This is a genomic window from uncultured Campylobacter sp. (assembly GCF_938045345.1).
GTDB lineage: Bacteria > Campylobacterota > Campylobacteria > Campylobacterales > Campylobacteraceae > Campylobacter_B.
Window position 1 is genome coordinate 1 of sequence record NZ_CALIMS010000015.1, and the last position, 57,255, is coordinate 57,255.

56 protein-coding genes, 1 tRNA gene and 1 pseudogene are annotated in these 57,255 nt (G+C 46.3%); 21 read left to right on the plus strand and 37 right to left on the minus strand.

Annotated features, from left to right (window positions below):
- Positions 1 to 47 precede the first annotated feature (47 nt).
- A complete protein-coding gene (locus Q0144_RS03865; protein ID WP_298061897.1) occupies positions 48 to 512 on the minus strand; it encodes a hypothetical protein in 465 nt (154 codons plus the stop codon).
- Between the two features lie 148 nt (positions 513 to 660).
- On the opposite strand from Q0144_RS03865, the gene Q0144_RS03870 reads away from it, so the two are divergent.
- The 5 genes from Q0144_RS03870 to Q0144_RS03890 all read left to right on the plus strand — a co-directional run bounded on the left by Q0144_RS03870 (position 661) and on the right by Q0144_RS03890 (position 6,259).
- Entirely contained in the window at positions 661 to 1,560 is a 900-nt protein-coding gene (locus Q0144_RS03870; RefSeq protein ID WP_298061899.1) for a DMT family transporter, read from the plus strand.
- A 13-nt stretch (positions 1,561 to 1,573) separates the two neighbouring features.
- Positions 1,574 to 1,996 carry a Sua5/YciO/YrdC/YwlC family protein gene (locus Q0144_RS03875; RefSeq protein ID WP_298061901.1) on the plus strand — a complete coding sequence of 141 codons (423 nt, stop codon included), beginning with the start codon at positions 1,574 to 1,576 and terminating at the stop codon, positions 1,994 to 1,996.
- Positions 1,997 to 2,948: 952 nt separating this feature from the next.
- Complete coding sequence (locus Q0144_RS03880; RefSeq protein ID WP_298061903.1) at positions 2,949 to 4,325, plus strand: GntP family permease; 1,377 nt, start codon at positions 2,949 to 2,951, stop codon at positions 4,323 to 4,325.
- Between the two features lie 394 nt (positions 4,326 to 4,719).
- Entirely contained in the window at positions 4,720 to 5,856 is a 1,137-nt protein-coding gene (locus Q0144_RS03885) for a glycerate kinase (protein WP_298061904.1), read from the plus strand.
- 277 nt (positions 5,857 to 6,133) lie between these two features.
- Entirely contained in the window at positions 6,134 to 6,259 is a 126-nt protein-coding gene (locus Q0144_RS03890) for a hypothetical protein (protein WP_298061906.1), read from the plus strand.
- Positions 6,260 to 6,721: 462 nt separating this feature from the next.
- On the opposite strand, the gene Q0144_RS03895 is transcribed toward Q0144_RS03890, so the two are convergent.
- Together Q0144_RS03895 and rpe are read right to left on the minus strand one after the other, a co-directional pair.
- Positions 6,722 to 7,528 carry a 3'-5' exonuclease gene (locus Q0144_RS03895; RefSeq protein WP_298061908.1) on the minus strand — a complete coding sequence of 269 codons (807 nt, stop codon included), beginning with the start codon at positions 7,526 to 7,528 and terminating at the stop codon, positions 6,722 to 6,724.
- Positions 7,529 to 7,549: 21 nt separating this feature from the next.
- Complete coding sequence (gene rpe / locus Q0144_RS03900) at positions 7,550 to 8,191, minus strand: ribulose-phosphate 3-epimerase (protein WP_298061910.1); 642 nt, start codon at positions 8,189 to 8,191, stop codon at positions 7,550 to 7,552.
- Positions 8,192 to 8,336: 145 nt separating this feature from the next.
- On the opposite strand from rpe, the gene rpmB reads away from it, so the two are divergent.
- The 4 genes from rpmB (at position 8,337) to Q0144_RS03920 (ending at position 11,340) form a co-directional block, all read left to right on the plus strand.
- A complete protein-coding gene (gene rpmB, locus Q0144_RS03905) occupies positions 8,337 to 8,528 on the plus strand; it encodes a 50S ribosomal protein L28 (RefSeq protein ID WP_040304421.1) in 192 nt (63 codons plus the stop codon).
- Positions 8,529 to 8,546: 18 nt separating this feature from the next.
- Complete coding sequence (locus Q0144_RS03910) at positions 8,547 to 9,677, plus strand: potassium channel protein (RefSeq protein WP_177387602.1); 1,131 nt, start codon at positions 8,547 to 8,549, stop codon at positions 9,675 to 9,677.
- Positions 9,670 to 10,863: a bifunctional glutamate N-acetyltransferase/amino-acid acetyltransferase ArgJ gene (gene argJ / locus Q0144_RS03915; protein ID WP_298061912.1), complete on the plus strand. Its 1,194-nt coding sequence runs from the start codon at positions 9,670 to 9,672 to the stop codon at positions 10,861 to 10,863. Before Q0144_RS03910 ends, argJ begins: the two co-directional genes overlap by 8 nt.
- A 246-nt stretch (positions 10,864 to 11,109) precedes the next feature.
- Positions 11,110 to 11,340, plus strand: a complete 231-nt coding sequence (locus tag Q0144_RS03920; RefSeq protein WP_177387402.1) for a YdcH family protein — start codon at positions 11,110 to 11,112, stop codon at positions 11,338 to 11,340.
- A gap of 864 nt (positions 11,341 to 12,204) precedes the next feature.
- On the opposite strand, the gene Q0144_RS03925 is transcribed toward Q0144_RS03920, so the two are convergent.
- The gene (locus Q0144_RS03925) at positions 12,205 to 12,645 is read right to left on the minus strand and encodes a hypothetical protein (protein ID WP_005873131.1); all 441 of its coding nucleotides are present in this window, start codon (positions 12,643 to 12,645) and stop codon (positions 12,205 to 12,207) included.
- A gap of 135 nt (positions 12,646 to 12,780) precedes the next feature.
- Positions 12,781 to 13,134, minus strand: coding sequence for an HTH domain-containing protein (locus Q0144_RS03930; protein WP_297994568.1), 354 nt, complete (start codon positions 13,132 to 13,134; stop codon positions 12,781 to 12,783).
- 113 nt (positions 13,135 to 13,247) lie between these two features.
- On the opposite strand from Q0144_RS03930, the gene Q0144_RS03935 reads away from it, so the two are divergent.
- From Q0144_RS03935 to Q0144_RS03945, 3 genes are all read left to right on the plus strand, one after another.
- Positions 13,248 to 14,174 carry a zinc ABC transporter substrate-binding protein gene (locus Q0144_RS03935; protein ID WP_298061914.1) on the plus strand — a complete coding sequence of 309 codons (927 nt, stop codon included), beginning with the start codon at positions 13,248 to 13,250 and terminating at the stop codon, positions 14,172 to 14,174.
- Between the two features lie 3 nt (positions 14,175 to 14,177).
- The gene (locus Q0144_RS03940) at positions 14,178 to 16,346 is read left to right on the plus strand and encodes a DUF1007 family protein (protein WP_298061916.1); all 2,169 of its coding nucleotides are present in this window, start codon (positions 14,178 to 14,180) and stop codon (positions 16,344 to 16,346) included.
- A gap of 418 nt (positions 16,347 to 16,764) precedes the next feature.
- The gene (locus Q0144_RS03945) at positions 16,765 to 17,538 is read left to right on the plus strand and encodes a DUF3137 domain-containing protein (RefSeq protein ID WP_298061918.1); all 774 of its coding nucleotides are present in this window, start codon (positions 16,765 to 16,767) and stop codon (positions 17,536 to 17,538) included.
- Between the two features lie 624 nt (positions 17,539 to 18,162).
- Here the strand turns inward: Q0144_RS03945 and serA are convergent.
- The 6 genes from serA to pheS form a co-directional block, all read right to left on the minus strand.
- The gene (gene serA, locus Q0144_RS03950; protein ID WP_298061920.1) at positions 18,163 to 19,740 is read right to left on the minus strand and encodes a phosphoglycerate dehydrogenase; all 1,578 of its coding nucleotides are present in this window, start codon (positions 19,738 to 19,740) and stop codon (positions 18,163 to 18,165) included.
- 56 nt (positions 19,741 to 19,796) lie between these two features.
- Positions 19,797 to 21,464 carry a 30S ribosomal protein S1 gene (locus Q0144_RS03955; protein WP_297941450.1) on the minus strand — a complete coding sequence of 556 codons (1,668 nt, stop codon included), beginning with the start codon at positions 21,462 to 21,464 and terminating at the stop codon, positions 19,797 to 19,799.
- A 112-nt stretch (positions 21,465 to 21,576) separates the two neighbouring features.
- Positions 21,577 to 22,413: a 4-hydroxy-3-methylbut-2-enyl diphosphate reductase gene (locus Q0144_RS03960; protein ID WP_298061922.1), complete on the minus strand. Its 837-nt coding sequence runs from the start codon at positions 22,411 to 22,413 to the stop codon at positions 21,577 to 21,579.
- Positions 22,403 to 23,677, minus strand: a complete 1,275-nt coding sequence (gene aroA, locus Q0144_RS03965) for a 3-phosphoshikimate 1-carboxyvinyltransferase (RefSeq protein ID WP_298061924.1) — start codon at positions 23,675 to 23,677, stop codon at positions 22,403 to 22,405. The genes Q0144_RS03960 and aroA overlap by 11 nt, the downstream gene beginning before the upstream one ends.
- Entirely contained in the window at positions 23,674 to 26,004 is a 2,331-nt protein-coding gene (pheT, locus tag Q0144_RS03970) for a phenylalanine--tRNA ligase subunit beta (protein ID WP_298061927.1), read from the minus strand. The genes aroA and pheT overlap by 4 nt, the downstream gene beginning before the upstream one ends.
- Positions 26,001 to 26,996 carry a phenylalanine--tRNA ligase subunit alpha gene (gene pheS / locus Q0144_RS03975; RefSeq protein WP_298061929.1) on the minus strand — a complete coding sequence of 332 codons (996 nt, stop codon included), beginning with the start codon at positions 26,994 to 26,996 and terminating at the stop codon, positions 26,001 to 26,003. Before pheS ends, pheT begins: the two co-directional genes overlap by 4 nt.
- Before the next feature lie 129 nt (positions 26,997 to 27,125).
- Here pheS and Q0144_RS03980 point away from each other — a divergent pair, with 129 nt between their 5' ends.
- A complete protein-coding gene (locus tag Q0144_RS03980; RefSeq protein ID WP_291939653.1) occupies positions 27,126 to 27,482 on the plus strand; it encodes a histidine triad nucleotide-binding protein in 357 nt (118 codons plus the stop codon).
- Positions 27,483 to 28,028: 546 nt separating this feature from the next.
- Here the strand turns inward: Q0144_RS03980 and Q0144_RS03985 are convergent.
- On the minus strand, positions 28,029 to 28,472 hold the full coding sequence (locus Q0144_RS03985) for a Dps family protein (protein ID WP_297902213.1): 444 nt from the start codon (positions 28,470 to 28,472) through the stop codon (positions 28,029 to 28,031).
- 165 nt (positions 28,473 to 28,637) lie between these two features.
- Between Q0144_RS03985 and Q0144_RS03990 the strand changes: the two genes are divergently transcribed.
- From Q0144_RS03990 to Q0144_RS04000, 3 genes are all read left to right on the plus strand, one after another.
- Positions 28,638 to 29,558 (plus strand): M23 family metallopeptidase, encoded by a 921-nt coding sequence (locus Q0144_RS03990; RefSeq protein WP_366111313.1) that lies wholly within the window; start codon positions 28,638 to 28,640, stop codon positions 29,556 to 29,558.
- The gene (locus tag Q0144_RS03995) at positions 29,510 to 29,926 is read left to right on the plus strand and encodes a polymer-forming cytoskeletal protein (protein WP_297883182.1); all 417 of its coding nucleotides are present in this window, start codon (positions 29,510 to 29,512) and stop codon (positions 29,924 to 29,926) included. The genes Q0144_RS03990 and Q0144_RS03995 overlap by 49 nt, the downstream gene beginning before the upstream one ends.
- Before the next feature lie 621 nt (positions 29,927 to 30,547).
- A tRNA-Ser gene (locus Q0144_RS04000) sits at positions 30,548 to 30,638 on the plus strand.
- 51 nt (positions 30,639 to 30,689) lie between these two features.
- Here Q0144_RS04000 and Q0144_RS04005 read toward each other — a convergent pair.
- The 17 genes and pseudogenes from Q0144_RS04005 to Q0144_RS04085 all read right to left on the minus strand — a co-directional run bounded on the left by Q0144_RS04005 (position 30,690) and on the right by Q0144_RS04085 (position 46,538).
- On the minus strand, positions 30,690 to 31,319 hold the full coding sequence (locus Q0144_RS04005; RefSeq protein ID WP_298061932.1) for a hypothetical protein: 630 nt from the start codon (positions 31,317 to 31,319) through the stop codon (positions 30,690 to 30,692).
- 375 nt (positions 31,320 to 31,694) lie between these two features.
- Positions 31,695 to 32,912: a 2-hydroxyacyl-CoA dehydratase gene (locus Q0144_RS04010; RefSeq protein ID WP_295098664.1), complete on the minus strand. Its 1,218-nt coding sequence runs from the start codon at positions 32,910 to 32,912 to the stop codon at positions 31,695 to 31,697.
- Positions 32,912 to 35,866: an acyl-CoA dehydratase activase gene (locus Q0144_RS04015; protein WP_298061934.1), complete on the minus strand. Its 2,955-nt coding sequence runs from the start codon at positions 35,864 to 35,866 to the stop codon at positions 32,912 to 32,914. Before Q0144_RS04015 ends, Q0144_RS04010 begins: the two co-directional genes overlap by 1 nt.
- A 294-nt stretch (positions 35,867 to 36,160) precedes the next feature.
- On the minus strand, positions 36,161 to 36,517 hold the full coding sequence (rplS, locus tag Q0144_RS04020) for a 50S ribosomal protein L19 (protein ID WP_297881697.1): 357 nt from the start codon (positions 36,515 to 36,517) through the stop codon (positions 36,161 to 36,163).
- On the minus strand, positions 36,514 to 37,215 hold the full coding sequence (gene trmD, locus Q0144_RS04025) for a tRNA (guanosine(37)-N1)-methyltransferase TrmD (protein ID WP_298061935.1): 702 nt from the start codon (positions 37,213 to 37,215) through the stop codon (positions 36,514 to 36,516). The genes rplS and trmD overlap by 4 nt, the downstream gene beginning before the upstream one ends.
- The gene (gene rimM, locus Q0144_RS04030; RefSeq protein WP_298061936.1) at positions 37,212 to 37,742 is read right to left on the minus strand and encodes a ribosome maturation factor RimM; all 531 of its coding nucleotides are present in this window, start codon (positions 37,740 to 37,742) and stop codon (positions 37,212 to 37,214) included. Before rimM ends, trmD begins: the two co-directional genes overlap by 4 nt.
- On the minus strand, positions 37,735 to 37,977 hold the full coding sequence (locus tag Q0144_RS04035; RefSeq protein ID WP_005873158.1) for a KH domain-containing protein: 243 nt from the start codon (positions 37,975 to 37,977) through the stop codon (positions 37,735 to 37,737). Before Q0144_RS04035 ends, rimM begins: the two co-directional genes overlap by 8 nt.
- A gap of 1 nt (position 37,978) precedes the next feature.
- Positions 37,979 to 38,209 (minus strand): 30S ribosomal protein S16, encoded by a 231-nt coding sequence (gene rpsP / locus Q0144_RS04040; protein ID WP_005873159.1) that lies wholly within the window; start codon positions 38,207 to 38,209, stop codon positions 37,979 to 37,981.
- A gap of 78 nt (positions 38,210 to 38,287) precedes the next feature.
- A complete protein-coding gene (gene ffh / locus Q0144_RS04045) occupies positions 38,288 to 39,628 on the minus strand; it encodes a signal recognition particle protein (RefSeq protein WP_295153284.1) in 1,341 nt (446 codons plus the stop codon).
- A gap of 66 nt (positions 39,629 to 39,694) precedes the next feature.
- Entirely contained in the window at positions 39,695 to 40,444 is a 750-nt protein-coding gene (locus Q0144_RS04050; RefSeq protein ID WP_298061938.1) for an RluA family pseudouridine synthase, read from the minus strand.
- Positions 40,444 to 41,832, minus strand: coding sequence for a glycosyltransferase N-terminal domain-containing protein (locus Q0144_RS04055; RefSeq protein ID WP_298061940.1), 1,389 nt, complete (start codon positions 41,830 to 41,832; stop codon positions 40,444 to 40,446). The genes Q0144_RS04050 and Q0144_RS04055 overlap by 1 nt, the downstream gene beginning before the upstream one ends.
- Positions 41,829 to 42,536, minus strand: a complete 708-nt coding sequence (locus Q0144_RS04060) for a zinc ribbon domain-containing protein (protein ID WP_177388624.1) — start codon at positions 42,534 to 42,536, stop codon at positions 41,829 to 41,831. The genes Q0144_RS04055 and Q0144_RS04060 overlap by 4 nt, the downstream gene beginning before the upstream one ends.
- Positions 42,537 to 42,545: 9 nt before the next feature.
- The gene (locus Q0144_RS04065) at positions 42,546 to 43,268 is read right to left on the minus strand and encodes a Nif3-like dinuclear metal center hexameric protein (protein ID WP_298061942.1); all 723 of its coding nucleotides are present in this window, start codon (positions 43,266 to 43,268) and stop codon (positions 42,546 to 42,548) included.
- 167 nt (positions 43,269 to 43,435) lie between these two features.
- Positions 43,436 to 44,272: pseudogene (gene glyQ / locus Q0144_RS04070) on the minus strand (glycine--tRNA ligase subunit alpha); the annotation flags it as partial.
- Positions 44,273 to 44,304: 32 nt separating this feature from the next.
- Positions 44,305 to 44,775 carry a GyrI-like domain-containing protein gene (locus Q0144_RS04075; RefSeq protein WP_298061944.1) on the minus strand — a complete coding sequence of 157 codons (471 nt, stop codon included), beginning with the start codon at positions 44,773 to 44,775 and terminating at the stop codon, positions 44,305 to 44,307.
- Between the two features lie 3 nt (positions 44,776 to 44,778).
- The gene (gene purE, locus Q0144_RS04080; protein ID WP_298061946.1) at positions 44,779 to 45,279 is read right to left on the minus strand and encodes a 5-(carboxyamino)imidazole ribonucleotide mutase; all 501 of its coding nucleotides are present in this window, start codon (positions 45,277 to 45,279) and stop codon (positions 44,779 to 44,781) included.
- On the minus strand, positions 45,276 to 46,538 hold the full coding sequence (locus Q0144_RS04085; RefSeq protein ID WP_298061948.1) for a peptidase U32 family protein: 1,263 nt from the start codon (positions 46,536 to 46,538) through the stop codon (positions 45,276 to 45,278). The genes purE and Q0144_RS04085 overlap by 4 nt, the downstream gene beginning before the upstream one ends.
- Before the next feature lie 71 nt (positions 46,539 to 46,609).
- Here Q0144_RS04085 and Q0144_RS04090 point away from each other — a divergent pair, with 71 nt between their 5' ends.
- The 5 genes from Q0144_RS04090 to Q0144_RS04110 all read left to right on the plus strand — a co-directional run bounded on the left by Q0144_RS04090 (position 46,610) and on the right by Q0144_RS04110 (position 51,681).
- Complete coding sequence (locus Q0144_RS04090; protein WP_298061950.1) at positions 46,610 to 47,398, plus strand: histidinol-phosphatase; 789 nt, start codon at positions 46,610 to 46,612, stop codon at positions 47,396 to 47,398.
- A 230-nt stretch (positions 47,399 to 47,628) separates the two neighbouring features.
- On the plus strand, positions 47,629 to 49,056 hold the full coding sequence (gene glnA, locus Q0144_RS04095) for a type I glutamate--ammonia ligase (protein ID WP_297941823.1): 1,428 nt from the start codon (positions 47,629 to 47,631) through the stop codon (positions 49,054 to 49,056).
- Between the two features lie 122 nt (positions 49,057 to 49,178).
- Positions 49,179 to 50,432: a ComEC/Rec2 family competence protein gene (locus tag Q0144_RS04100; protein WP_298061952.1), complete on the plus strand. Its 1,254-nt coding sequence runs from the start codon at positions 49,179 to 49,181 to the stop codon at positions 50,430 to 50,432.
- A 79-nt stretch (positions 50,433 to 50,511) separates the two neighbouring features.
- Positions 50,512 to 50,805 carry a YciI family protein gene (locus Q0144_RS04105; RefSeq protein ID WP_298061954.1) on the plus strand — a complete coding sequence of 98 codons (294 nt, stop codon included), beginning with the start codon at positions 50,512 to 50,514 and terminating at the stop codon, positions 50,803 to 50,805.
- 9 nt (positions 50,806 to 50,814) lie between these two features.
- A complete protein-coding gene (locus tag Q0144_RS04110; protein ID WP_298061956.1) occupies positions 50,815 to 51,681 on the plus strand; it encodes a hypothetical protein in 867 nt (288 codons plus the stop codon).
- Between the two features lie 766 nt (positions 51,682 to 52,447).
- Here the strand turns inward: Q0144_RS04110 and Q0144_RS04115 are convergent.
- The 8 genes from Q0144_RS04115 to Q0144_RS04150 form a co-directional block, all read right to left on the minus strand.
- Positions 52,448 to 52,927 carry a hypothetical protein gene (locus Q0144_RS04115; protein ID WP_298061958.1) on the minus strand — a complete coding sequence of 160 codons (480 nt, stop codon included), beginning with the start codon at positions 52,925 to 52,927 and terminating at the stop codon, positions 52,448 to 52,450.
- 92 nt (positions 52,928 to 53,019) lie between these two features.
- Positions 53,020 to 53,580, minus strand: a complete 561-nt coding sequence (locus tag Q0144_RS04120; protein WP_298061960.1) for a hypothetical protein — start codon at positions 53,578 to 53,580, stop codon at positions 53,020 to 53,022.
- Between the two features lie 25 nt (positions 53,581 to 53,605).
- The gene (locus Q0144_RS04125; protein WP_298061962.1) at positions 53,606 to 53,986 is read right to left on the minus strand and encodes a hypothetical protein; all 381 of its coding nucleotides are present in this window, start codon (positions 53,984 to 53,986) and stop codon (positions 53,606 to 53,608) included.
- Between the two features lie 36 nt (positions 53,987 to 54,022).
- Positions 54,023 to 54,613: a hypothetical protein gene (locus Q0144_RS04130; protein ID WP_298061964.1), complete on the minus strand. Its 591-nt coding sequence runs from the start codon at positions 54,611 to 54,613 to the stop codon at positions 54,023 to 54,025.
- A gap of 32 nt (positions 54,614 to 54,645) precedes the next feature.
- Positions 54,646 to 54,984, minus strand: a complete 339-nt coding sequence (locus Q0144_RS04135; RefSeq protein WP_298061966.1) for a hypothetical protein — start codon at positions 54,982 to 54,984, stop codon at positions 54,646 to 54,648.
- Positions 54,977 to 55,456, minus strand: coding sequence for an Imm41 family immunity protein (locus Q0144_RS04140; RefSeq protein ID WP_298061968.1), 480 nt, complete (start codon positions 55,454 to 55,456; stop codon positions 54,977 to 54,979). The genes Q0144_RS04135 and Q0144_RS04140 overlap by 8 nt, the downstream gene beginning before the upstream one ends.
- A 4-nt stretch (positions 55,457 to 55,460) precedes the next feature.
- On the minus strand, positions 55,461 to 55,847 hold the full coding sequence (locus Q0144_RS04145) for an Imm41 family immunity protein (protein WP_298061970.1): 387 nt from the start codon (positions 55,845 to 55,847) through the stop codon (positions 55,461 to 55,463).
- 76 nt (positions 55,848 to 55,923) lie between these two features.
- A complete protein-coding gene (locus Q0144_RS04150; protein ID WP_298052997.1) occupies positions 55,924 to 56,259 on the minus strand; it encodes a hypothetical protein in 336 nt (111 codons plus the stop codon).
- Between the last annotated feature and the right edge of the window lie 996 nt (positions 56,260 to 57,255).

Genomic DNA, 57,255 nt, shown 5'->3' on the forward strand with positions numbered 1-57,255 from the left:
AAATTTGACGCGTGAAACGCTAAATTTAAACGGCTAAAACCATAAATTTAAGCCGCACGACGCGCTTGCTTCGTTTCCATACGGATAATGTTTGCTTGCAATAACGCTTCCTCCTTATCGGACGAGTTTGCGAGCCGCTCTAGCGCCTCTTTGGCTAGTTTTTTTGATTCGCTTAAATCATTTTTTGCGCTCAAATCATCTAGGAGCTTTGCGTTTGCTTTCGCCGCACTTAGGCACAAAAAGTCAAAACATACGCAAAATACGAGTAAAATCTCTGCGCAGGCGAGATAAATACTAAAAATTTTCGTCGAAAACAGTGCGATATAAAGCGATAACATACACGCGGGCGCGAACATGGCGAGGCTAAATTTAGGGTCTTGCAAGCAAAGGCGCGCGGTAAATTTGATAAAAGCATAAAATTTCGCCAAAACGCCCAAAGCAAAGTATCCTACCGCCGACAAAAATAGCACGCAAGCGCAGAAAAATATGATCGCAAAAGTCGTTTCGCTCAAATTTTCTCCTTTTTGTTTTTAAATTTTAGGTTTTTCGCCATTTAATTTGGCTTAATCAAATTTAGCTTTGCCCTGTTAGCTCTCGCCCAAATTTAACCCCAGCTTAAGCATAAGCTTGTATACTTTGGCTTTAAATTTAAGGTGGCAAATGAGATCTCAGAGCGAATTTTTTGGCGTTTTCATCACGCTTCTTGGCGGCGTATTATGGGGATTTAGCAGTGTTTGCGGGCAGTATCTGTTCACGCAAAAAGGCGTCAGCGCCGACTGGCTCGTGCCCTACCGCCTAGGCCTCGCCGGGCTTGCGATGGTAGCGTACTATTTAACGCGTTCGCCGCGCGAAGCCCTCGCACCGCTAAAAGATCGCGCGCTTTTGCCGCAGCTGCTTATCTACGCCTTTTTTGGGCTTATGATGACGCAGTATTCGTACTTTTGCGGTGTCGAGCTCTCAAACGCCGCCGTCGCGACCGTGATCCAGTACTCCGCGCCCGCGCTCATCCTCGCCGTCGTTTGCTTTTTACAGCGGCGCGCGCCTAAAAAGGTCGAGCTCATCGCGCTCATTTTCGCGGTGCTGGGCGTCGTGCTGCTCGCCACTCACGGCGATCTTGGCTCGCTGGTTATCAGCGCGGAGGCGCTGGTTTGGTGCCTCATTAGCGCGCTTGGCGTCGTGATTTATAGTCTCATCCCCACGAAGCTAAATCAAAAATACCCCGTCGCGCTAAATTTAGGCTGGGGCATGGTCATCGGCGGCGGCGTGCTCGCGCTTTACACGCGGGTTTGGCAGCTAGGCGGCATGAGCGACGCGCAGGGCTTTGCGGCGCTTGGCGCGGTGGTGATCCTGGGCACGATATGCGCGTTTAGCTTTTACATGACGGGGCTAAAGATAATAGGCGCAAGCAGGGCGAGCATGATAGCGTGCATCGAGCCGGTGAGCGCCGCGGCGTTTGCCTATTTTTGGCTGGGGACGGAGTTCGTGTTTCTTGATTTTGCGGGCTTTACACTCATAATCTCGTGCATATTTTTGCTGGCTAAAGATAGGAAAAAGGCGTAAATTTGGAGGAGAGATGATCTATTTGGCGCAAACTGATACGACGGCGGGATTTTTGAGCAAGGATTTTCGCGAGATAAACGCGCTCAAACGCCGAGCGGCGGACAAACCCTGCCTCATAACGACGGCGAAATTTAGCGAGCTAAAAAATCTCGCTCGCGTGCCCGCTAAATTTAAAAATTTAGTGCGTCGCGCGAGAAAGACGACGTTTTTATATCCGAACGCCAAGGCTGTGCGCGTCGTGAAAGAGTGCGCTCACGAGGAGTTTTTGAGGCAATTTGACTGGCTTTACTCCAGCAGCGCAAATTTAAACGGACAAAACTTCGACGAAGCCTGGGCGAAAGGGGCGGCAGATCAGGTCGTGGATCAAAATTTCAGCCAAAACGCAAGCTCGAAAATATATAAAATTTCAAAAACGCGCTTAAAGCGGCTGAGGTAGCGCTGCACTCAAAATTTAAACACGCGAAGAGCGCTCAAAAAAGAGGCGAGAGCGAATCGGCTTTGCAAATTTAAAACCGGATACCTCATTTCAGCTACTTTGTCCTCTGTACGATTTAAAGCGGCCTTCTAAATTTAAAATGGCTCTGTAAATTTAGCCGAGCCGTGAAATCCCGCCGCAGATAGACCGCGCAAAGACCGCCAGGAATTTTGAAAAATCCAAAAAAGATCACAGCAGACTCGCAGAAAAATTATATAAAAAGCTGCAAAATTCTACCGCAGATTGCCGCCGATTTCTATCAGAGCCGCTACATGTCAATATTTTAATAAAAACTATGCCGCCTGCTTTCAATTAAAATTTCGCCGCTTCCACCGATAGTTTTAATTAAAATTTCATCGCCGCGTGAGTAAATTTAGATTAAAATTCTATCATCGCCGATTGTATATCAAAAATCCCGCCGCTGCCGATACCATCGCCTTTCATCGCCGCTATCGCCGCCGCAGCTATTGCGCTCTATCTTCACTGCTTCCGCCGCAGCAAGCGCCGCAAAGCGTCCGCGTCGCTCACGCCCTTTAGCTGCCAAAGCTGCGCGTAAAGCGCAAGCGGTCTCCATTGCCGCACCAAGACGACGACCGATCCTCGATAAAATTTCCGCCGCCCGCCGCGTAGCGCATTAAAACAAACAGCATATCAAAGCAAACGCTGCAAATTTTAAAATTTAAACCGCCTCTCGCCGCGCGGCACCGATAAATTCCAACCGATAAATTCCAACCGATAAATTCCGCCAGCTAGTCCTTCATTCCCGTATAAATCATAAATTTTCATGAATTTAACACCGCCATTCTTGCTTTATATTAAAATTTCGCTAAAATTACCGCATTAAATTTGAGGCGCAAACGGAGCTTAAGTTTAAACCGCTTGCGGGCAAATTAAATCCATTTAAGGAGCTTTTATGAGCGGTGTTGCGTTAATCATCTGCTTCGCCATAGCGGTCGTCGTGATGATTTTTTTGATCTCCAAAGCAGGCGTCCACCCATTTTTGGCGCTAATGCTTATCTCCCTGGCGCTCGCGATCGTCGCGGGCATACCGCTAGCCAAGATCCCCGCGATTATCGGCGACGGATTCAGCGGCACGTTTAAGAGTATCGGTATCGTCATAATCTTCGGCGCGCTCATCGGCACCGTGCTCGAAAAGACGGGCGCGGCGCTCAAACTCGCCGATATGGTCGTAAACGTAGTCGGACAAAAGCGCCCCGAGCTTGCGATGCTCATAATGGGCTGGATCGTAGGTATCCCCGTATTTTGCGACAGCGGCTTCGTCGTACTAAATCCGATCCGAGAAGCGATCAGCAAAAAAATCGGCGAAAATCCGGTCGCTCTTGCAGTAGCGCTCTCCGGCGGACTTTACGCCTCGCACGTATTCATCCCGCCGACTCCCGGACCGATCGCCGCAGCAGGCGCCGTGGGTCTAGGCGGCAATCTGCTACTCGTAATCGCAATGGGCGCGGTAGTGTCCTTGCCGGTGCTGATCGCTACATACTTTTTTTCAAAAAAAGTCGCTAAAAATGTCCATATAAGCGAGGCCGAAGCGAATGAGGTCATCGCAAAAAGCTACGACGATCTGCTTAAACAATACGGCAAATTGCCGAGCGGATTTTTGAGCTTAGCCCCTATTTTGATACCGATCCTATTTATGGCGCTGGGCTCCGTCGCCAAGATCTTAAAAGTAGGCGGATTTGCGGGCGAAATTTCGCAATTTTTAGGAAATCCTATCATCGCGCTAGCCTTGGGCGTAGTTTTTACGGTATTTTTACTCGTGCAAAGCGGCAAATTAGGCGAATTTAGCGAGATCACCAACGAATCCTTAAAAATCGTAGGCCCGATCCTCTTCATCACCGCAGCGGGCGGAGTGCTAGGCAAGGTAATCACCGACGCCGGCTTCGTAACCTACATCAAGGACAATGCGACCGCGATTAAAGCCGCGGGGATTTTCTTCCCGTTCTTAATCTCGGCAGTCCTAAAAACTGCGCAAGGAAGCTCCACCGTTGCGATCATCACCACCGCTTCGATCATGGGCGCATTTAACGCGGACGGCTCGCTGATGCAGGTGCTGGGCTTCACCTCCGAAATGTCCGGCGCGCTTGTGGTAATGGCGATCGCAGCGGGCGCTATGACGGTTTCGCACGCTAATGACAGCTACTTCTGGGTCGTTACAAATTTCAGCAAGATGAATCCGCAGCAAGGCTACCGCACACAAACCATGCTAACCCTAATTATGGGTATTACGGGCATGATCAGCGTGTGGGTTTTGTCGCTGTTTTTGATCTAGGCTAGCTTATTCTAGCCGCTACCGTGCTAAATCAGTGCGGAGCGCTACGGGCATCTACCAGCGGCTAGCTACATAAAATTCTTTAAATTTACGTAGCTAGCCCGCGTCGCACAAATGCCTTAGTATTAAAATTTCGCTTAACATAGTTTTAAATTTACATACAAAGCCTCAAGGAGCGAAATTTTAAAATTCTATCGCTACAGAATTTTAAAATTTAGCCGGAATTCTGTGGTTTACAGAATTCTAAAATTCCACGACATGAAATTTTAGAATTTGCCCCATAAATTTGGCAACGAGATTTTAAAATTCTACTCTTGCTTCAGTCTTGTCATCGTAAATTTAGCCTACGCGCTGTAAAATTCCAAAATTTTAAGATACCAGCTAAAGGAAAAATATGAAAGTTCTAGTCGCGATCGACTCGTTTAAGGGCTCGCTTAGTTCGCTTGAGGCGGGCAACGCCGTAAAATCAGGCATCGAGAAGCTAGGCTGCGAGGTGCTCGTCAAACCTATCGCAGATGGCGGCGAAGGAAGCGTTGAAGCCCTTGCCGACGCGCTAAAAGCTAGGTTTATGGACGTCATCGTAGCAAATCCGTTAGGCGAAAAAACGCCCGCGCGCTACGCCTTAAAAGGCGAGCTAGGCATCTTAGAAATGGCGTCCGCATCGGGTCTGCCGCTCATCGAAAAATCGCGCCGTAACCCGCTAAAAACGAGCACTTATGGCTTTGGCGAGATGATAGCGCATGCGATCGCGCACGGTGCGCGAAAGTTTATCATCGGCATCGGTGGAAGTGCTACGAATGATGCGGGCATGGGGATGCTGCGCGCGCTTGGTTTTAAATTTAAAGATGCAAATGGCGCAGAGCTTGCGGGAGCGGGCGAGGATCTGATTAAACTCGCCACGATAGATTGCACTTCGGTGCTACCACATCTTAAAGAATGCGAGTTTCTCATCGCCTGCGACGTGGATAATCCGCTTTTTGGCGAAAACGGCGCAGCATATATTTACGCCCCGCAAAAGGGCGCGGATGCGGCGATGGTAAAGCAACTCGATGCAGGACTTATAAATTTTGCAAGCGTCGTAAGCAAGCACCTCGGACGCGAGCTTTGGAATAGCCCCGGAGCAGGAGCTGCCGGCGGGCTAGGCTTTGGCTTCGTAAGCTTTCTAAACGCGACGCTTAAGCCAGGCATCGACATCATCACCGAAGAGATCGGACTGGATCGCGATATGAAAGGCGCCGAGCTCGTCATCACCGGCGAAGGAAGGCTCGATTTTCAAAGCTCAATGGGCAAAACCCCTTGCGGTGTCGCGAAGATCGCCGCTTCCTACGGCGTGCCCGTAATCGCGCTGGCAGGCGGTATCTCGCCCTGTGCCGGCGGCTGTAATGAGCGAGGCATAGGCGCATTTTTTTGCATCCTAAACGAACCTATGAGCCTTGAGCGCGCAATGGAAAAAGAGACCGCGACACAAAATTTAGCCCGCGTCGCCGAGCAAGCGGTGAGATTGTTTCTGCTCGGACGCGGCGTTAAATAGGGCTTTTGGGCTGAAATTTTAAGGCGCGCCCGCTAAAGCTTACAACGAGCGCGGTATGTATGCGTGGCAGGTGCGGTTGTGAAATAAGGCGGCGACGGCTCGCGGCAGACAAGCACGACAAAGTGCGGCAGGAGGCGAGCACGGCGAAGAAGCGAAATTTTATGCAGGATAGATTTGCGTGCTTTAAAGGCACGGCGCGATCTTGACGCAGATGCGGTAACGCGCAGCTTACAAGGCATAAAAAATATACGCGAAGAAGCAGGCGAGAGCCACAACGATGGACGTTGGTAAAGCGGCGGCTCGCAGCAAGGGATGGCAGGTCATGACATGCATGCGCGGCAAGCAGATACTGCGCGCAGCTTACGACGGGCGGCAGAATTTCATCCGCCGCAGACCGCGGTAAGTGGATAAATTTTGCATTAAAACGTAGCTTTGCTGAAATTCTAGCGCGTTTGAAAATACGGAGCAATAGGACAGGAGGTAAGACGGCGAGTGGCTCAGCAGTAACGCAGTGGCGCGAAATTTTACGGCGCAAAAATTTATTTTACCGCGCGATACATACGCAAGGCGCGATCTAAAACTCATTTTCCAATCAAGCGGCTCGCGGACCCTCGCAAGACATACCTCAAGGCATGATTAAGACAGACAGAATTTTAAAATTTAACGCCATATTCGCAGCCTATGAGATTTGCAACGTAAATTTAAAAGCAGTGATCCGCTTTATGAAATTCCTTTTCGAATTTCAGTTCATGATATGCCCCTTTTGAGGCGAAAAAAAGTCGCTCGATCGCAAGATCGCGCTTCTGCAAAGATGGCGGCGGCGCGAAATTTCGCTAAAATTTCATCTCTTAATTCGGCGCGCGATTTACAAAATTTTGCCCTCGCCGCGCTCCGAAAGCTGTGGCCTAGGCAGCGCCAGGCTCTTTGCGGTTTTGCTAAAAAGTATCAGATCCTCGGTGCTTTGCACGCTCCACGGCAGCCGCGAGAGCGCGAATTTGAAAATTTCAAAGCAGGAAACGGCATCGCTAAATGCGCGGTGGTGGACGTTTTGCACGCCCAAAAGCTCTTTTAGCGAGCCGAGCCCGTATCTTTGCGCCTCGATCGTGCGGCGCGCGAGCTCGACGGTGCAGAGCCTGCGATTTAAAAGCATTCCAAAGCCGCATTTTTGCAGGCTCGCATCGATGAAGCCGTAGTCAAATTTGACGTTGTGCGCCACAAAAACGCTATCGCCTAAAAACAGCCTAAACCGCTCCAGCACGCTAGCTAGCGGCGGCGCACCCACAAGATCGTCCGCGCAGATCCCCGTAAGCTCCGTGATATTTTCGGGCACGACGGGCGCGTAAACGAAGCTCTCGAAGCGGTCAAGCTCCTGCGTGCCGCGCGTTTTTATCGCGCCGATTTCGATGATCTGACCGTTTGAGAGCCCGCCGTTCGTCTCGATATCTACGAAGCAAAAAATTTCATCCAAAATGTCCGTCTCGCGGGTTTTGAGCGTGATTTTGCCGTTGTCGAGCTTTATTATCTCTATGCCCAGCGTGCGCCACATCGAAAGGTCTTTAGGCTCGAAAAGCTCGGTAATTTCGGCAATATCGCTTGCTTTTGAGATGAAATCGTAATAATTTATGCTCTTTTGAGCCAGTAAATTTATGAGATTTTCGATTCTATGCGTCAAAATTTTACCCCTGTGCCGCGCCTAAATTTTAAGCGCACGGATCGCCTCCGCGTAGTCGTTTGAAGAAAATATGTAGTTGCCCGCTACCACGACGTCGGCGCCCGCTTCGTCGATACCAGCAATATTCAGCCCGTTTACGCCGCCATCGACCTCGATGAGGCATTTTGCGCCTTTACGATCGATCAGCTCGCGCAGCTGCTTAATTTTCTCAAGCGCCGAGGGGATAAATTTCTGCCCGCCAAAGCCCGGATTGACGCTCATCAAAAGCACCATATCCACTTCGCCCAAGATAAACTCCAGCGCGCTAAGCGGAGTGTGCGGATTTAGCACGACTGCAGGCGAGACGCCGCTATGGCGGATGTGATCTATGAGGCGCAGCGGATGGGTCTCCTCCTCGATGTGGAAGCTAAGAAATTTCGGCTTTAGCGGCAAAAAAAGATCGACGAAAAACGGCACGTTTTTAACCATCAGATGGATGTCTAAAGGCTTGCTGCTCGCCTTTGCCGCGGCGCTTGCTACGAGCGGTCCGATCGTGAGATTGGGTACGAAATGCCCATCCATCACATCTACGTGAATGAGATCGGCGCCCGCCTCGCAGACTGCGCGAATCTCCTCCGCAAGCCTTCCGAAATCCGCCGATAAAATGCTGGGTGCTACATACATTAAGATTCCTTATAAAATTTCAAGATGCGAAATTTTACTTAGTTTTGTCATAAATTTCGCTAAATTTAAGCCGCAGCGGATTTTAAGCATAATTTGAAATTTTTTCGATATAATCGTCATTTATTTTAATCATCAAGGATTTATTATGGCAAGAAGATGCGCAATCACCGGCAAAGGTGCGATGGTAGGAAACAACGTCAGCCACGCAAATAACAGGACCAAAAAGAAATTCCAGGTCAATCTACGCACCATCCGCGTTCAGCTAGAAGACGGCTCAACCAGACGAATCAAAGTAGCCGCCTCAACTCTACGAACTATGAAAAAACAATCAAAATAACCTCTTAAAGAGGAATTTATGTCTGTTTTGGACAAGATCAAGCGATTCCTCGACTGGTCCGGCTCGACTAAGCCGGACATCAACCTCTACACAGAAATTTACGACCAGCTACGACCTTTTCGCTTACCACTGATAACCATCGTGCTGATGATGCTAATCGGCACATTAGGCTACGTCTTTATAGCGGGCTTTTCGCTCGTGGATGCCTTTTATCAGGCGGGTATGACCTTCACGACGGTAGGCTTTACCGAAGTAGCGCCGATATCGCCCGCAGGTAGAATTTTTACCGTCTTATTCATCCTCATGGGCTTTGGAACCTTTTCGTTTTGCCTGGGCGTCGTCGTCGAGGTCATAAAAAACGGCAAACTTCAAAATTTACTTAGGGAGCAACGAATGATCAACAACATCGCAAGGCTCAAAAACCACTACATTATCTGTTACAACAACATCTACTGCGCCGAGCTTGCCAAGCAGTTTCGCGAAAATCATCTACCTTTTGTCGTGATCGATCCCGATCCCGCTCTAGCTAAAATCGCCGAGGAAAACCGCTATCCATATTTCATCGTAGGCGAACCGCATGTAGAAACCACAATGCTAAAAGCGCATCTGTCATCTGCAAAATCCGTCATCACGCTAAGTCCAAATTTAGCCGATAATATCGCAATAATCTCGCTCGTGCGCCTATACGAAAAGGAGCTTGGTCGCATCACCCCCTACTTCATCATGGCAAATAGCGATGATGACAGCGACACCGAGAGGCTAAAAAAACTCGGCGCAAATTCTATCGTCTCACCATCCAAACTCGCCGCACAAAGGCTCTCTGCGATCAGCGTGCGCCCCGATATGGAAAACATTTTGGAGCGGTTTTTGTATAAAAAAGACTCGCTTATCGATATCGAGGAGATTACGGTGCCCGATTTTTCGTGGATCCGCTTCAAGCGTCTAAAAGAAACTCGCCTGCGCGATTTTACAAACGCCGACGTCGTGGGAATCAAAGAGCCCAACAGCCGCTTCATTCCGATGCCGGACGGCGACTACCTCATCGGTACTGGGGTGAAATTTTTAGTCATCGGCACGGCAGAGGGTATCCGCAACACCAAAAAGCTCATCCGCAGCAAATACAAGCCACAGGAGATGAGATATGTTTAAAATCGCTAAGCTCGAGGGCGGCTTGCAGAATGTCGAGGGCTTTTATTTTGACGGCGTAAATTCGGGCTTTAAAAAAGAGGGAAACGATCTGGGATTTATCCGCGCGGACGAACCCTTTGCCGTAAGCGCGATCTTTACGAGCAATAAATTTCAAGCCGCGCCGATTAGGCATTTCAAAAGGGCGCAAGAGCGCGCGAGCGGAGAGCTTAAAACAAATTTTATCCTCGTAAATTCTAAAAACGCAAACTCGATGACCGGGGAGCAAGGTATCGCCGATATCGATGAAATTTTTAGCGAGCTTGGCAAAAAGACCGCTCTGATAAACCCCGTTATGAGCTCCACCGGCGTCATCGGGTACCGCCTCAAAAAGGAAAAAATTATCGCCACCGCGCAAAATTTTGACCTCTCGGCACGAAACTCGAACGCCCTAGCCACCGCCATTATGACGACAGATACGATAAAAAAAGAGCTTGCGTATGAAATTTCTTTAGAAAACGGCGAGAAATTTCACATCGCAGCCGTTTGCAAGGGCGCGGGCATGATCAATCCCGCGCTTGCGACCATGCTCTGCTTCGCCCTGACCGACGCAAAAATCCCGCGCGCGGATATGGACGAGCTGCTAAAAAAGGCGGCGGAGCAGAGCTTCAACACCGTAAGCGTCGACGGCGACACCTCCACCAACGATACGATTATGCTCTGCAGCAGCGCCAAATGCACCTATGAAAAGGATGCCTTCGCCTCCGCGCTAAACGCCATGACGCGCGAGCTTGCGCTAATGCTGGTAAAAGACGGCGAAGGCGCAACCAAGCTGGTGCGATTTAGAGTAAGCGGCGCCGCAAATGCTGGGGATGCCCGCACGGCGGCAAAGGCGCTAAGCAATTCGCCGCTTGTTAAAACGGCGATCTTCGGCGAAGATCCGAATTGGGGTCGCATAGCCTCGACCATAGGCGCCTGCGGCATCGAATGCGACGAAGAAAAGCTGCGTATCAAATACGACGATGTGCTGCTCTATGACGCGCAAAATCGCGAGCTGGTCGCCGCACGCGAGGCTGCGGCTCACGCCGTAATGCAGCAAAAAAGCTTTACGATCTGGTGCGATTTGGGGCTCGGAGACGGCGAGTTTAGTGCATACGGCTGCGATCTTAGCTACGACTACGTAAAAATCAACGCCGATTATAGATCATAAAGATTCACAGCTTACTCTTTCATAATAAAAATCTCGTCTCGAAAATAGCGAATAGCGGCAGGGCTTTAAAGCTCTGCCCTAAAATTTTATCATTTAAATTTGCCTGTTTTAAATTTTTAAATACTAAAATTTTACCTCTTAAAATTTGGAATCTCATGCGTGAAATTCAGTCTAAATTTGATAGCTAAAATTAGGTTTTAAGCGCTTTATTGATATACTTAAATAAATTTTTTAAAGGAGTAAAGTATGTTTCATGAATACAGAGATTTAATCACTGAGTTAAAAGGCAAAAACGCGCGTTTTGATTCGCTATTTGAGAAACACGACGAGCTGGATCACAAGATCGCCGACGCGCAGGCCGGCAGAGTGCATATGAGCGATCTGGAGATCGATGCGATGAAGAAGGAAAAGCTTCGCATAAAAGATGAGCTAGGCACCCTGCTAGCGCAATATAAAGCCGAAAAGGCAGATAAATAAAGCTGCTTGCGGCGAAATTAAGATGCAGCGGAGTGCTAGCAAGGCTAATTTCGCCGCCAAGCTTTAATCCACATTTAGAATTTTTTAATCGTAATAAGTTTAGCCGCTTAAATTTGCCTCGCATGATAGAGATATTAAAACAGCGTGCCAAAACGAGTTAAAAATTTATACCGCACGCTTCACCATATTGACACCGCTAAATAATTTTTACGTATCGCTACATCACTGCATATACCAACAATGCGGTATTAGCGCAATCAAATATAATTCGTTACGGCTCTCTATCGCCCTTTCCGCTTCCAAAAATATCTCTTGCTGAATGCGTTTTGCGCTGCAGAGTAAATTAAAATTTACGCTGCGTCGCCCTGCAGCCTGGCTCTTAAATTTTACTTCGCAGTGAGTATTTTCTAGCAAATTTCAAATCTTGCGTTTTGCTTGTTGCAGGCGCAGTACCTACTTTTAAAATTCCGCATTTCGCAGAAATCTAAAGTGGCGCTAGAATTTTAAATTCCCGTTCGCGCTAACTGCGAAATTTCAAATTCGCAGACTCCGACCAAGCGCTAGTTTATGCTAGAGCCTGCTTTAATCTCTTCAAAGAATTTAGCTAAGCTTGCTTATTTTAACCCGCTTCGTTGAGCTTTAAAAATTTAGATTATTTCTTTGATCGTATCGGATAATGCCTACCGACACAGAATTTCTAAAGTTACCCTATTTACTATATACACAATTAAAAGCGGCGCTAACGCGGAATTAAATAATATAAGCGGATCTGTAAAAGGTGTGAAATTTAATCATAGAATTTTAAGCGCTAAGGATTTGCGATAGAATTTCGCCGTGCAAATCAAATCCCAAAGCTAGCCTGGTCTACTCGAAAACCTTTGCTTCTAAGCCATGTAGCCTTTGCAAGCCGATATCGATATATTCGTTAAGCTTCTCATTATTTTCCAGCAATTTGTCGTAATAACTCTTGGCTCTTTCTCTCGCGGTCGCATCAGGCTCGATATACTTTAGCCCACTTTTGAAAAATCCTTTGGATTCCACAAAATAGATCGAGTGGATCTTCTCGCAGTGCGATAGCCCTGCTTCAGTGTAGTTTAAAATCGATTCGTACGCGATATTGCCTAACAGCTCCTGCAGTCTATTTGCGGGATTTTTGAAAAACTCGGCAAACTCCTTATACGGCGTAAAAACCTGATCCAGGTTTTTCATCGCATCGCCGTAGATACCCTTTTTCAGGCGGAACATCGTCATCTCTTGAGAACTTACAAACTTCTCTATTGCTTTTATCGTATCGTTTTTATTCACTGAATTTTTCCCTTTTAAAATATGAAACGCTCGGATTATATCGTTTGTTTTATAAAAATCCGTTAAAAATCGGTTAAATTTTGCCCTAGCGTTTTAGCTAAGTTTCTTTGAGCGCTTTTTATTAAATTTCCCGCCTCAGCCGCCGCACTTCTCGCACAATCCTCGCACAAGCACACTTTTGACATTTTTTTGTGGCAAAGCTGGCATCGAAATCTCCTCCATTTTATGGCAGCTTTCGCAGATAAAATACGCTTTGGCGCCGTCGGTGAGCTCATAAAAGCTTTTATGATTATTTTCGCTGGTAATTATCAAATTTTTTTCTTCCAAAAGCGCTATATTGCGATATATCGTGGTTTTATTAGCACCTGTTAGTTCTACTAGTTCATCATAGCTTACTGGGCATTTTTTCTCGCTTAGGATCTGCACGATCTGCACTCTAAGCGCTGTAGGAGCGATATCGTGACTCGCTAAAAAATCTTTGGGATCCATTTTACGCCTTTTTTAAAATTTAAGCGATGATAGCGAAATTTAGATAAATTTATATTAAGTTGCAACTAAGTTGCTTTTGATATACTTCCGCAATTTTTTTGGAAAGGAATTTTATGAAAAAGCTTATTTTCACGCTTTTAGCAGCTAGTTGCATAGCATTCGCCAAACCTACGGTCACCACGACCATACTTCCTACGAAGTATTTTGTTGAACAGATCGCAGGCGATACCCTGCAGGTAAATACGATGGTCGGCAAAGGCGCTGATCCGCACACATACGAGCCTAAGCCTTCGGAGATGAAAATGCTAGAAAATAGCGATCTGTATTTTGCGGTCGGTATAGAATTTGATGAAGTCTGGCTACCAAAGCTTGCCGCATCGTATCCAAAGATGAAGATAATCCGCACCGAAGATGGCATCACTAAAATGGCTATGGCAGAGCACCACCATCACGACGAACACGATCATAGCGCACATCACGATGATCATGATCATGACGCGCATCATGAGCATGGCGACAAAGATCACGAGGCACACGAGCACCATCACCATCACGGCGGTTTAGACCCACATATCTGGCTCGATCCGCAGCTTGTAAAAATTCAAGCTAAAAATATTAAAGACGCGTTAACCAAACAGTATCCTAAGGATGCTAAAATTTATGAAGCAAATTTCGATAAATTTGCTAAAAAGCTTGATGAGCTAGACGCTTACGCAAAGCAGAAATTAGCGGGCGTCAAAGGAAAGAAATTTATGGTTTATCATCCGTCTTGGGGCTATTTCGCGCACCGATACGATTTGGAGCAGATCGCAGTCGAAGTGGAGGGCAAAGAGCCTAAGCCTGCGGATTTAGCCGAGCTAATCGAGGAAGCCAAAGAGGAAAAGATCAAGGTGATTTTCGTCGCACCGCAGTTTTCCAAAAAGGCAGCGCAAACCATCGCCGCACAAACAGGCGCAAAGGTGATGGAGATCGATCAGCTGCCGCTAGATTGGTACGAGACGATGAAAAAGACGATCGACGTTTTCGGAGAAAATTTGTAGTTGATGAAATTTATTAAAATTTTACTTTTATCCGCGATCTTTAGCTCGCGGATATTTGCGTGCGCTCTGTGCGCCCTATACACGCCTACTGCGCACGTTAGCATCACTCCCGTCGCACAAGACGGCAAGATCGTGAGTCTGCATTTTTCGTGGCTTTTCTCTCAAAATTTTACCGACGTCATAATGCAGACCTACGATATAAATTCCAACGGCAAGCTTGAAAATAGCGAGCTTGCCGAGATAACTAAGGCGATGACCGATTATCTAACCCCCAAAAACTATCTTTGCGAGGCGGAATTCTACGATCAAGCGCCAAAAAACGCAAAGCCTGCGCTTAGCAATCTCGTAGGCACGCAGATCAAGGGAAATTTTAAAAACGCAATAAGCCTCGTCAAAAAGGGCAGACTCGTGTTTGAGTTCGATCAAAAGGTCGGCTTCGAGCTGCGCAATAACCGCGTTCTTAAAATTTCCATTAACGACGATCAGGGATTTTTCAATTTCAAAATGCTTGACGACAAGCCCATTAATCTAGGCGAGGGCTTTGTAGCGAAGCCTAATTCAAATTTAGCCACCACTTTTATAGAATTTAGGGGCGAAAAACCCAAGCTTGCAGAGAAAAAGCCGTCTATTTCAAGCGCGCCGAACTCCGATTTAGCGCAGGATGGTCTTGCATCTAGCGAGCAGAGTCTTGCGGGCTCAGAGGATAAACTTGCGCAAGGCGGCCAAGCTAAACCGAATTCCAGCTCAGCACGCAGATCAAACCAAAGATCCGTCGGCGACATCGTTTCGGAAGCTGCAGCAGAGGCGCAAAAAAATATAGCCGCTTCGGATACCATCGCGCAGATTAATAAAGCCGCAAAAAAGGACGTGCAGGCAAAAGATGGCCCCGCAAATTCTGCGGCGCCTGAAGATAAAGGCGCGGGCGAAAATTTGACGGCGAGACGAGATAATTCTTTAAATTCCGCGCATTCTACGCAAAATCTCGCGACACCGCCCGAGGAGAGTTCTTTAAATTTAGAGCAAAATAGCGCGAGCAAAAACGGCACTGCATCCGCCGGTAGCGACGAGATTTCAAGCGAGCAGCACAAAGAGGTCTCGCTGGGATTTGTCGCGCAAAAGACGATGGATTTTATGAAAAGTCTCAAAACGGCGTTTCGCGCAAGCAGCGAGCATGCAAGCGCGAGCACCATCCTATGGGTCTTGGCGCTTTCTTTCATATACGGCTTTTTCCACGCGGCGGGCCCAGGACACGCGAAGCTGCTAACGGCGAGCTATTTCCTAGCCCATGGCGGCAGCTACGTCAAAGCCTTCGGATTTGCCCTTAAAATCGGGCTTCTACACGTACTAGGAGCGCTCGTTTTAGTAAGCGCGAGTATGTTTGTGTTGCAAAATGTCGCAGGCATAGTTTCTGCAAACTCCGCCTCGATCACCACGAAAATTTCGGCGCTTCTGATCATCGTCATAACTGCGCTCATCATCTACGACAAAGCTCGCCGCGTAAGATCGTCGGGCGCCCGCCACGATGCGGGCTGCTCCTGCGCCGCTTGCGCTTCCGCCGCAAACACCGCAGAAACGGACGCGCACTTAAAAAATACGGCGTTTACAAACGCCGGGAATTCCGCTCACGCAGCGTCAAAGAGCTATAAATTTTCTAAATTTAAAACCCCTAGCGGCGAATCCGCGCAGTATTTGGATGCTAAAAATTTAGGCGCCGCAACGGCAGAGCTAAATTCGGATTCAAATTTAACCGCAAATTTACAAGAAAACTCGCCTAGCCAAAACGAGCAAAAAAAGGCTTTAAATTCTACAAATTTCAAAAACCAACCCCCATCTCGCTCGCTGCAAAATGGCGCGACTGGCGGCGGCGAGAAAGGGCGAGAGTGGCTTATCGCGCTTGCGGCAGCGCTCGTGCCCTGCCCCGGCACGATCCTTATTTTCGTGCTTGCCTTTAGCCTCGGAAGCTTCGCGCTTAGCGTCGCGAGTGCGCTTTTCATCGGTTTTGGAATGAGCGTCGTGATATTTTTAGCCGCGCTTTTCGGCGCGAAAGCAAACGAGCTTAGCTCAAAGCGGCTCGTAAGCCTGAAGCTTTACGTCGAATTCTTGGGGCTTTTTGTGATGTTTGGGCTCGGGATTTTTATGTATTTCCTCTCAGACAACCTCAGGGTGCTGTGATCGCAAAATTTAAACGCAAATTTCAAAGGCGGCTCGCGTGAAATATAAGCTTACGCAATGCGTTAAATTTTAAATCCGGTGCGAATTGATTTCAGAATAGTAAGATTTTAAAATTTTACGCCGCACGGACTGCGTAAATTAAGCTCCGATCTTGACTATTTAATTATGCGGTGAAATTCGCTCTTTATAAATCACGTTAAATTTTGCTACAATACGGGCAAAATTTTTCTCAAGGATAGATATGTCGCCTTCTTTGCAAGATGCTATTTCACAGACTTTAATCGAACAAAAAGCGTGCGCTAGAGTTTTTAATAGATATTAATACCTCAGCATAGCCACCTTTTTTGCGGTCCTGTTCGTATTAGTGTTTCTAAACGGCGTTAAAGCAGACACTCCTCTAATAAAAATTGCCGAATTTTTGGGCGTATTGATCCTCTTTCATATCTTTTGGATATTTCTTATGCATTGCGCCAGTCAAGAAACTGAAGCGGAAATTCGCTACTACAAATTTTATAAAGAGATATTCGTCCGCGCCGTAATAAAAGATATAGATGCCGGTTTAAAATACGATCCATATACCGGCATGCAAGAAGAGGAATTTCAAAAATTTAGAATTGATAGGAAGTCCGGGATCAAAAGCGAGGATCGGATTACGGGCGTGTACTGCGGGATTAAATTTAGCCTCAGCGAGGTACATAGTAATGGTAGGTTTTACATGAAAACGGATAATCCGCTCATAGCGGCGATTATGTTGATCAAAATATTCTACGATAACTATATGGACTTTGACGGCAACGTACTGATCTGCGAGCTCGCGAAAAAAACCTCGGGCAAAACGATAGTGGTAAGTAGGGAGCTAAACGCCAAGATCTTCGGCGAAAAAGAGATGATGGACGATGTGGATTTTATGCGCGATTTTCGCGTGTTTGCGGATGACAAAGTAGAAGCGCGCTATCTGCTAACGCCTGCGTTTATGGAGCGTCTGCGCGAAATAAACCGCGAAACGAGCGGCGAGTTCAGCTTGAGCGCGGTATTTATGGATAAGCGTTTATATCTATTTTTAAAAGGCGCGCCTGATCTTTTCGAAACTACTCTTTTTGATAGGCCCGCTAGCATAGAGCTCGCGCGCGAATACCAAACGCAGATCCGCAAAATTTTAAGCCTAATCGAAACACTTAAACTCACAAATTAGCAAGGCGCATTGCGGCTGAAATTTTGTACCTGCTCATTTTAGGCTAGACGGAATTTTCGGCAAAACGTAAAATTTAATCAGCAGTGCGAGCTCTCGGCAACTGCCCAAAATTTAATCAACAATGCAATCTCTCGGCGGCTGTCCGAAATTTAAACGAGTGATACGATTAGAGAGATGTAGCGCGCCTGCCGCAAATAAATTTGAAGCAAAAGCGCCTTGCCGTGTCTAATAAATTTATAAAATTTGACCGCGCCTCGTATCGCAACCTCTAGTTTTTAGTGCCAAACTCGCATAGCGACAAAATTTAATCAGCAGCGCCGCGATGATGAAATTTAAAAGTAGATCCGCAAGGACGAAATTTAAATTTAAAAGTAAGTCCGCGATGAGAGTTAAATTTAGAGCGTGCGGCGCTTACAAAAGCCACACGCTAAAAGGTATCTGCCTGGCTCATACCGCAACGTACCTCAAGCGCCGGCTCTGTACGCACGTCAAGTTCCGCCAAAATCCTCGCCGCGCGTTCCTGCATCGCCTCATCAAACGCCGTCATAGGCTGGATTGTAAATTCAAATTATAAAGAATTAAAACGAGGCGAAATTTAAAATTCCGCCTCCTAAGCGGAAAAGATTAAAGCGCCGCGTAACGCACCATTAGGCAGGTTTGAAGCGCCGCCAGCTTATCAAGCGTGCTTTTTTGCACTTCGGAATCGACCAAAATGACCGCCAAAGCATCCCCCTCCTCGCCTCTGCCTAAGCGAAAATCCGCGATATTGATGTTTTCGTCGGCTAGGATCGTGCTTACGGATTTGATAACGCCCGGCACGTCGGTATTTTTGAAGATTATCATCTTGCCTTTCGGCTTAAAATCGGTCTTAAATCCGCCGATATTTACGATGCGCTCCTCGCTTCCGTCAAAAACCGTGCCCGCGACATTTGAGATCGCTTTGTCGGTCGTAACCTTAACCGCGATCTCGCTTTTATAAACACTGCGCGCAAGCTCGCCGAAGCTCGTCTCGATCCCCTTTTCGTCGGCAAGAAATTTAGCATTGACGTAATTTAGCGAATCGCCCAAAGAATCGTGCAGCGCGCCGACGATCGCAAAAACGAGCATCGATTTTAGATACTGCACCACCTCGCCGCTGCCCTCGATGCGAATCGATTTGATCGGGCCTTTGTTGATCTGCGCCGCAAGATAAGCCATTTTGGAGACCAAATTTATATACGGCTCGATACCGCGCGGCAGATCCTCGAGCTTAAGCGGCAAATTTAAAGCGTTTGGATAGTTTAAGCCGCGCGCGGCGCTGATCGCCTGCTCTGCGGCTTCTCGGGCGATATTGCTTTGAGATTCGAGCGTATTTGCGCCAAGATGCGGAGTTGCGCTTAAATTTTCGATATCCAAAAGCTCGTGATCGGTCGCAGGCTCTTTGTCGAAAACGTCGATGCCGAGATACGCGATCTTGCCGCTTCGCAGATTGTTTGCGAGCGCTTTTTCATTATACAGCCCGCCTCTAGCGCAGTTTATTAGGCGCACGCCGCCCTTCATCTTCGCTATTTGCGGCTCATCGATCATATTTATCGTCTCTTGATTTTTCGGCGTATGGATAGTGATGAAGTCGCAAGATAAAATTTCGTCGAAATTTTTCGTATATTTTACTCCAAGCTTCGTAGCCTTCTCAGGCTCGATATAGGGATCATAGGCGATGACATTCATCCCAAACGCAAGCGCGCGAACCCCCACGCGCGAACCGATGTTTCCAAAGCCGATGATGCCGAGGCTCTTTTTATAAAGCTCGGTGCCGTACCATTTCTCGCGCTTCCAAATTCTATTAATTTTCAGATCGTTGCAGGAATTTACATATTTGCGCGCCGCATTTAGCAGGTGGCACATGGTCATTTCGACCGCGGCGATGGTGTTTGCCGTAGGTACGTTCATCAAAATAATGCCGCGCTTGGAGCAGCCGTCGATATCGCAGTTATCTACACCCACACCCGCGCGTACGATCGCTTTTAGCTTGGTGCCTGCGCTAAGGAATTTCTCATCCACCGCCGTAGAGCTTCTGGTGATCGCAACATCCGCATCGCCTAAAATTCCATAAAGCTCGCTCTTGGGCACGCTCGTGGCGTCGATTACCTTAACGTCCGATTCTTGCTTAAGCAGATCAAAACCGATTTTGTGGATTGCGTCGCAGACTATGATAGTTTTCATTAAATTTAACCTTTTGAAGTAGGTCCGCAAGGCGGGGATGCCTTGCGGAAAGAGTTTTATTTATTTAGTTGATCTTTGATTAGATCCCCTAGGCTTTGCTTCTCGTCGTCGTTGCTATTGATCTCGTTTAGCGCCTCGCGCTCTTTTTGATGAGCCAGCCTGCGCACGCTTAGGCGAATTCTATTTTTCTTCTCGTCAATGAAAGCGATCGCAGCCTCGATCTCGTCGCCTACTTTTAGGCTATCTACGCTTACGTTGCCAAGATCTTCCTTGCGGATAAGCGCGTCTATACCGCCTCCAAGCTCGACAAAAATTCCGAACTCTTTAATATCGCGGATCTTGCCTTTTACGACATCGCCTTGATTGTGGCTCTTGGCGTAATCGCTAATAGGGCTATCGCCGAGCTCTTTGTGGTTTAGAGAAATTTTTTGAGTATCTTTGTCGATCTTGATGATCTTAACCTCGATCTCGTCGCCTACTTTGAATAAATTTTTGCACTTCTCGCCGCGATCCCACGAAGCGTCCTCGTTATGCAAAAGCCCCTCTACGCCGTCGATCCTCACAAACGCGCCGAAATTCGTAATCGTAGTGACGCTGCCTTTTAGCACGTCGCCCACTTTATGCTTAGCGACAAACTCGTCGAACGGCTTGGTGAGTAAATTTTTAAGGCTCACGCGCAGCCTGCGCTCGCTAGGGTTAATCTCTACGACCTCGACGTCGAGCTCCTCGCCCTCGCTGATGAAATCTTTCGGATTTTTGATATTTTTATCCCATGAAATTTCGCTGATATGCAAAAAGCCCTCGATGTCGTTGCCAAGATCGACAAACGCGCCATAAGGCTCGATATTACTTACTTTTACGCGGATAGTATCGCCCACTTCCAGGCTATCTTTGATCTCGTTCCAAGGATCGGGCATCGCCTCTTTGATCGAAAGGGAGAGATGTTTTTTATCGTTGTCGTATTTGATAACTTTAACTGGAACCTTATCGCCCTCTTTGTAGAGCGAGCTTGGATTTACAGGACCTTTGTATGAAATTTCGCTGTAGTGCACGAGCCCGTCCACGCCGCCTACGTCTACGAACATACCGTAGGTGGTAATCTTTTTGACGACGCCTTCGATGATGCCCTCGGTAGCGATTACTTTCTCGATCGCCTCTTTGCTTGCTTTGCGATCCTCATCAAGTAGCTTCTTACGCGATACTACGATGCTTTGTTCGTCTCTATCAACTTTAATGATCTTTACCTTGAAATTTTTACCGACGGCGCCATTTGGATTTTTAAGCGCACTTTGCGAGCGCGGCATAAAAAATTCCACGTCGTCTGCATTAGCACAAACGAAACCGCCCTTATTAAACGATAGAATTTTAACGTCATAGACATTCTCTGCGTTTTCATCATAGGAGTCGATGAATGCCTTTACTTTTTCCTTCTTTAGGGCCTTTTTATACGATACGACCGGGCGACCGCCTCTGCTTCCGATAATAGCGACTTTGATGTCATCTCCTACATTAACCTGCGGGTTTCCTTGATCGTCGCTCACCTCGGCGGCATCTAAAATGCCCTCCGACTTCCTGCCTACGTCTATGAAAACCTCGCCGTCCTTAAGGGCGATAACCTTACCTGTGACAACCTCGTCGCGAGACTTCCCGGCGTCATACTCCTCTAACAATGTCGCAAAATCTTCCTCTGCGTGGTTTTGAACCTTCTCGTTCACCTCAGCCATATGCTTCCTTTAAATTTATTTGTGCTTTTTTGAAAAGAACTAAAATACGCGATTCTAGCTAAAATTTGCTTTCGATTTGATAAATTTCTAAGAGTAAATTTGATAAGAGGGCTTATAAATTCTGCGTTAAACTTTCGATCTGAGCTACCACTTTTTTGATGATCCAATCAGGCGTGCTAGCTCCTGCGGAGATGCCGCAGAGGCTTTTGTTTTCAAACCACGAGCGCTCAAGCTCGCTTTCGTTTTCTATGAGATAGCTGTCTTTGCAAAAATTTTGTGAAATTAAAAAAAGCTGTTTGGTGTTGGAGGAATTTTTCCCGCCTACGATTATCATCACGTCGGCCTTTTGCGACAGGCTTTTTACCGCCTCTTGATTTTCCAGCGTCGCATTGCAAATCGTATTAAAAATTCTCAGCTCCCTTGCGCGTTGCATCAAAAAATCCGCGATTTTGGTAAAGCTTTCTATCTTTTTCGTAGTCTGCGAAACGAGCGCGACGCGAGGCCCAAGCTTGACGTCTTGCAGCTCCTTCGTATCCATGATCACGAATACGCGCGATTTTGCGTAGGATTTCACACCCTTTACCTCGGGATGATTTTTATCGCCGAAAATCACGATGTCATAGCCCTCCGCGCTCATCTTTTCTACGATCTGCTGCGGCTTGGTCACAAAGGGGCAGGTAGCGTCGATGAGCTCCTTATTTTGCGCCTTTAATCTTTGTAGATCGTCTTTTTGGATGCCGTGCGTGCGAATGATGAGCTTTTGCTCGTCCTTGATCTCGCTAACGCCCCCCAGGGTTTTGACGCCGAAATTTTGCCTTAGCCTATTGATCTCTTCGGCGTTATGTATGAGTTCGCCGATCGTAGCGGCCTCGCCGGCGCTTTCTGCGATCTTGATCGCGCGCTTGACGCCGAAGCAAAAGCCGTAGCTTTTGGCCATCTCAATCTTCAACGCCGGCTCCGATCTGTCTTAAAATCGCGGCAAAATTTGGAAACGACGTCGCGATACAATCGCTATCTTCGATGATCATCCCCGATCTTAAGCCCAAAATCGCAAAGCTCATCGCGATGCGGTGATCGCCGCACGGCGTGATGATAGCCGCGTTCGCCTCGCCGCCTTCGATCTGCCAGCCGTCCTGCAGCTCGCGCGCCTTAATACCGCAAGCGCGAAGCCCTTCGCAGGTTACCTTTATGCGGTCGCACTCCTTTACGCGCAGCTCGGCGGCATTTCTAAGCACGCTACTTCCCTGCGCGCAAGCAAAGGCGATCGCAAGCGCCGGCGCTTCGTCTATCAGCCACGAGATGTTTTCACTCACCTCTACGGCGTGAAGCGGCGCGTAAGCGACCTCTATATCGCCGATCTGCTCATAAATTTCGCTTGTTTTGTGAAATTTTACCTCGGCGCCCATGCGTTTTAAAATTTCATATGCCTCTATGCGGGTTTTATTTAGCAGCATATTTTTTAGCACGATGCGCGAGCCCGGGATTATCGCTGCGGCTACGGCAAAGAAAAACGCCGAGCTGGGGTCGTTTGGGATAAAAATTTCAAGCGGTTTAAGCGGAGAGCTAAGCGGCGCGACTTCGATCGCAAGGCCGTTTTGCGAAATTTGCGCGCCCATTGCCTTTAGCATCCGCTCGCTATGATCGCGACTAAGCTCGGGCTCGCTAAGCTTACACCCGCTGCCGCGCAAGGCCGCTAAAATAAGAGCGGTCTTTACCTGTGCGGACGCGATTTTACTCGCGTATTCAAAATATCCGAGCTTCTGCCCGAGCACCGCGATAGGCGCCTTTTCGCCGCCTGCTCGTCCGTAAATTTTAGCGCCCACCTTGCAAAGCGGATCCGCAACGCGCCTCATTGGGCGCTCGCTTAGATACCGATCGCCGCACAGCACGAAAAAGCCCTCGCGTCCTGCTAAAAAGCCCATAAATAGCCGCATAGCAGTGCCCGAGTTGCCGCAATCAAGCGGGACGTTAGGCTCTTTGATAACCTCCGGCGGAGTGATTAAAATTTCGCTAGCATCGCGCTGCACGCAAGCACCCAAAAGCTCCACTATTTTTAGCGTATTTAGCGTATCCTCGGCGGCTAGATAGTTTGAAATTTTACTCGTCCCCTCCGCTAGCAGCGAAAAGATCGCCGCACGATGCGAGATCGATTTATCCGCGGCAATGCTTGAAATCTCCGCTCGCAAAGGGCTTGCTTGCGCAAAAATTCTCATCGCAGTCCAAGTCCTAGCTCGCTGCTAAGCGCGGCTAAAATTTTATCGGTAAAGCCCGCGACTTCCTCGTCGCAGAGCGTTTTTTGAAGGTCTTGAAATACAAGTCTGATCGTCAGGCTCTTTGAATCGCCCAGGCTTTCGTCGCTGTAAAGATCGCTCGGGATAAATTCCTTTAGCGCCTCGATTTTAAGGGCGTCTATACACTGCTTAATCTGCTCGAAGCGCATTCCGCTCGGCACCAAAATACTTAGATCGCGCGATACGCTAGGGAACTTCGAATAAGCGTCCGCTACGATATTTTCAAATTTAAGCTTGGAAAAATCGATCTCGCACAGATAGCTTTTATCCAGATCGCGCCCTGCTTCTACGGCGTAATCCACGCGCCCGATAAAGCCGACTATCTCGCCGTCCTGCTCGATCTGAGCTTGCTCGAATTCGCTTAAAAATTTCAAATTTTCGCCAGGCAGCCTGACATTAAATTTACCGATGACGCTTTGGATTAAATTTGCAAAATACAAAAAATCCACTGCGGCAGGTTTTGCGCCGGCAACGATAGAGGGCTCCGCCTTTAATCCGCTAGCGATAAAGCCCAGCCTTAGGCTCTGCGCGCCGTCCGTATCAAACACCTCGCCTAGCTCAAAAAGCTTAACGCTTCTGCGGGAATTCTTTAAATTTCGCTCCGCAGATTCCAACAGATGATTAATGAGCGTCGGTCTTAGCGCGTCCAGCTCGCCGTTGATCGGATTTAAAATTTTAACCTTGCACGGCTTAAAGCCTAAGCTTTGCAGCGCCTTGCTATCGTCAAATACATAATGTACGCACTCGAAAAATCCTACTGCTGCCGCCTTGCTGCGAAGCTTGCGTCCATTACATAAGCTTACGTAGGTATCGTTTAGGCGGTTTTTTTCGTAGAAGCTTAGCGGCGCGGCGGCGATATTGTCGATGCCCACGATACGCACGATCTCCTCGCACACATCGTGAGAATTTACGATATCGTGGCGGAAGGGCGGCACCTTGGCGGTGATTAGATCGGCTTCGACGCCCACATCAAAGCCCAGCCTTTTTAAAATTTTTACGATCTTATCGCGCGGAATTTGCGCGCCGATCATTGAGTTTATCTCTTTTTCGCTAAAGCCCACGATAAGCGGCTCCAAAGCGTTTGAAATCTTTTGTGTGCCCGCATATAGGCTCACGGCTTTATTTTTAAGTAGCAATCTAAATAGCAGATCGAGCCCTAGCCTAAGCTTTGGCTCGCTGCCTCTACTTGAGCGATACACATGCTCGTCGCCTTTTAGGCCTTTGTTTTCGTTTACTGCTTTGGCGATAATTAGTGGCGCGGTGTAGTTTGCCTCTAATAGTACCACTTTGCTACTGCAACACGCCTTTAGCTCCACGTCTTGGCAAATTCCTGCTACGCTAAGCAATCTCTTGCCCGCATAAACGCCGAACTCACCGTTTGGCATAGGCTTTATGTCAAGCGCTACCTTGCCATCTGCGGAAGCGATCTTTTCAAAATCATAAGCGCGCAGCAATACTCCGGTAGAGTGAGTAGCGTAGTTGATGAAATTTTGCACCGCGCAGCTTTGCAAAATACCAACGCTTGCAAGGCGCAAGGTCTGCTTTAAATTTAACTTCAGCTCGCCTTTGATCTCGTAAGCTCGAAAAGCAAATTTAGCGCTTACCTCATCGCTTGCACGTACGCTTAAAATTCTACCGATACCAGGCGCTCCGTCGGCATCTTCAAACTCGTGCTTTTCCTTTAGCGGCAGATCAAGCGCTGCGCTTAGATCGCGCGCTATGCCTAAGATGCTAAGGCAGTCGCCGCGATTGGCGGTAAGCTCGATCTCGATAAGATCGTCGTTAAAAATTTCATACTCGCGCAGCTCCTTGCCCAGCACGAGCTCGCCGATACTGCTATCAAGCACCATAATGCCGTCATTCGTCTTGGCAAGCCCGAGCTCGGTTGCCGAACAGATCATGCCAAAGCTCTCCACGCCGCGAAGTTTGGCAGGCTTTATCTCAAGACCGCTAGGCAGCACGGCGCCGATGAGGCTAACCGCGACATATTGCCCTGCCTCAACATTTTTCGCGCCGCAGACGATCTGCAAGCTCTGCTTACCGACATCAACCTCGCAGACATTGAGATGATCAGAATTCTCGTGACGACGCTTGCTTTTTACGAGTCCTACTACGACGCCTTTAGGAAGCGAAATTTTATTGTGAGCGTCAACCTCCAGACCGATGGAATTTAGCGTAGAAAGCAGCCTTTCGCTTGAAATTTCGCTTATGTCGATCCACTCCTGCAACCAATTTCTCGTTATTATCATTTAAACTGCTCCAATAATCTAATATCGCCTTCAAATAGCGAGCGCAGATCGGGGATACCGTGCAGCAGCATCGCAAATCTCTCCACGCCGAGCCCGAATGCGTATCCGCTGACGTTTTTCCAGCCCACCGCTTTAAAGACGTTGGGATCGACCACGCCGCTGCCTAGCACCTCGAGCCAGCCCGTCTGCTTACAGACGCGGCATCCCTCGCCGTGGCAGAAAATACAGCTGATATCGACCTCGGTGCTTGGCTCCGTAAACGGAAAGAAGCTCGGGCGGAAGCGCACCTGCACGCTACCGAACATATAGCGCAAAAATTCCTCTAAAACGTATTTTAAATTTGCAAAGCTCACGCGGTCTCCCTGCTCGACTACGAGTCCTTCCACTTGATGAAACATCGGCGTGTGGGTTAGATCCATATCGCGGCGAAATACCGCACCCGGGGCGATCATACGCACCGGCGGAGCTTTAAATTTCTCCATCGTGCGGATCTGAACGCCGCTGGTATGGGTGCGTAGCAGCCGCCCATCATTTAGATAAAACGTATCTTGCATATCGCGCGCCGGGTGGTATTTGGGTAAATTTAGCGCCTCGAAATTATGGAAGTCGTCCTCGATGAGCGGGCCGCTTTCGACGCTGAAATTTTGCGCGATGAAGTAGTCAATGATCTTATCCATCGTCTCCATCACGGGGTGCAGCGCGCCGCAGTTTACGTTTTCGTTAAAAAGCGTGACGTCGCTCGCTTCATTTTTCATAGCCTCTTTTTGCTCCGCCTCTTCCAAGCTCGCCCTTTTTGCGGCGATGAGCTCGCTGAAATAATCGCGCTTTTCATTCGCGCTTACGGCAAGCTCTTTTTTCTGCTCGGGCGCTGCGGATTTGAGCTCGGAAAAAAGCTGCGTTATGATGCCTTTTTTGCCAAAAAGCTCCAAGCGCACGGCCTCCAGCTCGCTTAGGCTCGATGCGGCGTCGATTTTTGCTTTAATCTCTTGCAAATTCTATCCTTGTGGTTAAATTTAATGGCGCGATTGTAGTTAAAATTTGATAAAAGCTAGGTAAATTTGCGTGTTTGGATTTTTTGGCTATAATCGCAGCTAAATTTCAACCTCATAAAAGGATCTAAAATGAACGTCTTCGAAAAGATCGTAAACGGCGAAATCCCGTGCAACAAAGTGCTGGAAAACGATGAATTTTTGGCATTCCACGACATCAACCCAAAAGCGCCTATCCACATCCTGGCTATCCCTAAAAAATGCTACGAAAACTTCCAAGTAACGCCTCCCGAGGTGATGGCGAAGATGAGCGCTTTCATCCAAGAAGTAACCCGAAAAATGGGGCTTGATAAGAGCGGATACCGTCTCGTTTGCAACTGCGGCGAAAACGGGGGCCAGGAGGTGATGCATCTGCACTTCCATATCCTGGGTGGAATGAAGCTGCCGTGGGACCGCGTAAGCGACCGAAATACCGAAGAGAATTTTTAAGGCTCGAACCAAATTCTATTAAAATCAAAATTCCGTGAAATTGTAAAATTTTACGGAATTTGCGAAATTCTTTGAAATTTTTAAAATTCCGCTTCATTTATAAACACCGAAGTTTTAAAAATAATCAAAATAGTAAAACTACAAGCTAAAATTTATCATCAGACGCTAAAAAGAAATACAAAATTTATCACAGACGATCTCTCTTAGCAAATACCATTCTTGAGCTGCAAAGCCTTAGCTCTTAGAATTTCAAATTTGAAATCAACAAGAAATTTTAACGACGCGGCAAAATTTTAAATGAAACCGAGCTTTATAAAAAGAGTTATGATTTTAATGGCGAATGAGTTAGATTTCAACGATATGGAATTTAAAACCTACATGAATTTTGCTTTGAATGAGCGATTCGGCTTTAGTTTTCAAGCAGAATTTAAAATTTTAGCGTGAAATTATAATCTTAGAATTTTAAAATTTCTTGAAATTTCAATATTAACTTTAATAGATTTTAGGGGCATGCGCCCCTAAAAATTTTGAAAGGATTTGCAAGGATTATTTGCTTAGCATTGAGCTTAGCATCCATAGGCGTTTTTCATAATCGCCGTAGTGATCCTGCGCAATATTTGAAGTCGTATCGTCGCCCTCTTCTTCGGCAATCTCTTGAAGCTTTTTAAATTCTTTTACTAAATATTCATAGGCTTTTTTAACATCCTCAAGTACCTCAGATACGCTATAGCTGTCTTTTACGCTAATCGGAGCGTCTTTTGAAAGCTCAATTAGATCCTTAGCCTTAGTTACGGCCTTGCCACCTATTTGAAGCGCGCGCTCAGCCATATCGTCGAAAAGCTCGCCCATCTCGTCGTATGCTTTCTCGGTATAAGCGTGAACCTGCGCGAATTGTAAGCCCTTAACATTCCAGTGATAATCGTGGAATGCAACAAAGAACGCATGAGCGTCCGCCTGAAGTTTGTTTAGTTGTTTTACTGTTTTTGACATTGTGTCTCCTTTATTTAAAATTGCTGTAATTATAGCAAGATTTTCTTAAATTATAATTATACTAAGTAATAAATTTTATCTTTTAGTGAAATTTTAAAATTATATGGCTTTTAAATTTATCTACAATTTTTTTGAAATTTCAGCTATGCTGCATTATAATGCCGCATTATGAAAAACAAATTTATGATAACTATAACCGACCTTAACGGCTCTAGGAATTTTTTGCTTTCGCAAATCATCAAAAAGATCGCGTTATATTTGGTACTATTTGTTTTTACCGTTTTCGTCACGGGTGCGCTATATATCAGGTATCTGGGCTCTAAAATCGACAGCCTTTCGCGAACCAAAACCGAGCTTAACGAGCTAAATCAAAAACTTCGCGACGGTATCGCGGCAAGTCAGATGGAATTTGAAGCCATCGAGGGTAAAATTTCGGATTTGGAGCATCAGTTTGGGCTCGATCCTGAGGAGGATGAGCGCGCGATCGACCGCCTATCTCACATCAAACCTACTTCCGAACAAGAGATCAAAGAGCGCGCGCAAAAGATCATCAACGAAAAATTCTCCGACGCGCTGATAAAAGAAATTTTTATGCAGATTCCAAATGGCAGGGTCATGCGCACTCATCAGCTCAGCGAGAAATTCGGCTGGCGCGACCATCCCATCTTAAAGCGCAAGCAGTTTCACCCAGGCGTTGATCTACGTACGCCGCCTAAAACGCCTATCTATGCGCCTGCAGACGGTATCATCCAATACAGCGGCGCGGGCGCTACTGGCTATGGTAATCTAGTCGAGATCCGCCATAACTACGGCTTTACGACACGATATGCGCATTTGGATTCAAATTTAACTCGCAAAGTAGGCGAGTTTGTAAACAAAGGTGATCTCATCGCTTTTAGCGGCAACACCGGACTTAGCACCGGACCTCATCTGCACTACGAGATTAGATTTTTGCAGCTGCCGTTAGATCCGCTAAATTTTATCAACTGGAACGAAAAAAATTACAAAGAAATTTTTACTAAGGAGGAAGATGTCCCATGGCAATCTTTAATAAAGGCGATGCAAACACCGCTCAAACAACAATAATCTCGTCAGGCACGCTCATCAAAGGAGAGCTGCACCTGTCGTGCATTTTGCATATCGATGGCAATGTCGAAGGCGACGTGATATCCGATAATACTGTCGTCATCGGTAAAAACGGTACCGCGCGCGGCTCGATCAGGGCCAAACATATCGTAATCAGCGGCAAATTTTTCGGCAATATCGAAGCTGAGCTCGTCGAGCTGCTAGGCGGCGGTGTGCTCGTAGGCGACGTGCTATCACAAAGCTTCGGCATCGAAGTCGGCGCAAAATTTAATGGAAAAAGCGCGGTAAGCGGTAGCGATCAAGCCCTAGTTATCGACGGCAGCGCAAGCGAAGACGTCAAGCTCATCGACAAAGCGCTAGGTGAATAAATCGCGCACATTTGGAATTCTTGGAATTTAAAACGCTTTAGCTAACGGGGTTTTAGAATCTGATTGATATTGAAATTTTAGAATTTCTAGCCTTTGGAATTCTTAGAATTTTTAAGGCTTTTATATTTGCGTAATCTTAGAGTGTCTTCAATCTTAAAATTTAGAATTTTAAAAAATTCCAAATTTTAAGATCCTCGCAACCAAAATTATTGAAATTTTTATATTTTAAAATTTTCAAAATTTTAAAGCTTAACTATGCTTAAAATCTCATAGTTACGTAAATCGTAAAACTCTAAATTCCAAAATTTTGCGCTTACACGGGGTTTTTAAATTTTGCTTGTAAGCCAGATTTTAAAATTCGCGCCCGACTGAATTTAAAATTTTAAAATTTCGCCGCAAAATAACGCATGGACGCAAAATTTCTGCTCGCACATACTTTAAAAAGTTTTAAAATTTCGCAGAAGCTATGTAAGCAAGTATAAATTATCTACGCCGAGTGTTTTGACTCGTTATAGCTCTTTGTGCCGCCGGCTCAAAATTCCGCGCGGTGATAAATTCTGCGAGCTGAGCTAATTTAAGCCCATTATTAGATTAGTTATGTATAATGCGATTTCTTTTTGTGGACAGATGGGTGAGTGGCCGAAACCACACCCCTGCTAAGGGTGCAGCTTCTAACCGGGGCTCGAGGGTTCAAATCCCTCTCTGTCCGCCACTACTTTAGAATCTAAATCAATAAAATTTCACTTCCGTGGTTCAGTCGATTCTAGCCGCCTAGGATACTGCCTAAAAGCAGCACCGGCATCATTAGCGGCATTACGATGAGTCCTTGTATATCGGTATCCATTTTTGCATCGCGCTCGCTTTTGATCCCGCTATCGACCGCTATACGCGCGGGATACTCGATCGGCACGCCTAGGCGGTGCGATCTGCGTAGCTCGTCGTGATCTTTTAGGCGCTTAAAATATTTGCCTTCGATCAGATAAGAGTAACGAAACGTAGAACTATACGCGGGCTCCAGCTGCTCTGGGTCGTCCATCAGCTTAGCCTGCACGGATAGCGGTAGATCGTATTTTACGAGCTCGATTTCGTGCTGGATATATGCGGCATCACTGCCTTCATTGTATCTGTCGATCGTGAGCATGCTTACGTTGCGCCTTATCGCGTCTTTATTTAGCGACGCCAGACTCGCAACCTTGGCGCGCACGGCACTAAGATTTGCATCAAATACGTAATCATAAATCTCGCCGCTCATACGCAGCTGACCGCCAGACGCCGCGCTCATCGCGACGATATGCTCGCGCCCTTGCATATAGCCCGGCAAATTCTTACTCGCACATCCGCTAAAAACCGCGCAGCATAGCGCCAAAACCGCGCCGCAAATCCAAAATTTCATAAACTTCCTTTGTAAAATTTAAAGACGGATTGTATTAAATTTTGCCTTAACGAGAGTGGAATTTTATGACATGGCAAAATGGAATTGTGTGATGGAATTCTATGGTGGCGACGCATAGAATTTCACGCGGACTTTTATGAAATTCCGATGAGATTTCACAAGAACTGAAGCCGAAATGCACGGAAGAGGCAAAAGAAGCGCAATGGAACTGCCAAGATTTTAAAATTTTAAAATCTCGAGGGAATTTCGCGGAAAGAGACGAGTCATTTGCACGTCAAAATTTAACCGTCATCGCGAGCTTGCTTTTAAATTTTAAAATTTTACGGCAGGCTTTGGAATTTTAAAATTCCAAAGCTCTTTTTGATATGCGGCGCGCTACTTTCGATTTGCGTTAGCAAGCATCAGCTTTATGCGGTTTTCTTGATTTACCGCGCTTGCGCCCGGGTCGTAGTCGATAGCGGCGATGTTTGCTTGCGGGTAGTTCTGCTTGATCTTTCGGATCATTCCGCGCGCGATGATGTGGTTTGGCAGGCAGCCAAAGGGCTGCGCGCACACGACGTTTTGTATGCCGTGACGCATAAACTCGACCATCTCCGCCGTCAGCAGCCAGCCCTCGCCCATCTTCACGCCGTGACCGATGTAGCCGTCGGCGGCGGCGCGAACCTCGCTAAATGGGCTCGGCGCGCGAAAGCCGAAACGCTTCATCTGCTTAATCATCATGCGCTGGAAAAATTCCACTACCTTAGCGACCGCAAGCGAGCCGTAATACGCCGCGCCGCCCTTGCCGTAGAGCTGCTTGTCGTAAACGGCGTCGTAGATGCAGGTAAGCACGAAGTCCATCAGCCCCGTATTGACGGGCTCGGCGTTTTCGCGGATGAGGTAGGCGTTTAAGCCGTTGTTGCCGATGGGCGAGTATTTGAGATAAATTTCGCCCACGATGCCCACTTTTACTCGCGGCTTATCGTCACGCTCGATTTTAGCGAACTGTGAGAGGATAAATTTGAAATTTTTCTTGAGATTGAAAAACGATCTTTGATCGGTCAAATTTTTGATCCGCTCGGCGCAGAGTTCGTAAATTTCATTCGTTTGATTTTTGATCTTTTCGTAGGGCTTGCACTGATTATATAGTCCCATCATCAAATCGCCGTAAAATATCGCGGCAAAGAGCTTTAGAAGCGATTTTTTGCCGAGGCTAAATTCATTCTCATCTAGCGAGCCAAAATTTAACGAGATCGCGGGGACGTAGCTAAAGCCGCTGTCCTCAAGCGCTTTGCGAAGCAAATTTATGTAGTTGCTCGCTCTGCAGCCGCCGCCCGTTTGGCTGATGAGAAGCGCTACTTTGTGCGTATCAAACTCGCCACTTTTGAGCGCGTCGATGAACTGCCCGATGACGAGCAGCGCGGGGTAGCACATATCGTTGTGGACGCTGCGAAGCCCTTCCTCGACGATATTTTGACGATTTTCGCCGAGCAAGACGCTCTTATAGCCCTCGTCGCGCAGCACGCCTTGCATAAAGCGAAAATGCGGATCGATCATCGTGGGGATCAATATCGTGTGGGTGGCTTTCATATCTTTCGTAAATTTAGCAAACATTAGCGCGCATCCTTTCTTGCTTCTTGTTGCGCGCCTTGCCTTTCGCGCTCTATCATAGTCGCTTTTAGGCTACGCAGGCGGATCTTGACCGCACCTAGGTTCGTAACCTCGTCGATTTTAAGTTGAGTGTAAATTTTACCGTTTTGACGCAGTATGTCGCGCACCTCGTCGCCCGTGATCGCATCTATCCCACAGCCGAAGCTCACTAACTGCACCAGCTGCATGCGCGGGTATTTACAGACGAACCGCGCCGCGCTATAAAGCCTGGCGTGGTAGGTCCATTGATTAAGGCTTTTCGTCTGCACCCTGCTAAGCGGCAGCGCGTCCTCGCTAAGCACTATAAAGCCCAAGGAATTTAGATAGCGATCGATGCCGTGGTTGATCGTCTTGTCGATATGATACGGACGACCCGCTAGCACAATGGCGCTGGCACCGCTGCTTTGTATCTCTTTTAGGGTCTCCTCGCCTTTTATTAAAACGGTATTTTTATAGTTTTGCAGCTCCTTAAGGCCCTGCAAGACGGCGTTTTTCACGGCGTCAGAATGAAATTTATACCCAGCATCCGCGAGCTCAGCCTGCATCGTTTTGCAAAACGAATCTTGCATGTTAAGATCCACATGCGGGTAGAGGAATTTTTTTTCCTCCAGCGCCCCTACGTTTGAGCGAATCAGCTCAGGGTAGTATGCGACTACGGGGCAGTTGTAGCAGTTCTCGCTAATATTTTCATCGAGGCTGTAGCTCATGCATGGATAAAAGATAAAATCCACATCCTTGTTTAAAAGATCATAGATGTGGCCGTGCACGCTTTTGGCCGGGTAGCAGACGGTATCGCTCGGGATGCTTTGGCTTGCTAAAAACAGCGTCTCTTTTCGCGGCTTTTGCGACAGCACGACGCTCATGCCTAAATTTTCAAAAAACGCGCTGTAAAACGGGATCATCTCAAACATATTCAAAACAAACGGAATTCCGACCCGCGGCGCGTCTTGCTTCGGCGGCTTGCGATATTTTCGCAAAAGCTCGTTTTTAAACTCAAACAAATTCGTGATGTCGTGACGGATCTCCTTGCCCGCGCCGCGCTCGCACTTATTTCCTGAGACGAATTTAGTATCGCCGAAGTAGCTGATCGTAAGCGGGCATTTGTTCGTACAGAGCTTGCAGACACTAAATTCGCTGCGATGAGTGAAATTTTCAAGCTCTGCACGACTGATCATATCGGTACGCTCGTTCGCGTTATTTTTGGCAAAAAGCGCCGCGCCGTATGCACCCATAAGCTCGCTGATATCAAGACGAATCACATTTTTGCTGAGCTCTTTTTCAAAAGCTCGTAGCACAGCGTTGTTTAAAAAGGTACCGCCCTGCACTACGATGTTTTGACCCAAATCGTCGGCGTTTCGCACTCGGATGACCTTGTAAATCGCGTTTTTTATGACGCTAATAGCAAGACCTGCGCTGATGTCCTCGATCGTAGCACCGTCTTTTTGAGCTTGCTTGACCGAAGAGTTCATAAATACCGTGCAGCGGCTGCCGAGCTTGGCGGGATGGGTTGCAAAAAGAGCTAAGTTTGCGAAATCTTTAATGTCATAACCCAAAGAATTTGAAAAGGTCTGCAAAAACGAGCCGCAGCCCGAGCTGCACGCCTCGTTTAACACGATAGAATCAATATTGCCATCTTTAATAGAGAAGCACTTGATGTCCTGTCCGCCGATGTCTATGATGAAATCGACCTTCGGATTGAAGTGGCGCGCGGCACTGTAATGCGCGATCGTCTCGACGATACCGTAATCAAAGCGAAAGGCGGTTTTAATGAGATCCTCGCCATATCCGGTAACGCCGCTGCCCTTGATCTTGATGCGACCCTCGCAAAGATCGTATAATTCCTTTAGTCGCGGCAGCAGGATGTCGACCGGATCGCCTTTATTGGAGGAGTAAAATTTATACAGCAGCTCGTAGTTTGCGCCCATCAACACGACTTTGATCGTGGTGCTGCCGCAATCCACGCCTAGATACGCGTCTCCGCTGTAGGTGTGGATATCTACCTTAGGCACGCTCGCGCGGGCGTGGCGAGCGATGAACTCGTCAAATTCCGCCCTGTCTTTAAAAAGTGGCGGCTCGGCTTCCAGCGCGGTCCTGTCAGGCTCCTTTTTTAAAAGCGCGATCGTCTCCTCTAAATTTAACGTCTCGCCCGTATCTTTTGCGTACAGCGCGCTGCCGTAAGCCACAAAATAAGGCGCAATGTCGGGAAAGGTCGCAGTTTCGTTGGTGAGCTTTAGCACCTCTTTAAAGCGCGCCTGAAGGCCTTTTAGGAAAAACAACGGGCCGCCCAAGAATAGAATATTGCCCTTAACTTCGCGACCCTGCGCAAGCCCCGAGATCGTCTGCTCGACGACCGCGGCGTAGATACTAGCGCAAATATCCTCTTTTCTAACGCCCTGATTTAGTAGCGGCTGAATGTCGCTTTTGGCGAACACGCCACAACGTGAGGCGATCGGGTAAATTTTATTAGCCGCAAAGCTTAGGCGGTCGAGCTCCGTGATATCCAGATGCAAAAGATTGGTCATCTGGTCGATAAATGCGCCTGTACCGCCCGCGCATGAGCCGTTCATACGCTCTTCAAGTCCGCCCGTGAGAAATAAAATTTTAGCATCCTCGCCGCCGAGCTCGATGACGACATCGGTCTTCGGAAACATCCGCTTGACGCCGAGCGAAGTAGCAAAAACCTCTTGGACGAACGGAATTTTGCAATTTTTGGCGATACCCATGCCCGCCGAACCCGCTATGGCGACGCTAAATTGCTCGCCTGCATAGGTTTTTTGGATTTGCAAAATTTTATCCAGCACCAGCTCCTTGGGCTTTGCCAGATGCCGCTCGTAGCTCTTGCTTAAAATTTCATATTTTTCATTTAAAACTACCGTTTTAACAGTGGTTGATCCTACGTCAATGCCTAAAAAAATCACATCTCGCTCTTTACTGAATAAATTTTACTCGGCCGAATTCTCAAATTTAGCGCGAGTTTTCTAAATTAAAATTTGCATTTTATAGTAATATTTTTAAACGCAAATAAAATCAGGATATATTTTATCTTTTTCTATAGAAAAAGGCGATTTTTAGGTAATTCAAAATTAAAAATTTTAATGTGAAAGTTGCAAAATTTTAGATCTAATACGAGTGGATTTTGCACGAAATTTTTTAAAATCTCGCGCATTATAAAAAGAGCTTCCTTTTGAATTAGGAAGCGTAAATTTAAAGGATTATTTTCGAAGCTCTTTGATTTTAGCCGCTTTACCGCGTCTGTCGCGTAGGTAAAATAGCTTCGCACGGCGAACGCGTCCTTTTCTTAGAACCTCGATACTTTCAATGCTTTCGCTGTAGATCGGGAAAATTCTCTCTACGCCGACGCTATTTGCGCCGATCTTGCGGATGATAAAGGTCTCGCCGACGCCATTTCCGCGGCGCGCAATGCAGGTGCCTTCAAAATTTTGAATTCTGCTCTTATCGCCCTCTTTGATCCTGATGGCTACCTTTAAGGTGTCACCGGCACGGAAATCAGGCACACTTTTGCTTGTGATCTGAGCGTCCTCAAACGCTTGGATATACTTGTTTTTCATAAATTTCCTTTATTTTTGGCGATCTTTCGGTACATATCCGGGCGGAAGAACCTCGTTTTGCATAGCGCCATTTGATTTTTTAAACTGCGCATTTTAGCGTGATTACCCTTTAAAAACTCTGAAACTATAGGTAAATTTTCAAAAACATCAGGCTTTGTAAATGCAGGCGCCTCTAAAATTCCGCCTTCAAAGCTTTCTTCAACAAGCGAGCTTTCGTTGCCTAAAACGCCCTTTATGTTGCGGCTTATAGCATCGCACATGCAAAGCGCACCGAGCTCTCCGCCGGTAAGAACGAAATCGCCGATACAAAAAATTTCATCTACATATCTCTCGACTATGCGCTCATCGATCCCCTCGTAGCGCCCGCAGATAAAGCATAAGCTCTCTTTGCCGCTTAGACGCTTGGCATCGTTTTGGTTAAATTTTTTACTGGCGGGCGAGAGGTAGATAAACTTGGCGTTTTTAAATTTAGCTCTTACGTGTTCTATAGTCCCGGCAAGCGGCTCCGTGCCGATCAAAAGCCCCGCACCGCCGCCGATCATATAATCATCTACTTTTTTATAGCGATTTGTCGTGAAATTTCGCGGGTTAAAAAAATGCGTCGAGATTATTTTCTTATCGGCCGCGCGCTTTAAAATAGAGTCCTCAAAATAGGGCGCGATGAGATTTTCAAATAGAGAGATGAAGATAAAATTCATGAATTTTCCAAAATCGCGCGCGCATTTTGCGTAAAAATTTTACGTTCGCTAAGCGAAATTTCTTTCACATAGGCGTCCATGTAGGGGATGAAAAATTCTTTCGGCAAAGCCTGCAAGATTAAGCTTTTATCCGTTTCTACCTCAAAAAGATAGCCGCTTCCGATCTGCGATATGTCCTTTACGCGCCCCAAAATCGCGCCGTCTTCATAAATTTCAAGCCCGATAATATCGAAGTAAAAAAACTCGCCCTTTTGCAATTTGCAAAATTTCCGCGTATCCTCTTTGCTTCGGTAAAGAATTTGGTTGGTTAAATTTGCCGCCGTTTCTACGCTTTCGTAATTTTTAAAAATAGCGCTAGAATTTGCGCCGCTAAAGGATAGAATTTCTAAAATTTCGCCGTTTCGCAGATAAAATTTGGCGCCTTTTTTAAACTGAGAGGGGAAGTCGCTGCGATCGAAAATTTTAACCGCGCCCTTTAAGCCGATAGTCCGACCGAGCTTCGCGACCTCTAAAAGATCATCAGGCATCTTTGGCTTTGACGGTAATTTTATAATTGATCGGATCTTTTGCTTTATAGCCGATGATGACGGTCTTTATGGCGTTTATCATTTTGCCGTCCTTGCCGATGAGTTTGCCGGTGTCGGCCTTGTCGGCATAGACGATGATCTCGGTAAAGTTCTCACCGACCCGCTTTTGCGTAGAGACAGACTGCGGATAATCGGCGATCAACTTTGCGTATTCTTTTATAAAATTTTCTACCATTTTATTTGCTTGTGATTTGAGCGACCCTATCGCTTAACTTCGCGCCTACGCTCTTCCAGTATGCCAAACGCTCCGCGTCGAATTTAATATTATCGCTATCTTTTAGCGGATTGTAAAAGCCGATCGTCTCGATAAAGCCGCCGTCGCGTCTTTTCCTGCTATCCGTTACCACGATGCGGTAAAAAGGCTGCTTCTTTCTTCCGATTCTTGTAAGCCTAACAACTGTTGCCATTTTTTCTCCTTAAATTTTTGTAAGTTTTAGAACTTGCAGATGGCTAAAACTTAAACATCTGCAAACTCTACCGAGAGGCTATCTCGGTAAATTTTGCCTTTGAGCGATCGAGGCAAGCCCCTGCATACCGCCCTTGCCCGAAAATTTCTTCGCAAGCTTCGAAGCACCCGCGAACTGCTTTAAAAAGCGGTTCACCTCCACCTGCGAAAGCCCTGCGCCAGCAGCAAGTCTGCGCTTGCGCGAATTATTTAGCAGATCGGGGTTTTCGCGCTCTTTCGGCGTCATAGAGTTAATCATCGCTTTGATATGAAGTATCTCTTTGGAGTTTTCCAAATCGATATCTTTTATCTTATTCGCCATTCCGGAAAGTCCCGGAATCATGCCGATTAAATTTTTCATATTGCCGAGCTTTTTCACGCTTTCGAGCTGATTTACGAAATCGTTGAAATTAAACTCGCCCTTTTTGATCTTTTTGTTCAAGGCTTTAGCTTCTCTTTCGTCGAAAACGGCGCTTGTTTTCTCGGCTAACGTCGCTAAATCGCCCTCACCCATAATGCGACCTGTAATTCTATCGGGTATAAAGCCCTCCAGATCGGCCACCTTCTCGCCGGTTCCGATAAAGCGAAGCGGGATGCCAAGCTGCTGCGCGATACCGAGAGCTACGCCGCCTTTGGTATCTGCGTCAAATTTGCTTAAGATCACGCCCGTAAGGCCTAAAATTTCATCAAATTTAGCGGCCGTTTTAATGCCATCTTGACCGCTCATAGCATCCGCTACGTAAAAAATTTCATGCGGATTTAGAGCTTTTTTCATCTCCGCAAGCTGCGCCATTAGTGCCTCATCAATTGCAAGACGTCCTGCCGTATCTACGAGCAGTACGTCATAAAGCCCGCTTTTAGCCTTACTTAGCGCTTTTTCCGCAACCTTTAGCGGATCGCTCTCGCCCTCGATGAAAAATAGCTCGATCTCGTTAGCCTCGCATAGCTGACGGAGCTGCTCGACCGCGGCTAGGCGCTGCAAGTCGCAAGCTGCGACCAAGACCTTTTTTTTACGAAGTTTCAGATAGTTTGCGAGTTTTATCGTGCTTGTGGATTTTCCGCTTCCCTGAAGTCCCGTCATCAAAGCTACCGTAGGAGGCGTACTAGCGAATACAAATCCCTGACTGCTGCCTCTAGGCGCCGTTAAAATTTTAGTCAAATTTGTCTTGATGGACTGCAAAAATGGCTTCTGTCCTATCGTGCCGATACGAAGATCGGCTTCGACAAGGGCCAAAAAATCCTTTACGACTTTGTGGTGCACGTCGGCCTTTAAAAGTGCTTTTTTTAGCGTCTCCAAGGCGTTTTTTAAAGCTTTTTCATCGTCGATTGTTTTTAATTTATTGACCGCGTTTTTAAACGACTCGCTTATGATCTCAAACACTTTGATCCCTTATAAAATTTTTAAACTTGCGATGTTACCTAAAATTAACTTAAAAGCCATTGAATATCAGAGATCCTTAGGAATTTCAAAGCCGAATTCGTTGAAGCTTTTACCCGGCGGAGCTTTAAATTTTAGCCCCAAAATTTCGGTCTCGTATGAGTGCAGAAACATCCGTTTTGCGCGGCTTTTAGCGTATTTTTCATCGCCTATTACGCCAAATCCCGCATTTGCCAGATGCACGCGGATCTGATGCGTCCTGCCCGTCTCGATCCGCACCTTTACAAGCGATTTTTTGCCGCTTACCATCAGCGGATAAACCTCGCTAAATGCGCTCTTACCGTTTGGCGAAATTTTAGAAAACGCGCCGCTTCGGGTCTTTATCGTCAAAATCGGCTCGTCAAATTTCATCTCTTCGCTCACGATCCCTTTTACGATCGCGATATAGCTTTTCTTCACGCGCAAATTTTTAAACTCTGCAATCGCCGCTTCGCGAAATTCTTCGTTTTTGTACAGCAGCACGACGCCGCTGGTTTCCTTATCCAGGCGGTTTAGAAGCCCGAATTTATAGATTTTTTCTAAATTTTCGCTGCTCATAAAGGGCGGCTTATTGACCGCCAAAACGTTCTCATCCTCGTAAATGATCGCGGGTTTTGCGGGTTTCATCACGCTAAATTTAGTATTTTCGCCTAGCATCTCGCGCGCTAGAGCGATCTTTGCGCCGCGCGCGCTCACAAGCCCCGCGTCGATGAGGGCCTTGGCTTCGTTGTGCGAGATGTTTTCCTGCGCCGCTAGCAGCTTATAGGCTTTTTCTTGCATTAAATTCTTTCCTTGATTAAATTTTCTATCTCTTGCAGATCACAAATTTTATCTATCCGCGTCCCCTTTAGCGGCTCTTTTAAAGCGCTTGAAATTTCGTTCGCCTCGCACAGAGCGATATTTTGCACGAGCGCGTACAGCGCCTTTTGATTATGAAAAAATCGCCCGCTGATGATCGGTACGCCGAAGCTCGCCGCCTCGATCGGGCTGTGTCCGCCGATATTGCGCAAAAAACTGCCGCCTAAGATTACGACGTTTGAAATTTTATAAAAGTTCGCTAGCTCCCCGAAAGCATCGAGCAAAATAAAATTGCTCCGAAGCCCTGCGCCATCGCTAAATCGCTCGAAGCTAAGCCCATGCTCATGCGCCCAAGCCTTGCAAATTTCGTAGGCCTTTTCAAAGCGCTCCGGGTGCCTCGGCGCCAGGATAATTTTTAGCTTTTGCGGCGCGGTAGTCGAAGCTGCTGCATTCGGTGCAGCAGAATTTAAAGACGCGCCGTTTAAAGGCGTCGTATTCGGCACGGCGGACGAAGCGTCGCTTAAGCTCGCCGCATCCAAAGAAGTTACGTTTAAATTTACCGGCTCGGTCGAGCCCTGCTCGTCGCGAAGCTCAGCCCCAGGCAAGCTTCTATCGCCGCGGGCACTCGCTGCGCGTGGGTATTTTTCGGGCATATTTTGCGAACTGCGAAATTTTATAAAATCGTTTAAATTTGATAAAACAAGCTCCTCCTCGCCCTCGTGAGTGTTTGAGATCGTAAGCACGAAGCTATTTGCGGACGCGGCAGAATAGTCCTTCGTCGCAACGGCGATATTCGCGCTTTTCACGTTACCCGCGACCTTTATATTTTTTGCGCCGAGCTCCCGCAGCCGCGCCGCATCAAGCTCGCTTTGCGCAAGCACCAAATCGATATTTTCAAACACCTTGCGATAATAAAACTTAAAGCGCAGATAACTCGCGTACGAGCGGTCGCTTATGCGCGCATTTAGCAGGATCACGTAGCTTCCGCGCGATTTAGCGGAACGGATCAAATTTAGCCACAGCTCGGCCTCAAAGATCACCAGCACGCGGCTGCCCGTAAGCCAAAATGGAAGCCAATTTTCAAAAGGCAGGTAGCGAGAGTTCGGCGTGAGAGAGCGCGCCGCATCAAAGCCCGTCTGCGTGGTCGTGCTAAGCGCGACGCTCTCAAATTTAGAAATTAGCGGCGCAAGAGCGTTTACCTCTCCTAGACTGCAAGCGTGAAAGTGCACCGCAGCGGGGCTAAATTTAGGGTTTTTGTATAGAAAAAATCGCGCTTTCAGGCTCGTGCGGTATTTTTTTTTAAAGCTTAGGATAAAAATAAAAGGCGCAGCTGCAAGCCACGCCAAAAACGCCAAGGCGGTGTAGATCACTCGGCTTCTTTATATAAAATTCTGCCGCAATACGGGCAGGTTACGATGTCGTCGCTTTTAATGACTGCGGAATAGGTCTTGTCGCTTATACGCATAAAGCAGCCGTAGCAGGCCTGTTTGCGCACCGGCGAGACCGCCGTATTGCCCGCCCACTTGCGGATCTTTTCGTAGAATGAGACGGTTTTGGGGTTCATCGCCTGCATTAATTTATCGCGCTTAGCGTAGATCGCGCCGCGAGCAACCTCGACCTCGCCCATTTCGGCGCTTACCTGCTCTTGCAAGCTTTTTAGCTCGGCTTCAAACGCCTCTTGCTTTTCGCTCTGCTCTTTTACGAGCGCTTCCTTTGCGGCTACGATCTTTTCTAGCCTTTCGATCTCCTCGTTTGTAGCTTCGAGCTGCTCTTTTGCGATGTCCTCTTCGACGCTAAGAGCCTTGATCTCCTTTTCGGTTTTTGCCGCGCCGCTTTTTTTGCCCGTGCTTTTTAGCTTGGACGAAAAGGCGCTAAGCTGCGCGTTTGCTTGTAAAATTTGAGATTTTAGCTCGGCGATCTCCGCATTTAGAGTTTCGATCTGTTCTTTTGCGCCGTTTATTTCAGTGCTTTTTTTACTCAGCTTCTCCTGTGCAGCCTCGATTTTAGGCTTAAATCCGTCCAGCTGCTTATCGAATTCGCAAAGCTCTACCAATTGGCTTAAATATTTGTTCATCTTTTTCCTTTAATAATACGTAAATGGATTTTTTTGCTCGCTTATTATAACTTCAATTTCGCTTTTTTGCAAGAAAGGTGCGAGCGCGCGCCCAAAATAGCGCTCACTTTCAAAATGATTTATGTCGATCAAACTCACGCCGTTTTCTAAATTTTGAAGCGCCGTGTGATATTTTATATCGCCCGTGATGAAGCAATCCACGCCCAAGCTTTGGTTCAGTTCGCTTCCGCTGCCGGTGCAAAGCGCGATATTTTGGATGAAATCTTTCGTCTTCACGGCGCGCAGATGCTCGATGCCAAGCATGCGCTTTATCTGTGCGCACAGCTGCTCAAAGCTCAAATCCGCGCGCATAAAAACCAAAAAATCCCGCTCGTCCGTAATTTCAAATTTTAAAATTTCGCGCGCTACGAATCCATTTAAAACGTGCTTGTCAAAGTTCGTATGCATCGCGATGAGAGAGATATTTTTGCGGATCATCTCATAGATCAAATTTGCAGGATATAGCCGCGGATCAAGCGATTTTAGCGGGCTGAAAATCAGCGGGTGGTGCACCACGCAAAGCGAGCCCACCTCAGCTTCGCGCACCAGCTCGCTAGTAACATCGAGGCTTAGATAGATTTTTGAAATTTCATCATTCAAGCTTCCGAGCATTAGCCCGCTATTATCCCACGCCTCCGCGTCGCAAAAGGGCGCGGCGGCGTTTAAAATTTCATAAATTTCGCCCGTTTTCATAAATCCTACTTTGCGCTTTCATCCGCTTTGTCTGCGGTGTTTTTCTTGCCGTGGGCGTTTTTTAAATTTGCGCCTGCGGAGGAAGCGGACGCCGCGCCGCCGTCTTTGCCGCCTTTTTTATCGCCGCACGCCGCGGCGTCCAGCTCGGCGACGTATTTTTGCGGGTCTGCGTAGCAAAGCGCGCAGTTTTTGGCAAGATCGCGGATCTTTAAAATATAATCCTGTCTCTGCGTGACCGAGATCGCGCCGCGCGCGTCAAGGACGTTGAACGTGTGCGCCGCAAGCATGCAGTAATCATACGCAGGAAGCGCCAGGCCGTGCTTTAGGATGCTTTTGCACTCGCCGAAGCAGTTTTCAAATTGATTAAAAAGCATCGCGGTGTCCGCAAGCTCGAAGTTATATTTACTAAACTCGAATTCGCCCCTTTTATGCACGTCGCCGTAGGTCAAGAGCCCCGCTTTATCGTCCCAGACAATGTCGTAAACGTCGTCTTTATTTTGCAGATACATCGCCAAGCGCTCAAGTCCGTAGGTAATCTCGCCGCTAATTAGCTCGCACGTGATGCCGCCTACTTGCTGAAAATATGTAAACTGCGTCACCTCCATGCCGTCCAGCCAAACCTCCCAGCCAAGCCCCCATGCTCCCAGCGTCGGGCTCTCCCAGTTGTCTTCTACGAAGCGGATATCGTGACTTTTAAGATCCAACCCCAGCTTCTCTAGGCTTTTTAGATAGAGTTCTTGGATGTTGTCCGGGCTCGGCTTTAAGATCACCTGAAACTGATAATATGCACCCAAGCGGTTTGGGTTTTCGCCGTAGCGCCCGTCTGTGGGGCGACGCGATGGTGCAACGTATGCCGCGCGCCAAGGTTTGCTTCCTAGGCTACGCAAAAAGGTAGCCTGATGATAGGTGCCTGCGCCCGCAGGCATATCGTAGGGCTGAACGAGCAAACAGCCCTGCTCGTGCCAGTAGTTTTGAAGCGTCAAAATAATCTGTGAAAACGTCATTTTTATCCTTTTATCGATATGTAAATTTAAATTTATCTTCCAAAGCGCCTTTCAAAGCCTGCTTCAAAGGCTCTTTGAAGCTTCGAGCTCTCAAAAAATTTCCAAATTCCGGTCCAGTATTCGCCAGCTCTCGTAGGCTCGTTTGCAAAATCAAAAACCGCGTAATCGCCCGCTTCGATACGTAATTTATCGCAGGTTTCATCGCACTCATTTTTGCAGCACTGCTTCGCGGATTTGCAAGCTTCGTCGTGGCTTTCTTTATAGCGCCTCTCCTGCGAGCAAGTGCCTATTAGCACGGAGTATTCGCCCTGTGCGCCGTTTTCATAGTCGTAATACGCAGCATAAATTTCACTTTTCGCAGCGCTGCTTCTGCTAGCGTTAAATTTTAAAAACTCGCCCCACAAATTTGCGATCACCCCTCGCCCGCTCATCTCATCTGCGTTATTCGTGCGAGTCTTTAGGCCGCAAATTTCAAAGCCTTCGCGCAATTTTAAAATTTTCAAAGCCTAGCCCTCAAGCAGCACTTCGATCTGCTCGGAGTCCTTTTTCAGCGCCTCCGCTTTTGCCGCGCGATCCGCCTTTAGCTTCGAGCTTAGCACCTCGTCGTTTAGAGCTAAAATTTGCACCGCCAGATACGCCGCGTTTTTTGCGCCCGCCTTGCCGATCGCAAGCGTCGCGACGGGGATGCCCGCAGGCATCTGCACGGTCGAATATAGCGCATCTACGCCGCCAAGCGCGCTACCGCCGAGCGGGACGCCCAGCACCGGCTTGGTCGTATTTGCAGCGACCGCGCCCGCAAGATGCGCCGCCATGCCCGCCGCACAGATGAAAACCTGTGCGCCCTTTTTCTCGGCGCCCGCGACATATTTTGCCGTGCGGGCGGGGCTTCGGTGCGCCGAAGATACAATCATCTCGTACGCTACGCCGAATTCATTTAAAATTTTAGCCGCCTCGTAAACGACCTCGTAATCGCTCTTTGAGCCCATTATTATAGAAACAAATTTCATTCTATCTCCTTTCTTAAAAAGCAAAACTCCGCGAGTTTCGCAGGCAGCTTAATCTCATTTAGATTGCCGCTGTGAATCTCGCTAAATTCCTTATCGCTGCGGCTTTGCAGCTTCTTAAATTTTAAATATGGCTTGCCGCTAAGCTCGTAAATTTCGCCGATCTCATTATCGCAAGCGCAAATTTCAAAGCCGCGCGGAGCAAAAATTTCATACGAAACGCCGGGTAAAATTTTATCTTTGACGCTTATAAACTCGCCATCCTGCGAGATCGCGCAAACCTGATGCGTACCAAGCTCGATGCTGCGGTCTAAATTTTGCGTATCCTCTCGCTCGTACGGGCGCTTTATTAAATATCCGTCGCTAAAGCCGCGGTTTTTAAGCGTCGCAATCTCGCGCTCGTAAACACGGGCCTCAAATTTATCGCCCGCGGCATCGTCGATCGCCGCGCGGTAGGCATTCGTGGCGCATGCGACGTAGTATTCGCTTTTAGTGCGCCCTTCGATTTTAAAGCTGTCGATCGCACCCGTTTGCATGATCTTTTGCACGTGCGAAATGAGGCTAAGATCCTTCGCGTTCATTACGAAAGTCCCCTCCCCTTCGCGCTCTTGCAAGCGAAAAAGCGCGCTGGTTTCGGGATTTTTCGCATAAAGCTCGTAGTTAAATCTGCAGTCGTTCGCGCAGCTTCCGCGGTTGCTGAAGCGTCCGCTTTGCACCGCGCTAACAAGACAGCGCCCGCTGTATGCGAAACACATTGAGCCGTGCACGAAAATTTCAATCTCGAGATTCGGAATTTTTTCTTTAATCTCCACGGCGTCTTTGAGCGTCATCTCTCGCGCCGCGACGATGCGGACGGCGCCGAGCTCTGCCCAAACCTGCGCGTCGAGATAATTTAGCACGTTAGCTTGGGTAGAGACATGAATCGGAATCTCAGGCGCTACGGCTCGCGCAAGGCTCGCAACGCCCAAAGTGGCGATTAAAATTCCATCCACGCGCAGATCGCGAAGAAATTCCAAATGCCTTTTGATATTTTCAAGCTGGCCGTTGGTCGCAAAGCCGTTTACGGTCGCGTAGAGCTTCTTGCCGCGCTCATGCGCGTACGCGACGCCCTGCGCGAAGCTTTCTTTGCTAAATTCCTTCGCGCTTCGCTGGCGCAGCGAAAATGAGCCGGTGCTTGCATACACGGCGTCCGCGCCGTACGCGAGGGCGATTTTTAGTTTCGTTAAATTCCCAGCAGGAGCTAAGAGTTCGGGTTTTTTCAAATATATTCCTAGTGATTTTTTAAGCGCGATTTTACTACAATTTAGCCAAAATTTTATTTAAGGAGCAGTTGATGCGAGCCGATCTGCACAACCACACCTATCTTTGCAACCACGCTAGCGGCGAGCCGCGACAGTATTTGGAAGCGGCGATCGCACGAGGCATAGAAATTTTCGGCTTTGCGGATCACGCGCCGATGAACTTCGATCAAAAATACCGAATGAGTTTCGAGCAGATGGAGCTTTACGAGCGGATGATTAGAGATCTGCGAGATGAGTTTAGCGGGCGGATCGATGTGCGGCTCGGATATGAGGTCGATTTTATGACGAAAAAAGAGCTAATGGATGAGCGGGTTTTCGCGCGCGAGGTTGATTATCTCATCGGCTCGGTGCATTTTTTAAACAACTGGGGCTTTGATAACGAGGAATTTTTAGATCAGTGGAGCGGGCGCGAAATAGACGACGTTTATCGCGAATACTTTGCGCTGATCTGCGCGCTGTGCAGAAGCGGCAAATTCGACATTTTAGGGCACATGGATCTGATTAAAATTTTTAAATTTACTCCGAAAAAAGATATCAGAGTTTTGGCTGGCGGCGCGATAAACGCGATCAAAAAAAGCGGTATCGTCGTGGAGCTAAACTCCGCGGGGCTTCGCAAGCCCGCAAATGAAATTTATCCAAGCGATGCACTTTTAGAGGCGCTTGCGGATGCGGACGTGCCGATCACGCTTAGCTCGGACGCGCACTCGGTAGCTCAAGTAGCGCTAAACTACGATAAAATTTACGCCAAAGCGCGCGAGTTCGGCTACGATAAGATCGCCGTTTTCAAAAATCGCGAGCGGCAGTTTGTAAGTCTGGCGTAAATTTTAACGGCAGCCGCTCTCTGCTAAATTTAAAAGGCACGGACGGCGATAAATTTTAAAATTTCAAAATCTTCAGTGGCGTGAAAATTTCAGATTTCAAAAGGCACGGCGGCGAGAAATTTTAAAAATCGCGACGCGCAAAACGGCGCAGATAAAGTCGAATTTCAACTAAATAATGTTAAAATCCGCCGTTAAATTTAGCCCGAATACGGGCGGAAAAAGGAAAAAATATGGGAAAATTTGTTAATGACGTGAAGGAATTTTTTAAATTTTGCGATGAAAACGAGGTCGAGTTCGTGGATTTTAGATTTACCGATCTAAAGGGTACCTGGCACCACGTCGCTTACAACTACAAGCGCCTGCCGAAGGACTTCGCCGACGGAATTCCATTTGACGCAAGCTCGGTAGCGGCGTGGCAGCCGATCGATAAATCCGATATGATGCTAAAGCCCGACGTAGCAACGGCGTTTTTGGACCCATTCACCGCGGACGTTACGATCATCGTCATCTGCGACGTTTACGACATCTACAAAAACGAGCTTTACGAAAAATGCCCGCGCTCGATCGCTAAAAAAGCCGAGCAGTTTCTACAAACCACGGGGCTTGGAGATACCTGCTACTTCGGGCCGGAGAATGAGTTTTTCGTTTTCGACGACGTAAAGATCATCGACGATATGAACTGCGCGATGTTTAAGGTAGATACCGAAGAGGGGCATTGGAACAGCGGCAAAAACTACAAAGACGGCTTTAATAGCGGCCACCGCCCGGGCGTAAAGGGCGGCTACTTCCCCGTCCAGCCCGTCGATTCGATGGTCGATCTGCGCGCCGAGATGCTAAAGGTACTTGAACAGATCGGGCTTGAGACCTTCATCTGTCACCACGAAGTAGCGCAAGGCCAGGGCGAGATCGGCGTTAAATACGGCACTCTCGTCGAGGCCGCCGACAACGTGCAAAAATACAAATACGTCGTAAAGATGGTCGCGCACCTAAACGGCAAGACTGCGACCTTTATGCCGAAGCCGCTCTACGGCGACAACGGCAGCGGAATGCACGTGCACCAATCGATCTGGAAAAAGGGCAAAAACACCTTTTACAAAAAGGGCAACTACGCAAATTTAAGCGATGCGGCAAGATGGTATATCGGCGGCGTGCTAAAGCATGCGCGCAGCGTCGCTGCGTTTACAAACCCGAGCACTAACAGCTATAAGCGCCTAATCCCGGGCTTTGAGGCGCCGTCCATTCTAACTTATTCGAGCCAAAACCGCTCCGCTTCGATCCGTATCCCTTACGGCAGCGGCGAGAACTCCGTGCGTGCAGAGATGCGCTTTCCTGATAGCACGGCGTGCCCGTATTTGGCATTTGCGGCAATGCTGATGGCGGGAATCGACGGTATCAAAAACAAAACCGAGCCGGTCGGGCCGATGGATGAGAATTTATTCAAGCTGCACCTGGATGAGATCCGCGAGCGCGGCATCGAACAGCTTCCGCACACGCTTCGCGGCAGCCTAGAGGCGGTGATCCGCGATAATGAATATCTGCGCCCGATAATGAGCGAGCTTTTTATCGAGACCTATCAGCATTTTAAATTTGAAACTCAAGTTTGGCCTTACGAGGCGCGCCCTACGCCGTTTGAGTTTGCGACGAATTATTCGTGCTAAGACCAAATTTTATGCCGCGCCGCCGATCTTTTGCGAGGCGGGGCGGCATAAGGCCTTGGAATTTTAAAATTTCGCCGCGCGCGAGCTTTTAAAATTTCGTCGCGCGAACTTAAACACCGCCCGTGAAGCTTCAACTCTTTTACTCTAAACGCGAAATTTTATACTTTCTGCTCATTTTGCTTGGAATTTTATCGATAAACTTAGGTCTGAAATTTTATGAATTCAAAGAATTTCGCGCGAAAAACTACGCTTTTTACGACGCGCAAATTTTAAACGCCTACGCCAAAACGAACGAGCGCGGCCGCACCTACACGGTGCTAAAGCTCAAAACGGCGGATTTCACTCTCTACACGACCGCTGGGCTCGGGCGGGAATTTCACCGCTTCGCGCGCGTAAATATCGGCATCGTAACCAAAAACGTAAAATTTTTAGATTTTTTAAAGCAGCGCTTTTACGCGCCAAATTTTAAAATTTCAGCCGAAACCGCGCCCTCAGGGGCAAAATGGCGCGCTATAGAATTCGTTCGCGCCCAACACGAAGATGAGATGACGGCGGATCTTTACTCCGCGCTGTATTTTGCGACCGAAATTTCAAAACCACTGCGTGCTAGCGTGACGAACTGGGGCATAGCGCACATCATTTCGATCAGCGGCTTTCATCTGGGCATTATCTTTAGCACGGTCTTTCTGCTTGCAATGCCGATCTACCGCTATTTTCAGGATCGCTACTTTCCGTATCGCAGCGCGAGGCGCGATCTTAGCGTCTTTGTGATCGTGCTGATGAGCGGATATCTCTTCGTGCTTGATTTTACGCCGAGCTTTCTGCGCTCGCTTGCGATGTGCTGCGTGGGGTTTTTCCTCGCGATGCGAAATTTCTACGTACTTAAATTTACGAACCTCTTCCTAACGATCGCGCTTCTGCTTGCGTTTTTCCCGCACTTAGCCTTTTCGATCGGATTTTATTTCTCCTGTCTGGGCGTGCTATATATTTTCCTCTACCTGCACCACTTCGCGCCCAAATTTAAGCTCTGGCAAAACGTCATACTTTTCAATCTCTACGTTTGGCTCAGCATGAACGCGGCGGTCTATTATTTCTTCCCGACCGCTTCGCTGCAGCAGTTTAGCGTAATGCCGCTGGGATACGCGTTCGTGATCTTTTATCCGCTAAGCATCTTTTTGCATCTATTCGGGCTCGGCGGCGCGCTCGATACGCCGCTGCTTGCGTTTTTAAACTTTACTTTGCCGAGCTTTCAGGCGCAAATTCCGCCGCTTCTTTTCGCGCTCGCAAACATCTGTGCGCTTGCTGCGATAAAGCTTCGCTACGCAGCGCTTGGATGCGCGATAATCGGAATTTCGCCTATATTTTTTATAACGTAGCGCGCGAAAATTCCAGCAGGAATTTTATCCGTTGGAATTTTATGCTAAAATCGCGCTTCAAATCTCACAAAGGATCAAAATGTTTATTGCAAACCTCACTTACGTCAAAGAAATTAGCGAAATCGATCGCTTCATCAACGAGCACAACGCGTTTTTAGACCGATTTTATGCGGCCGATAAATTTATCTGCTCGGGGCGCAAAGTCCCTCGCACCGGCGGCGTCATCTTAATCAACGCCAAAGACCGCACGGAGCTTGATGAGATCATCGCGCAAGATCCGTTCTTCCAAAATGGCGTCGCAAAATACGAGATCATAGAATTTGCGCCGACGAAATTTGCGCCCGAGTTTTGGCGACTTTTTAGCGAACAATAAGGATCGAATTTGACCCATTTTATCATTGACGACGAAAATATAGACGTAGATAATATCTTCGACGTCGTAAATCTAAAAGAGGGCGACGAGCTAAATATCGTCTCCAACACCGCCAAAAAGATCGGCGCCTTGACCCTTGCGCGCCTATCGAAGATGGGTGTTAGCATAGGCGAGGTTTTTACAATCGGCAAACAAAGAAAGGACTTCGCCGATAAGATCATCGTATTTTTGATGGGCAAGCTCTGCGGGCAGGAGGGCAAGATCGGTATCGTCAGCAACGATAAATTTTACGACGACGTGATAGAATTCTTTAATAATCTAAACTACCGCAAAAATCCGAAATTTGAAAAGATCAGCCTAGCCTCGCATGCCGCAGGAGCGGGCGCAAAACAAAGCAAAACAAGCGGTGCGGCGGAGAAAAAAGCCCAAAAAGCGGAACCGAAAACTGCAAAGCAGGAGCCAAAGGTTCAAAAGCAAGGGGTAAAAACCGCGAAGCAGGAGCCGAAGGCTGTACAACAGGAACAAAAAACCGTAAATTCTAAAATCGCCAAAGCGGACCTCATCGCGGCGGAGGCGCTGATACCCCAGTGCGTGAGCCTGCAAGCCCTATACGCCGCGTGCGTCGCAAAACTCGGCAGAGCCAAGGGCTGCGAGGCCTACCGCGAGATCAAGGACGGCGCGCGGACGCGATACGCGAGCATCACCTACGATAGCGACCTAAAAGACGGCGCCGTAAGGCGAAACGCGATCAAGCTCTACCGCGAAAGCGGCGGCGATATGGCAGAATTTCACAACAAACTGACGAGCGAATACAAACACGCGGGGCCTGAAATTTATAAAGAATTTAAAGAAAAACTCGTCGGAAAGATGATCTAGGCATTTCGGCGCAAGGGTTTGAGGCGTAGCGATAGTATGCGTCGCGACGTAGCGGCTAGAGCACGACCTGGCGGCGTTAGATTGAGTTACAGCGCGCAATATGGTACGGCGCAGCATAAATGTGCCCGAAATGAAACTATTTGCTTGCGCGGCATGTCGTCTTATTTTTACTGTATATAACCAAACAGAACCCAGGCGCTTAGACATAGCAGCAGAGTAAAGATATATACGACAAATTTCATTCTGCTAGGTCTAATCCGGGTTTAATCATAGTCGAAGTCTTCCAAATCATACCCGAAGATATACAAAGTCTTTAAGGCCAACTCTCTAACCTCTACCCATGATTTGTTCTGATAGACTAGATAATCGTAGGTATCTCCTTCTAGCAGGCTTTGATCTTTAAAGTATCTATCTATAAGCTCCATAAGTTCTCTTAGTGCATCCCTTTCGTATGGTAAAAAACAAAATTTAAATTGCTCCAATAGGGCATTTTTGCAAAAATCATATAGCCAATCTATTATTTCGTCCGCTAATATCTAATATATAGTAGTCCTTTGTGGGATGAACGATATATTTGTCCTGATATTCCAAAGAGGCTACTCGGCACAGATTAAACATAAGCCCGCCTTTATTAAATATCTCATTTCCATCAATTTGCATTTGGATTTCCTTTTATTGGGATATGGGTTTGCGCGCATTATATCGTAATATATTTTTAAAATTCTCTCGTACTTAAATTTATTTCTCGTAGCCGCTTCATAATCTTCTAGCTTCGAATTTCTATTTGAATATCAAGTAAGTCATCGTAATCTGGGTATTTGGCAGTCTCCGAGAGCGTAAATTTTATCACATCTAGCAGCTGTTTAGCCAAATCGCTGTATTTTTTCTTAAATGCATTAAAATTTAAGAAAATTAACTTTAAATCGTCTCGAACGCCTTGCTTATTTTTTAAACCGCATCGTGAGTTTTCTTCTTTTTCCTCGATATATTCGCTATAGCTTTCCCACTCGTCTTTATCTTTATATTGCCCCCACTCTTCCTCGCTATAGTCTTTCCATTCCTTAAATCGCAGAAACCAAAAGAAATCCGCGAATGCATCAGAGCCGATACGTAGCGGTAAAGACAGCTTTTCGGATAAATATGAGTATAACTTATGCTCTATTTCTTTGGGGCAATAATCATGCCACTCATCAATATATCTTCTGTCTTTTTGCAACTCGTCAAAGTCAATCACTACTTCTATCATTTTTCCTCACTCCAACTATGCTAACGCATATTTTCTTAAAATTCTAAAAATCAAATAAGCGTAGATTAACGCAAACTCGCCTTTATTAAATTTTAATACAAATCAGACCAAAAAGGCACATACGGGCATTTTCTAATCGGCTCAAGAGGATTTTTACTAAATTCCCTCAAAAAGTAGTCATATAAATTTTTCCCATAATAAATGACATCGGTATAGTGTATAGATAAGACCGGTGGATCCGGTAATTTAAGACACGGCATATATCTATGGGAATATACGGGTATAATCTTAGGCGCGATTTTGGCTACCTCTAGTATAATGGCTCGCTTGCGAGATTTGTCTTCGGGCATCGGACCCCATTTTTGCGTATTCCAATAGCTCTCGTTTGGGAAAATTTCATCAATAGGATCGTTTTTTAAGTACTCAAAGACGTAGTTCATAGCCTGCTTTATCTCCTTTATGTTTTCATCGCTAAAGTCTCTCCAATTATAAAATTCTACCGAAATAGGCAATGTATATGACAAAAAATCTCTTAGGCTTTTTGGAAATTTAAACTCATAAATTTGCTCTATTTTGTCTATTTCGCTCTCTTTCAAACCCTCGCTCAATTCTATACCGCTCTTTTCTAACAGCTCTTTTATTTGCTTGTACATATTCTATTTTTCCTTATTAAGGCTCTTAGTCGTAGTCGAGGTCATCAAGTTCATAACCAAAAATTTGGATTGTTTTTAGAGCTAATTCGCGTAGTCCGCAAAAGGTACTATTGTGGTATATAAAGTCTTCGTAGTCTGCCATAGAAGCCCTTTCCTCTTCTTCCCAAAATTTTGAATCGCACTCTGCAAATTTATCTAGCATTTTAACTATCGCTTTACGCTCCTCTACGCTGAAATAAATTCTGTTTGATTCCACTAGGGCTATTTTGCAAGCGTTCTCGCAGTCTCCTATTAAATCTATGCACAACAAATACTTATCCTCTGTTGGGTTGAGCATATATTTTTCTTGACATTCCAATGAGGCGAGGCAGCATAATTCTCTCAATAATCTTTCTTTTATTAACATTTTATCCTCCTAAATTTTATATTCCGTACCACTTTGTTACACTTCCCTCTTCGTCGATACCAACCTCTTGTATTTGTATTTATTGTAAAGGCTCGGAATTAAAATTTCATCATAATATTTTTTGCTGCATTCTGCGATAAATATATACATATTATGGTGGCACCACCGATTCGGCTCTTCCCAAAAGGCACCGTCTGCGCGAGTATAATTTTTTAGAGGTTCGTATGGGCGGGCTACAAAATTATCTAAATTATAAAAGAAATTTTCTCTTAAAATTTTCCATTCTTCAAATTTCTTCATATTTAAATTTATATTAGCGCTAGTTTTATATTTTATGTCGGTACCTATAAAATTATTTAGATAAAACTGCCCAAATAACATTATTAAAATATCTTTTACATTCTCATCGCATAAATTAAAATTATGAATTAATGTGCTAGTAATAGAGTCGGTCTCATAAACCTCGGTGCTTTTCATTAGACTAAACGCATCAAGCTCATAAAAATCCAGCGATCTTTTCCCGCTTGCAGCTTGGAAATCTTTAAAAATCTTAAACCTAAAATCTTCCGCTTTACTAAAGAAATAGACGTACGGGCTTAAATTTAAATCAAGCGCTTTTACTCTCATTTTATACCGTCCAAACTATTGTTTTTCGCATTTTAGCATTGTTTTGCATAATAAGCTCTTCCTTGCTGCGTTTCGGTCACACAAAAGTATTTACCATTTACGCCGACCGGCTCATAATTTTTATCATCCCTTAAAATATTTAAAATTTCAGATTTATCACATATCTCTTTTGTTTCTGTATCATAACCCCAATTTGAACTAAACAATCTTATATAACCTTGCTCGTATAAGGACAATAAAATTTTTTTCGCTACTTTAAGCGAATTGGCAATGTTAATAGAATTTAATTCCCAAACGATTTCCCATAAAGAGATATAATCGCCATCTTCGATTATTACCGATAAAATAGTTAAAAACGTCTTTTTATTCATTTAAAACCGCATTTCCTTTTAATGGAATTTTAACTACCGCGCCGTCTTTGCTATTTTTAGCACAAGAATCCGGCGTACAATTTTCATAGAAAAATTTGATTTTATAGAAATTTTCATCCCCTGACGCAACCGCCAATAATAAGCTTCTTAGACGGCGAAATCTATCAAAAATATTCGGCTTTGTATCTTCTTGATATTCGTCTAGCTTAAAACATTCGCTTTTTGCATCTATATCTACGTCGCGCCAACTTCCGTTTAGAAATATATCATTAGAGATAGAAATAATGCCTTGCATTATTTCTGGGTCCAACTCTTTGTTTTTATAATGCTGCAAAATCTTTTTTAAATCGGCTTCCAATTTCCAATACTCTTCATCGGACCATAGATTATTATCTAAAATCATACCTATGAACGAATTTGCATCATATCTATCATCAAATGCGGTATTTCTATAAAAATTTACAAGATTCATTGCATTAATCCTTTGGAACATACCAAAAACCGTTATTGTCAAGCTTTTCTTTGAATACGATGCTGTTGCATAGAACCTTTAATCTTTCAAATCTATCATATATGCTAGGCACTACGCCGTCGCTGTTTTTCGCACACAATATATTGCTTACATAAATTTCCGATTTGTCCTCCACGCCGATAACATCATTAAATATCGCTAGTATTGCGATGAAAATTTCTCTTGGAAGCGTTTTTTTATGATAAAAGCTCAAAATCTGCATTAAAGTTTTATCTAACTCCCAATAGTCGCAATCCGACCAGGTTCTTTGATATATAAATTTCCCGACAAACGAATTGATGCTGAATTTATCAGAATTCGTTGAATTCTGGCATAAAAGTTCTAACTCCATTAATCACCTACCTTTTTTTCATTCTTTATTAAACATTTAGCCATCTTTATGGCAAATTTGCGTTTATAAAAATCTATTATTTTCTATTTGATAGCTCTTTAGATAGAATTTCTGAATCAGGATACAATTTTTTCAAAAATTCTATCTCTTCTTGATCTAGCTCATCTAAAACCTCTTCTGTCGGTCTTTCACTTAAAATTTTTCCATAAACCAAACTCAATCGCTTATATGCGCGCGGGTTACCATTCTTTTCAAATTGCCTTATTATAGCAATTCTGCACTCTTTTGTTATTTCGGTATCGCCCATAAAAAGATCTTTTATATCACAAGAGGCGCTTTGCTCTTTATATAGATAAAATATCCACGCAAATAATATTATAACGGCGGCAATAAAGTAAATCTTATTTTTCATGAAAGCTCTTTATTCTTGTTATATACTTACTTATTTTTGGCTTTTTAGATATAAACAATCAATCATAGAATTTGCGATTTAATTAGTAATAAAAGTGGTGTCCTGCGTTGGATTTTTACAACCCTCAGAATTCCCCCGAACACTCGATTACAGAATATCAGTATATAGTCTTTTAAAAAACTATATAAAAATATTTATCGTCTTTTAAGGAAACTTTAAATAATAAGCAAAAATGAGTTAAGAAGTTTCAAACCTTAAGAAATTTAGCTTAAGCCTTGTATCAGCTCAAGGTTTAAAATCTTAAGGAGGCCGATTAATACATTTTCACTAAATGCCTTAAGCACCTATCTGTAAGATGTTTATTCTTTAAGGCAGAGAACAAATAAAAAACAGATAAAGCTTAAAGCCTTCTTTGTCCTTATGAACAAGGGGATTATATTAGAAAGATCTTAAAAGCTTCTTAGCTCAAATTTATTAATCTCTTCTTTTACTTTCATTTACATATAAAAAGTCTAAAGATTTAGAGGCTTCTTTAAAAGTATAGAGGAAGCTATGCTATTTTCTTGTATAGTATTAAGATAGCCAAAGACTTTTAAAATATGGGAGAGCGATTAAAAAATGAGGGGTTGCCACCCTCAATACTTCAATCTCTCTTCTATACCTAAATAGATTCAATATCTTTGCGATACTCAAGCATTCTATTAGAGTAAAGCCCAAAATATCAAAAGCAAGGCTACACATAAAATATCCTTAAAAGGGATAGGCTAAGAGGTTGCTCTATCTATGATAAAAGAGCTGCTTTGGCAAATAATATCCCCCACAAGCGATAAAAATATATTAAGATCAATACTATTTATAATATAGTACTAGGAAAAAAATACTCCTGAAAGAAATAAAAGTTTATCCTACCCACTAGATATAGAAAATTCTATCTATAATACAATAATATCCCTACAAGGAATAATCGCAACGGCGGTAGCAGACGAGCAAATGCTC

What these genes read in the sequence shown, in the direction of transcription:
- Q0144_RS04065 (WP_298061942.1), bottom strand. Translation starts at nt 43,268, where the DNA reads ATGAAAACGGGCGAAATTTATGAAATTTTAAACGCCGCCGCGCCCTTT.
- aroA (WP_298061924.1), bottom strand. Translation starts at nt 23,677, where the DNA reads ATGAGAATTTTTGCGCAAGCAAGCCCTTTGCGAGCGGAGATTTCAAGC.
- argJ (WP_298061912.1), top strand. Translation starts at nt 9,670, where the DNA reads ATGTTTAAAATCGCTAAGCTCGAGGGCGGCTTGCAGAATGTCGAGGGC.
- Q0144_RS03910 (WP_177387602.1), top strand. Translation starts at nt 8,547, where the DNA reads ATGTCTGTTTTGGACAAGATCAAGCGATTCCTCGACTGGTCCGGCTCG.
- Q0144_RS03985 (WP_297902213.1), bottom strand. Translation starts at nt 28,472, where the DNA reads ATGTCAAAAACAGTAAAACAACTAAACAAACTTCAGGCGGACGCTCAT.
- Q0144_RS03880 (WP_298061903.1), top strand. Translation starts at nt 2,949, where the DNA reads ATGAGCGGTGTTGCGTTAATCATCTGCTTCGCCATAGCGGTCGTCGTG.
- Q0144_RS04120 (WP_298061960.1), bottom strand. Translation starts at nt 53,580, where the DNA reads ATGTACAAGCAAATAAAAGAGCTGTTAGAAAAGAGCGGTATAGAATTG.
- Q0144_RS03890 (WP_298061906.1), top strand. Translation starts at nt 6,134, where the DNA reads ATGGACGTTGGTAAAGCGGCGGCTCGCAGCAAGGGATGGCAGGTCATG.
- rimM (WP_298061936.1), bottom strand. Translation starts at nt 37,742, where the DNA reads ATGCCTGATGATCTTTTAGAGGTCGCGAAGCTCGGTCGGACTATCGGC.
- trmD (WP_298061935.1), bottom strand. Translation starts at nt 37,215, where the DNA reads ATGAATTTTATCTTCATCTCTCTATTTGAAAATCTCATCGCGCCCTAT.
- Q0144_RS04035 (WP_005873158.1), bottom strand. Translation starts at nt 37,977, where the DNA reads ATGGTAGAAAATTTTATAAAAGAATACGCAAAGTTGATCGCCGATTAT.
- Q0144_RS03935 (WP_298061914.1), top strand. Translation starts at nt 13,248, where the DNA reads ATGAAAAAGCTTATTTTCACGCTTTTAGCAGCTAGTTGCATAGCATTC.
- Q0144_RS03870 (WP_298061899.1), top strand. Translation starts at nt 661, where the DNA reads ATGAGATCTCAGAGCGAATTTTTTGGCGTTTTCATCACGCTTCTTGGC.
- Q0144_RS04115 (WP_298061958.1), bottom strand. Translation starts at nt 52,927, where the DNA reads ATGATAGAAGTAGTGATTGACTTTGACGAGTTGCAAAAAGACAGAAGA.
- Q0144_RS04150 (WP_298052997.1), bottom strand. Translation starts at nt 56,259, where the DNA reads ATGAAAAATAAGATTTACTTTATTGCCGCCGTTATAATATTATTTGCG.
- Q0144_RS04140 (WP_298061968.1), bottom strand. Translation starts at nt 55,456, where the DNA reads ATGAATCTTGTAAATTTTTATAGAAATACCGCATTTGATGATAGATAT.
- serA (WP_298061920.1), bottom strand. Translation starts at nt 19,740, where the DNA reads ATGAAAACTATCATAGTCTGCGACGCAATCCACAAAATCGGTTTTGAT.
- Q0144_RS03940 (WP_298061916.1), top strand. Translation starts at nt 14,178, where the DNA reads ATGAAATTTATTAAAATTTTACTTTTATCCGCGATCTTTAGCTCGCGG.
- glnA (WP_297941823.1), top strand. Translation starts at nt 47,629, where the DNA reads ATGGGAAAATTTGTTAATGACGTGAAGGAATTTTTTAAATTTTGCGAT.
- rpe (WP_298061910.1), bottom strand. Translation starts at nt 8,191, where the DNA reads ATGTATGTAGCACCCAGCATTTTATCGGCGGATTTCGGAAGGCTTGCG.
- rpmB (WP_040304421.1), top strand. Translation starts at nt 8,337, where the DNA reads ATGGCAAGAAGATGCGCAATCACCGGCAAAGGTGCGATGGTAGGAAAC.
- rplS (WP_297881697.1), bottom strand. Translation starts at nt 36,517, where the DNA reads ATGAAAAACAAGTATATCCAAGCGTTTGAGGACGCTCAGATCACAAGC.
- Q0144_RS04005 (WP_298061932.1), bottom strand. Translation starts at nt 31,319, where the DNA reads ATGAAATTTTGGATTTGCGGCGCGGTTTTGGCGCTATGCTGCGCGGTT.
- Q0144_RS03920 (WP_177387402.1), top strand. Translation starts at nt 11,110, where the DNA reads ATGTTTCATGAATACAGAGATTTAATCACTGAGTTAAAAGGCAAAAAC.
- Q0144_RS04135 (WP_298061966.1), bottom strand. Translation starts at nt 54,984, where the DNA reads ATGAATAAAAAGACGTTTTTAACTATTTTATCGGTAATAATCGAAGAT.
- Q0144_RS04145 (WP_298061970.1), bottom strand. Translation starts at nt 55,847, where the DNA reads ATGGAGTTAGAACTTTTATGCCAGAATTCAACGAATTCTGATAAATTC.
- Q0144_RS04060 (WP_177388624.1), bottom strand. Translation starts at nt 42,536, where the DNA reads ATGAACAAATATTTAAGCCAATTGGTAGAGCTTTGCGAATTCGATAAG.
- Q0144_RS03885 (WP_298061904.1), top strand. Translation starts at nt 4,720, where the DNA reads ATGAAAGTTCTAGTCGCGATCGACTCGTTTAAGGGCTCGCTTAGTTCG.
- Q0144_RS04010 (WP_295098664.1), bottom strand. Translation starts at nt 32,912, where the DNA reads ATGTTTGCTAAATTTACGAAAGATATGAAAGCCACCCACACGATATTG.
- Q0144_RS04130 (WP_298061964.1), bottom strand. Translation starts at nt 54,613, where the DNA reads ATGAGAGTAAAAGCGCTTGATTTAAATTTAAGCCCGTACGTCTATTTC.
- Q0144_RS04090 (WP_298061950.1), top strand. Translation starts at nt 46,610, where the DNA reads ATGCGAGCCGATCTGCACAACCACACCTATCTTTGCAACCACGCTAGC.
- Q0144_RS03955 (WP_297941450.1), bottom strand. Translation starts at nt 21,464, where the DNA reads ATGGCTGAGGTGAACGAGAAGGTTCAAAACCACGCAGAGGAAGATTTT.
- Q0144_RS04125 (WP_298061962.1), bottom strand. Translation starts at nt 53,986, where the DNA reads ATGTTAATAAAAGAAAGATTATTGAGAGAATTATGCTGCCTCGCCTCA.
- Q0144_RS03995 (WP_297883182.1), top strand. Translation starts at nt 29,510, where the DNA reads ATGGCAATCTTTAATAAAGGCGATGCAAACACCGCTCAAACAACAATA.
- Q0144_RS04050 (WP_298061938.1), bottom strand. Translation starts at nt 40,444, where the DNA reads ATGCAAGAAAAAGCCTATAAGCTGCTAGCGGCGCAGGAAAACATCTCG.
- Q0144_RS03930 (WP_297994568.1), bottom strand. Translation starts at nt 13,134, where the DNA reads ATGGATCCCAAAGATTTTTTAGCGAGTCACGATATCGCTCCTACAGCG.
- Q0144_RS04105 (WP_298061954.1), top strand. Translation starts at nt 50,512, where the DNA reads ATGTTTATTGCAAACCTCACTTACGTCAAAGAAATTAGCGAAATCGAT.
- Q0144_RS03980 (WP_291939653.1), top strand. Translation starts at nt 27,126, where the DNA reads ATGAACGTCTTCGAAAAGATCGTAAACGGCGAAATCCCGTGCAACAAA.
- purE (WP_298061946.1), bottom strand. Translation starts at nt 45,279, where the DNA reads ATGAAATTTGTTTCTATAATAATGGGCTCAAAGAGCGATTACGAGGTC.
- pheT (WP_298061927.1), bottom strand. Translation starts at nt 26,004, where the DNA reads ATGATAATAACGAGAAATTGGTTGCAGGAGTGGATCGACATAAGCGAA.
- Q0144_RS03875 (WP_298061901.1), top strand. Translation starts at nt 1,574, where the DNA reads ATGATCTATTTGGCGCAAACTGATACGACGGCGGGATTTTTGAGCAAG.
- rpsP (WP_005873159.1), bottom strand. Translation starts at nt 38,209, where the DNA reads ATGGCAACAGTTGTTAGGCTTACAAGAATCGGAAGAAAGAAGCAGCCT.